Source organism: Phenylobacterium sp. NIBR 498073 (assembly GCF_027286305.1).
In the GTDB taxonomy this organism is placed as follows: domain Bacteria; phylum Pseudomonadota; class Alphaproteobacteria; order Caulobacterales; family Caulobacteraceae; genus Phenylobacterium.
On the sequence record NZ_CP114599.1, the window covers coordinates 495,068 to 549,910 of the forward strand.

General features: G+C 69.5%; 55 protein-coding genes (2 of these 55 only partly in view). 19 read left to right on the plus strand and 36 right to left on the minus strand.

Translation table 11 applies throughout. From position 1 onward, the window contains the following. The 6 genes from atpA to O4N75_RS02535 all read left to right on the plus strand — a co-directional run. On the plus strand, positions 1-457 hold the 3' end of the coding sequence (gene atpA / locus O4N75_RS02510; RefSeq protein ID WP_267234139.1) for a F0F1 ATP synthase subunit alpha. Its footprint begins 1,079 nt before the window's first position; 457 of the gene's 1,536 nt are visible here — the last part of the coding sequence; its start codon lies beyond the left edge, outside the window; its stop codon occupies positions 455-457. A 19-nt stretch (positions 458-476) separates the two neighbouring features. Then, positions 477-1,346 (plus strand): F0F1 ATP synthase subunit gamma, encoded by an 870-nt coding sequence (locus O4N75_RS02515; RefSeq protein ID WP_267234137.1) that lies wholly within the window; start codon positions 477-479, stop codon positions 1,344-1,346. Positions 1,347-1,365: 19 nt separating this feature from the next. Then, positions 1,366-2,958 (plus strand): F0F1 ATP synthase subunit beta, encoded by a 1,593-nt coding sequence (gene atpD, locus O4N75_RS02520; RefSeq protein ID WP_267234136.1) that lies wholly within the window; start codon positions 1,366-1,368, stop codon positions 2,956-2,958. Between the two features lie 5 nt (positions 2,959-2,963). Continuing rightward, positions 2,964-3,230 (plus strand): ATP synthase F1 subunit epsilon, encoded by a 267-nt coding sequence (locus O4N75_RS02525; RefSeq protein WP_267234135.1) that lies wholly within the window; start codon positions 2,964-2,966, stop codon positions 3,228-3,230. Positions 3,231-3,430: 200 nt separating this feature from the next. Further along, positions 3,431-4,075, plus strand: a complete 645-nt coding sequence (locus O4N75_RS02530) for a hypothetical protein (protein WP_269627818.1) — start codon at positions 3,431-3,433, stop codon at positions 4,073-4,075. Between the two features lie 162 nt (positions 4,076-4,237). Continuing rightward, positions 4,238-6,169: an alpha/beta fold hydrolase gene (locus tag O4N75_RS02535; protein ID WP_269627819.1), complete on the plus strand. Its 1,932-nt coding sequence runs from the start codon at positions 4,238-4,240 to the stop codon at positions 6,167-6,169. Positions 6,170-6,172: 3 nt separating this feature from the next. Here the strand turns inward: O4N75_RS02535 and O4N75_RS02540 are convergent, their stop codons facing one another. The 15 genes from O4N75_RS02540 to dmeF all read right to left on the minus strand — a co-directional run bounded on the left by O4N75_RS02540 (position 6,173) and on the right by dmeF (position 19,156). After that, on the minus strand, positions 6,173-6,946 hold the full coding sequence (locus O4N75_RS02540; RefSeq protein WP_269627820.1) for an alpha/beta hydrolase: 774 nt from the start codon (positions 6,944-6,946) through the stop codon (positions 6,173-6,175). Positions 6,947-6,953: 7 nt separating this feature from the next. Continuing rightward, a complete protein-coding gene (locus tag O4N75_RS02545) occupies positions 6,954-7,445 on the minus strand; it encodes an RNA pyrophosphohydrolase (protein ID WP_269627821.1) in 492 nt (163 codons plus the stop codon). 10 nt (positions 7,446-7,455) lie between these two features. Continuing rightward, positions 7,456-8,604 (minus strand): divergent polysaccharide deacetylase family protein, encoded by a 1,149-nt coding sequence (locus O4N75_RS02550; protein WP_269627822.1) that lies wholly within the window; start codon positions 8,602-8,604, stop codon positions 7,456-7,458. Positions 8,605-8,731: 127 nt separating this feature from the next. Next, the gene (locus O4N75_RS02555) at positions 8,732-10,129 is read right to left on the minus strand and encodes a S41 family peptidase (RefSeq protein ID WP_269627823.1); all 1,398 of its coding nucleotides are present in this window, start codon (positions 10,127-10,129) and stop codon (positions 8,732-8,734) included. A gap of 193 nt (positions 10,130-10,322) precedes the next feature. Next, positions 10,323-11,072, minus strand: a complete 750-nt coding sequence (locus tag O4N75_RS02560) for a hypothetical protein (protein WP_269627825.1) — start codon at positions 11,070-11,072, stop codon at positions 10,323-10,325. Positions 11,073-11,107: 35 nt separating this feature from the next. Next, on the minus strand, positions 11,108-11,572 hold the full coding sequence (rlmH, locus tag O4N75_RS02565; RefSeq protein ID WP_269627826.1) for a 23S rRNA (pseudouridine(1915)-N(3))-methyltransferase RlmH: 465 nt from the start codon (positions 11,570-11,572) through the stop codon (positions 11,108-11,110). A gap of 43 nt (positions 11,573-11,615) precedes the next feature. Beyond that, entirely contained in the window at positions 11,616-12,071 is a 456-nt protein-coding gene (gene rsfS / locus O4N75_RS02570; RefSeq protein WP_269627827.1) for a ribosome silencing factor, read from the minus strand. 89 nt (positions 12,072-12,160) lie between these two features. Continuing rightward, positions 12,161-12,811: a nicotinate-nucleotide adenylyltransferase gene (locus tag O4N75_RS02575; protein ID WP_269627828.1), complete on the minus strand. Its 651-nt coding sequence runs from the start codon at positions 12,809-12,811 to the stop codon at positions 12,161-12,163. A gap of 15 nt (positions 12,812-12,826) precedes the next feature. After that, entirely contained in the window at positions 12,827-14,392 is a 1,566-nt protein-coding gene (locus O4N75_RS02580; RefSeq protein ID WP_269627829.1) for an aldehyde dehydrogenase family protein, read from the minus strand. 71 nt (positions 14,393-14,463) lie between these two features. Beyond that, a complete protein-coding gene (gene proB / locus O4N75_RS02585) occupies positions 14,464-15,588 on the minus strand; it encodes a glutamate 5-kinase (protein ID WP_269627830.1) in 1,125 nt (374 codons plus the stop codon). Then, a complete protein-coding gene (obgE, locus tag O4N75_RS02590; RefSeq protein ID WP_267232757.1) occupies positions 15,585-16,634 on the minus strand; it encodes a GTPase ObgE in 1,050 nt (349 codons plus the stop codon). Before obgE ends, proB begins: the two co-directional genes overlap by 4 nt. A gap of 78 nt (positions 16,635-16,712) precedes the next feature. Continuing rightward, positions 16,713-17,249, minus strand: coding sequence for a GNAT family N-acetyltransferase (locus tag O4N75_RS02595; protein ID WP_269627831.1), 537 nt, complete (start codon positions 17,247-17,249; stop codon positions 16,713-16,715). Between the two features lie 131 nt (positions 17,250-17,380). After that, positions 17,381-17,647 (minus strand): 50S ribosomal protein L27, encoded by a 267-nt coding sequence (gene rpmA, locus O4N75_RS02600; RefSeq protein WP_183771267.1) that lies wholly within the window; start codon positions 17,645-17,647, stop codon positions 17,381-17,383. Between the two features lie 28 nt (positions 17,648-17,675). Beyond that, on the minus strand, positions 17,676-18,179 hold the full coding sequence (gene rplU, locus O4N75_RS02605) for a 50S ribosomal protein L21 (protein ID WP_269627832.1): 504 nt from the start codon (positions 18,177-18,179) through the stop codon (positions 17,676-17,678). A 92-nt stretch (positions 18,180-18,271) separates the two neighbouring features. Next, positions 18,272-19,156 carry a CDF family Co(II)/Ni(II) efflux transporter DmeF gene (gene dmeF / locus O4N75_RS02610; RefSeq protein WP_269627833.1) on the minus strand — a complete coding sequence of 295 codons (885 nt, stop codon included), beginning with the start codon at positions 19,154-19,156 and terminating at the stop codon, positions 18,272-18,274. A gap of 232 nt (positions 19,157-19,388) precedes the next feature. On the opposite strand from dmeF, the gene O4N75_RS02615 reads away from it, so the two are divergent. Next, complete coding sequence (locus O4N75_RS02615; RefSeq protein ID WP_269627834.1) at positions 19,389-20,462, plus strand: GTP-binding protein; 1,074 nt, start codon at positions 19,389-19,391, stop codon at positions 20,460-20,462. A 203-nt stretch (positions 20,463-20,665) separates the two neighbouring features. Here the strand turns inward: O4N75_RS02615 and O4N75_RS02620 are convergent, their stop codons facing one another. Then, complete coding sequence (locus O4N75_RS02620; RefSeq protein ID WP_269627835.1) at positions 20,666-21,097, minus strand: biopolymer transporter ExbD; 432 nt, start codon at positions 21,095-21,097, stop codon at positions 20,666-20,668. 205 nt (positions 21,098-21,302) lie between these two features. Between O4N75_RS02620 and O4N75_RS02625 the strand changes: the two genes are divergently transcribed. Beyond that, positions 21,303-22,268, plus strand: coding sequence for a WD40 repeat domain-containing protein (locus O4N75_RS02625; RefSeq protein ID WP_269627836.1), 966 nt, complete (start codon positions 21,303-21,305; stop codon positions 22,266-22,268). Between the two features lie 164 nt (positions 22,269-22,432). On the opposite strand, the gene O4N75_RS02630 is transcribed toward O4N75_RS02625, so the two are convergent. Further along, a complete protein-coding gene (locus O4N75_RS02630; RefSeq protein ID WP_269627837.1) occupies positions 22,433-23,095 on the minus strand; it encodes a nitroreductase in 663 nt (220 codons plus the stop codon). A gap of 104 nt (positions 23,096-23,199) precedes the next feature. Here O4N75_RS02630 and mtgA point away from each other — a divergent pair, with 104 nt between their 5' ends. Together mtgA and ald are read left to right on the plus strand one after the other, a co-directional pair. Next, the gene (gene mtgA, locus O4N75_RS02635) at positions 23,200-23,883 is read left to right on the plus strand and encodes a monofunctional biosynthetic peptidoglycan transglycosylase (RefSeq protein ID WP_269629424.1); all 684 of its coding nucleotides are present in this window, start codon (positions 23,200-23,202) and stop codon (positions 23,881-23,883) included. Between the two features lie 59 nt (positions 23,884-23,942). Further along, positions 23,943-25,061: an alanine dehydrogenase gene (ald, locus tag O4N75_RS02640; protein WP_269627838.1), complete on the plus strand. Its 1,119-nt coding sequence runs from the start codon at positions 23,943-23,945 to the stop codon at positions 25,059-25,061. Here the strand turns inward: ald and O4N75_RS02645 are convergent. Next, positions 25,058-25,933 carry a bifunctional regulator KidO gene (locus O4N75_RS02645; RefSeq protein WP_267232767.1) on the minus strand — a complete coding sequence of 292 codons (876 nt, stop codon included), beginning with the start codon at positions 25,931-25,933 and terminating at the stop codon, positions 25,058-25,060. The genes ald and O4N75_RS02645 overlap by 4 nt on opposite strands. A gap of 101 nt (positions 25,934-26,034) precedes the next feature. Between O4N75_RS02645 and O4N75_RS02650 the strand changes: the two genes are divergently transcribed. Further along, a complete protein-coding gene (locus tag O4N75_RS02650) occupies positions 26,035-27,018 on the plus strand; it encodes an XdhC family protein (protein WP_269627839.1) in 984 nt (327 codons plus the stop codon). Between the two features lie 153 nt (positions 27,019-27,171). Here the strand turns inward: O4N75_RS02650 and glp are convergent, their stop codons facing one another. The 6 genes from glp to moaA all read right to left on the minus strand — a co-directional run bounded on the left by glp (position 27,172) and on the right by moaA (position 31,216). Next, positions 27,172-28,362: a gephyrin-like molybdotransferase Glp gene (gene glp / locus O4N75_RS02655; RefSeq protein ID WP_269627840.1), complete on the minus strand. Its 1,191-nt coding sequence runs from the start codon at positions 28,360-28,362 to the stop codon at positions 27,172-27,174. Beyond that, entirely contained in the window at positions 28,359-28,829 is a 471-nt protein-coding gene (moaC, locus tag O4N75_RS02660) for a cyclic pyranopterin monophosphate synthase MoaC (protein ID WP_269627841.1), read from the minus strand. The genes glp and moaC overlap by 4 nt, the downstream gene beginning before the upstream one ends. Further along, on the minus strand, positions 28,830-29,378 hold the full coding sequence (gene moaB, locus O4N75_RS02665) for a molybdenum cofactor biosynthesis protein B (RefSeq protein ID WP_269627842.1): 549 nt from the start codon (positions 29,376-29,378) through the stop codon (positions 28,830-28,832). It lies immediately after the preceding gene. Further along, complete coding sequence (locus O4N75_RS02670) at positions 29,375-29,827, minus strand: molybdenum cofactor biosynthesis protein MoaE (protein ID WP_269627843.1); 453 nt, start codon at positions 29,825-29,827, stop codon at positions 29,375-29,377. Before O4N75_RS02670 ends, moaB begins: the two co-directional genes overlap by 4 nt. Further along, positions 29,824-30,063, minus strand: a complete 240-nt coding sequence (locus O4N75_RS02675; protein WP_269627844.1) for a MoaD/ThiS family protein — start codon at positions 30,061-30,063, stop codon at positions 29,824-29,826. Before O4N75_RS02675 ends, O4N75_RS02670 begins: the two co-directional genes overlap by 4 nt. Positions 30,064-30,181: 118 nt before the next feature. After that, complete coding sequence (moaA, locus tag O4N75_RS02680) at positions 30,182-31,216, minus strand: GTP 3',8-cyclase MoaA (protein ID WP_269627846.1); 1,035 nt, start codon at positions 31,214-31,216, stop codon at positions 30,182-30,184. A 29-nt stretch (positions 31,217-31,245) separates the two neighbouring features. Here moaA and O4N75_RS02685 point away from each other — a divergent pair, with 29 nt between their 5' ends. Further along, entirely contained in the window at positions 31,246-31,854 is a 609-nt protein-coding gene (locus O4N75_RS02685) for an NTP transferase domain-containing protein (RefSeq protein WP_269627847.1), read from the plus strand. A 270-nt stretch (positions 31,855-32,124) separates the two neighbouring features. Further along, complete coding sequence (locus O4N75_RS02690) at positions 32,125-35,355, plus strand: autotransporter domain-containing protein (RefSeq protein WP_269627848.1); 3,231 nt, start codon at positions 32,125-32,127, stop codon at positions 35,353-35,355. A gap of 45 nt (positions 35,356-35,400) precedes the next feature. On the opposite strand, the gene O4N75_RS02695 is transcribed toward O4N75_RS02690, so the two are convergent. Both O4N75_RS02695 and O4N75_RS02700 read right to left on the minus strand, forming a co-directional pair. After that, positions 35,401-37,587: a xanthine dehydrogenase family protein molybdopterin-binding subunit gene (locus O4N75_RS02695; protein ID WP_269627849.1), complete on the minus strand. Its 2,187-nt coding sequence runs from the start codon at positions 37,585-37,587 to the stop codon at positions 35,401-35,403. A 14-nt stretch (positions 37,588-37,601) separates the two neighbouring features. Next, the gene (locus O4N75_RS02700) at positions 37,602-38,090 is read right to left on the minus strand and encodes a (2Fe-2S)-binding protein (protein ID WP_269627850.1); all 489 of its coding nucleotides are present in this window, start codon (positions 38,088-38,090) and stop codon (positions 37,602-37,604) included. A gap of 121 nt (positions 38,091-38,211) precedes the next feature. On the opposite strand from O4N75_RS02700, the gene O4N75_RS02705 reads away from it, so the two are divergent. From O4N75_RS02705 to O4N75_RS02720, 4 genes are all read left to right on the plus strand, one after another. After that, positions 38,212-38,523, plus strand: coding sequence for an MliC family protein (locus O4N75_RS02705; RefSeq protein ID WP_269627851.1), 312 nt, complete (start codon positions 38,212-38,214; stop codon positions 38,521-38,523). Continuing rightward, positions 38,524-39,417, plus strand: coding sequence for a bifunctional precorrin-2 dehydrogenase/sirohydrochlorin ferrochelatase (locus O4N75_RS02710; protein WP_269627852.1), 894 nt, complete (start codon positions 38,524-38,526; stop codon positions 39,415-39,417). Further along, complete coding sequence (gene modB / locus O4N75_RS02715; RefSeq protein ID WP_269627853.1) at positions 39,414-40,112, plus strand: molybdate ABC transporter permease subunit; 699 nt, start codon at positions 39,414-39,416, stop codon at positions 40,110-40,112. The genes O4N75_RS02710 and modB overlap by 4 nt, the downstream gene beginning before the upstream one ends. A 68-nt stretch (positions 40,113-40,180) precedes the next feature. Further along, positions 40,181-41,179: a phosphotransferase gene (locus tag O4N75_RS02720; protein WP_269627854.1), complete on the plus strand. Its 999-nt coding sequence runs from the start codon at positions 40,181-40,183 to the stop codon at positions 41,177-41,179. Here O4N75_RS02720 and O4N75_RS02725 read toward each other — a convergent pair. The 6 genes from O4N75_RS02725 to O4N75_RS02750 all read right to left on the minus strand — a co-directional run bounded on the left by O4N75_RS02725 (position 41,173) and on the right by O4N75_RS02750 (position 50,888). Continuing rightward, positions 41,173-42,840 (minus strand): MFS transporter, encoded by a 1,668-nt coding sequence (locus tag O4N75_RS02725; protein ID WP_269627855.1) that lies wholly within the window; start codon positions 42,838-42,840, stop codon positions 41,173-41,175. The two genes, O4N75_RS02720 and O4N75_RS02725, sit on opposite strands and share 7 nt — an antisense overlap. A gap of 83 nt (positions 42,841-42,923) precedes the next feature. Beyond that, positions 42,924-45,623, minus strand: a complete 2,700-nt coding sequence (locus O4N75_RS02730) for a PAS domain S-box protein (RefSeq protein WP_269627856.1) — start codon at positions 45,621-45,623, stop codon at positions 42,924-42,926. Between the two features lie 112 nt (positions 45,624-45,735). Next, positions 45,736-46,926 (minus strand): acyl-CoA dehydrogenase, encoded by a 1,191-nt coding sequence (locus O4N75_RS02735; protein WP_269627857.1) that lies wholly within the window; start codon positions 46,924-46,926, stop codon positions 45,736-45,738. Between the two features lie 45 nt (positions 46,927-46,971). Continuing rightward, a complete protein-coding gene (locus tag O4N75_RS02740; RefSeq protein WP_269627858.1) occupies positions 46,972-47,769 on the minus strand; it encodes an enoyl-CoA hydratase-related protein in 798 nt (265 codons plus the stop codon). Between the two features lie 57 nt (positions 47,770-47,826). Next, positions 47,827-48,510 (minus strand): Fe2+-dependent dioxygenase, encoded by a 684-nt coding sequence (locus O4N75_RS02745; RefSeq protein WP_269627859.1) that lies wholly within the window; start codon positions 48,508-48,510, stop codon positions 47,827-47,829. Between the two features lie 89 nt (positions 48,511-48,599). Then, entirely contained in the window at positions 48,600-50,888 is a 2,289-nt protein-coding gene (locus O4N75_RS02750; RefSeq protein WP_269627860.1) for a TonB-dependent siderophore receptor, read from the minus strand. A gap of 218 nt (positions 50,889-51,106) precedes the next feature. Between O4N75_RS02750 and O4N75_RS02755 the strand changes: the two genes are divergently transcribed. Beyond that, positions 51,107-51,277, plus strand: coding sequence for a hypothetical protein (locus O4N75_RS02755; RefSeq protein ID WP_267232790.1), 171 nt, complete (start codon positions 51,107-51,109; stop codon positions 51,275-51,277). Positions 51,278-51,338: 61 nt separating this feature from the next. On the opposite strand, the gene cysQ is transcribed toward O4N75_RS02755, so the two are convergent. Continuing rightward, the gene (gene cysQ, locus O4N75_RS02760) at positions 51,339-52,103 is read right to left on the minus strand and encodes a 3'(2'),5'-bisphosphate nucleotidase CysQ (protein WP_269627861.1); all 765 of its coding nucleotides are present in this window, start codon (positions 52,101-52,103) and stop codon (positions 51,339-51,341) included. Beyond that, complete coding sequence (locus O4N75_RS02765) at positions 52,100-52,297, minus strand: DUF3553 domain-containing protein (protein ID WP_267232792.1); 198 nt, start codon at positions 52,295-52,297, stop codon at positions 52,100-52,102. The genes cysQ and O4N75_RS02765 overlap by 4 nt, the downstream gene beginning before the upstream one ends. A 67-nt stretch (positions 52,298-52,364) precedes the next feature. Here O4N75_RS02765 and O4N75_RS02770 point away from each other — a divergent pair, with 67 nt between their 5' ends. Then, on the plus strand, positions 52,365-53,054 hold the full coding sequence (locus tag O4N75_RS02770) for a histidine phosphotransferase family protein (RefSeq protein ID WP_348649518.1): 690 nt from the start codon (positions 52,365-52,367) through the stop codon (positions 53,052-53,054). Positions 53,055-53,099: 45 nt separating this feature from the next. Here O4N75_RS02770 and O4N75_RS02775 read toward each other — a convergent pair whose 3' ends face one another. Together O4N75_RS02775 and O4N75_RS02780 are read right to left on the minus strand one after the other, a co-directional pair. Next, on the minus strand, positions 53,100-53,516 hold the full coding sequence (locus tag O4N75_RS02775) for a DUF805 domain-containing protein (RefSeq protein WP_269627862.1): 417 nt from the start codon (positions 53,514-53,516) through the stop codon (positions 53,100-53,102). A 92-nt stretch (positions 53,517-53,608) separates the two neighbouring features. Then, positions 53,609-54,843, minus strand: the 3' portion of a protein-coding gene (locus O4N75_RS02780; RefSeq protein ID WP_269627863.1) for an amidohydrolase family protein. It continues 118 nt past the right edge of the window; the window shows 1,235 of its 1,353 coding nt (coding positions 119-1,353); the start codon falls outside the window, past its right edge; its stop codon occupies positions 53,609-53,611.

A 54,843-nucleotide genomic window follows, 5' to 3' on the forward strand; every position in this document is an offset into this window, starting at 1 on the left:
CCAGGGCATCCGCCCGGCCGTGAACGTCGGCATCTCCGTCAGCCGCGTGGGCTCCTCGGCCCAGATCAAGGCGATGAAGCAAGCCTCGGGTCCGATTAAGGGCGAACTGGCCCAGTATCGGGAAATGGCCGCCTTCGCGAAGTTCGGTTCGGACCTCGACGTCACCACCCAGCGCCAGCTGGCGCGCGGTGAACGCCTGACCGAGCTGCTGAAGCAGCCGCAGTACTCGCCGCTTAAGGTCGAAGAGCAGGTGGCGGTGATCTACGCCGGCACCCGCGGCTACCTGGACGGCATCGCGACCGCCGACGTCGGCCGCTACGAGGCCGAACTGCTGGCCCGCCTGCACTCCAAGCACCAGGACATCCTGGACACCATCCGCACCAGCAAGGAGCTGAAGGCGGACACTGAGGCCAAGCTGAAGGAAGCTCTCGAAGCCTTCACCAAGAGCTTCGCGTAAGTCAGCGGAGCTTTAGGAGATGGCCAGCCTCAAGGAGATGCGCAATCGGATCGGAAGCGTGAAAGCCACGCAGAAGATCACGAAGGCGATGCAGATGGTGGCGGCGGCGAAACTTCGCCGCTCGCAGGACGCTGCGCAAAACGCCCGGCCCTACGCCCAGCGCATGGCTTCGGTCATCGCCAATTTGGCGGCCGGGGTGTCGGGCGACGGCGCCCCGAAACTGCTGGTCGGCACGGGCCGGAGCGACCGCCACCTGGTGGTCGTGACGTCCTCGGACCGCGGCATGGCCGGCGGCTTCAACACCTCGATCATCCGCGCCGCGCGCGAGAAGATCAACGAGCTGACCGGCCAGGGCAAGGATGTGAAGATCCTCGTCGTCGGCAAGAAGGCTCGCGACCAGCTGAAGCGTCTGTACGGCGACAAGATCGTGGCCTTCTTCGAGGCCGGCAATCCGTCGATGGCGACCGCCCAGCCGGTGGCCGACAAGATCACCGAACTGTTCGAGGCCGGTGAAATCGACGTCGTCACCCTGGCGTTCAGCCGCTTCAAGTCGGTGGTCTCGCAGGTTCCGACCCTGAGCCAGCTGATCCCGGCCCAGGTCCAGGACGGCGGCGCGACGATCGATCTGAAGGGTGCGGCCTACGAGTACGAGCCGGGCGAAGAGGAAATCCTCGAAACCCTGCTGCCGCGGAACCTGACCGTTCAGGTGCTGTCGGCGATGCTCGAAAATCAGGCCGGGTTCTACGCCGCCCAGATGACGGCGATGGATAACGCCACCCGCAACGCCGGCGACATGATCGCCAGCCTGACCCTGCAATACAACCGTTCACGCCAGGCGCAGATCACCAAGGAGCTGATTGAAATCATCTCCGGCGCCGAAGCGCTCTAACCCGAAAGAGTCCGAACCCATGGCTACGACCCCCAAGGCTCCCGCCAAGAAGCCCGCCGCCCCGAAGGCGGCCGCCGCGCCGAAGGCCGCCGCCGCCAAGGCCGCGCCGAAGGCTGCTGCTCCGAAGGCTCCCGCCGCCGCCAAGAAGACGACCGCTGCTCCGGCCGCCGTCGCCGGCGTCGCCACCGGCCGCATCTCCCAGATCATCGGCGCCGTCGTCGACGTCGAGTTCGAAGGCCACCTGCCGGCGATCATGAACGCGCTGGAAACCACCAACACCGACCAGCGCACCGGCGCTCCGTTCCGCCTGGTGCTGGAAGTCGCCCAGCACCTGGGTGAGAACACCGTCCGCACCATCGCCATGGATACCACCGAGGGCCTGACCCGCGGCCAGCCCGTGAGCGACACCGGCCGCAGCATCACCGTGCCGGTCGGCCCGGCGACCCTGGGCCGCATCATGAACGTCATCGGCGACCCGATCGACGAAGCCGGTCCGATCGTCACCGAGCATTACTCGCCGATCCACCGCGAAGCCCCGAGCTTCGCCGAGCAGTCGACGGCGGCCGAAGTGCTCGTCACCGGCATCAAGGTCATCGACCTGCTCTGCCCCTACACCAAGGGCGGCAAGATCGGCCTGTTCGGCGGCGCCGGCGTCGGCAAGACCGTGACCATGCAGGAGCTGATCAACAACATCGCCAAGGCGTACGGCGGTTACTCCGTGCTGGCCGGCGTTGGTGAGCGCACCCGCGAAGGCAACGACCTCTATCACGAGATGATCGAGTCGAACGTGAACCAGCCCGGCGGCGGCGGCGAGAGCCGTTGCACCCTGGTCTACGGCCAGATGAACGAGCCCCCGGGCGCCCGCGCCCGCGTCGCGCTGACCGGCCTGGCGCAGGCCGAGTACTTCCGCGACCAAGAGGGCAAGGACGTGCTCCTCTTCATCGACAACATCTTCCGCTTCACCCAAGCCGGCTCGGAAGTGTCGGCTCTGCTGGGCCGTATCCCGTCGGCCGTGGGCTATCAGCCCACCCTGGCCACCGAGATGGGCAACCTGCAGGAGCGCATCACCTCGACCTCCAAGGGTTCGATCACCTCGGTCCAGGCGATCTACGTTCCCGCCGACGACCTGACCGACCCGGCCCCGGCCGCCTCGTTCGCCCACTTGGACGCCACCACCGTTCTGTCGCGTGACATCGCCGCCCAGGCCATCTTCCCGGCCGTGGACCCGCTGGACTCGACCTCGCGGATCATGGACCCGCTGGTGATCGGTGACGAACACTACGCCGTCGCCCGCCGCGTCCAGGAAACCCTTCAGGCCTATAAGGCCCTGAAGGACATCATCGCCATCCTGGGCATGGACGAGCTGTCGGAAGAGGACAAGCTGACCGTGGCCCGCGCCCGGAAGATCCAGAAGTTCCTCAGCCAGCCGTTCCACGTGGCCGAGCAGTTCACCAACATGCCGGGCATCTTCGTGAGCCTGGAAGACACCATCCGCTCGTTCAAGGCGGTCGTGGACGGTGAATACGACCACCTGCCGGAAGCGGCCTTCTACAACGTCGGCACCATCGAAGACGCGGTGGCCAAGGCCGAAAAGCTGGCCGCGGAAGCCTAAGGATCATGGCTGGGAAGCTTCACTTCTCGCTGGTCTCGCCCGAGCGTGAACTGTTCTCGGGGGCCGTCGACCAGGTCGACGCCCCGGGCACGGAAGGCGACTTCGGCGTGCTGGCCGACCACGCGCCCTTCATGACCACGCTGAAGGTCGGGCAGGTGAAGGTCTATAGCGGCGGCGCCGTGAAGGTCTTCGAGATCGAAGGCGGTTTCGCCGACGTGACCCCTGAAGGCCTGACCATCCTCGCCGAACAGGCGACGGAAGTGGCCGCCTAACCGCCGGCCGCAAGCAGACGATCAGAGGCCCCGACGCCCCAGGCGCCGGGGCCTTTTCGTATCTGCCGGGCCGCTCACGCGATTTTGCCGTCGCCGGAAGCTGCAATCGCCATCGAACCGCCAGTTTGCTGCGCTAAAGGGTTGCGAGGGACGGCCTGTTTCGAGTGTTATGCGGCACGCTTAAGTTAGGGGATCCCGCCATGCGCACCGCCTTCGTCAGTCTGATTGCTCTCGCTGGGCTCGCCACGGCGGCTCACGCCCAACCGGCGCCCGAAGCGGCCGCGCCGGCCGCCGCCCCCCCCGCCGCCGCCGAGCCGGCTCCCGCCGCCGCCGCGCCCGCGCCGGCCGCCGAGGAAAAGACCTACGTGCTGCCGACCACCGGCGCCGAGGGCCAGATCATCGACGTCATCAACCGCGTCTGCAAACCGCTCGTGAAGGGCGGGGACTTCAAGGCCCTGGCCGGCGGCATGACCGGCTACAAGCTGAACAAGCGCGAGGGGACCTATGTCGGCACCTTGGTCGAGAAGCCCTACACCCTAACCATCTGGCCGCAGGGCTCCAACAAGGACGTCTGCCGCCTGACCCTCAGCTATCCGATCGACGGCGAGAAGCCGATCATCGTCGGCCTCAACATCTTCTCGTTCCTGCACAAGCCCGAGCTGGTCCAGCAGCGCAACGACTTCGTGCCGGCCACTGATTTCAAGCGCATCACCAACTCGTGGGAATACTACACCGACAAGGAATCGATCGGCCTGGTGTTCCTGCAACTGAAGAAGCCGGACGGCACGCCGGCCGGCAAGAACGCCGATCTGGCCGAAGTGCTGTACTCGGAACGCAAGTTCTAGGATCCCGCCCGCGCCGGCCAGGCGCGGCTGCTGCAAGGGCGCGGGAGCTTCTCCCGCGCCCTTTGTCGTTTTGGCCGCAAGAGCGGCGGCGATCGGACGTTGACGGCCGGCGGCGGGCGCCGCCAGGGTCCGCCAAACCTCGACTGTTTGGAGCACCCTCCGATGACGACGCGCGCCCTGCTGCTTGGCACCGTCCTCGCCTTCGCCTGCGCCGCCGCGGCCCCGGCCGCAGAGCCGGGCAAGCGCCAATCCGGCCAGATCGTCTACGACAACGTGCCTGAGACCCCGGCGGCGCTGAAGGCGGCGATCGCGCCCTACTACAACGCCCGCTCGGCGGTGTTCGAGGACTGGCTGGGCGACGGCTCGATCCTGATCGCCACCCGCTTCGGCGACGTGAATCAGATCCACCGCGTGGCCGCGCCCGGCGCGGCGCGCACCCAGCTGACGTTCTTCGCCGAGCCGGTGAACAGCGCCAAGGGGCAGCCCGGCCAAGCCCGCTTCGTTTATCCCCGCGACGTCGGCGGGGCCGAGTACTACCAGGGCTACATCCGCGGCCTGACCGGCGCCGAGGTGCAGCTGACCGCGCCGAAGACCCGCAATTCCAACTTCACCTTCTCGGGCGACGGCAAGCTGGTGGCCTGGAGCCAGGTGACATCGGGCGATCCCAACTACGACATCATGCTGGCCGATCCGGGCCAGCCCGAGGGCCGCCGCGTCGTGCACGAAGGCAAGGGCGCGATGGCGGTGCTCGACTTCTCGCCGGACGGCCAGCGCCTGCTGCTCAGCCGCTACAACTCGGCGTCATCGACCGATCTGTTCGTGCTCGACATCGCCAGCGGGGCGTTGACGCCGGTCGGGCCGACCGGCCGTCCGATCGCCTATGTCGGCGGCGCCTTCGCCGCCGACGGCGCGCATGTCGTGGTCCTGTCCGACGACAAGTCCGATATGGCCCGGCCCGTGACGATCGACATCGCCAGCGGCGCGGTCCGTGACCTGGAGCCCGGCGCCAAGTGGCCGGCCGAGGGCTTCGATCTGTCGCCGGACGGGGCGCTGATCGCCTATCTGGTCAACGAAGAGGGCTATTCGAAGATCGTCGTGAAGGAGGTCGCCAGCGGCAAGACCCTGCCGACGCCGGCCCTGCCGCTTGGGGTGCTGACCGGCCTCGGCTTCTCGCCCGACGGCAAGCAGCTGGGCTTCAGCCTGTCGACCTCGACCTCGTCGGGCGACGTCTGGAGCTTCGCCCTAGCCGACGGCAAGCTGGTCCGCTGGACGCAGAGCGAGCTCGGCGGCCTCGACCCGGCCAAGCTGGTCGAGCCGACGCTATTCCGCTACCCGACTTTCGACAAGCGCTCGATCCCGGCCTTCATCTATAAGCCGGCGGCCAAGGCCGGCGAGAGGCTGCCCGTGGTGATCCAGATCCACGGCGGGCCCGAGGGCCAGGAGCAGCCGAGCTTCAACCCGCGCCGCCAGTCGTGGGTGAACGAGGTCGGCGCGGCGGTGATCATCCCGAACGTCCGCGGCTCCAGCGGCTACGGCAAGACCTATATCGGCCTCGACAACGCCGAGAAGCGCGAGGATTCGGTCAAGGACATCGGGGCGCTGCTCGACTGGATCGCCAAGCAGCCGGACCTGGACGCCAGCCGCGTGGCGGTCGTCGGCCAGTCCTACGGCGGCTACATGTCGCTGGCGGTGGCCGCCCACTACAACGAGCGAATCGCCGGGGCGATCGACCTGTACGGCATTTCCAACTGGAAGACGTTCCTCGCCAACACAGAGGGCTACCGCCGCGATCTGCGCCGGGCCGAATACGGCGACGAGCGTGACCCGAAGATGGCCGCGGTGTTCGACAAGATCTCGCCGCTCAACATGAGCGCCAAGATGAAGAAGCCGATGATGATCTATCAGGGCGCCAACGATCCGCGGGTGCCGCAGTCGGAGTCCGATCAGATGGTCGCCACGCTGCGCGCCCAAGGCACCGAGGTCTGGTACGTGCTGGCCCTCGACGAAGGCCACGGGGTCGCCAAGAAGGCCAACGCCGAGGCGGTCCGCGCCAGCGAGATCGTGTTCCTGAAGAAGGTGCTGGGGACGAAGTAGCCGCTAGCCGGCTGGAGTCGAGGCTGACGCCTCATCCAGCCAGCCCTGGGCGATTTCGGCGATTTCACGCCAGCCCGGCTCGGCCACCAGCCAGTGGCTCATGCCGGGGGCCTCGATGAACGTCGCGCCCAGCCGCGCGGCGGTCTGACGGACCGTGGCGGGCGGATGGACGACGTCGCGCTCGCCGCCGATCACCAGGGTCGGGACGTCAAGGGGGCCGACGCTGGTGGTCATGAACGGGTCGAGCCACCAGTTCAGGGTCTCCCAGAGCGCGCGGCCGCTCTCGGGCCGCAGGCGGGCGGCGACGGCCTCGCGCTCGGCGTGGTCCATGCGGTCGAGGCTGTAGCGGCGCGCCAGGCCGCGGTCGGGGCCCACCGCCTGCGCCCAGAACGGGCCGAGCGCGTGCAAGCCGAAGGCGGTGATAGCCTCCTCCATCGACGAGGCCGCTACGCCCCAGGGGGCGGTCGGGGCCAGCAGCACCATCGCCCGCACCGGGGTGCGGCTGGCGGCCAGGGCGCAGACCAGCCCGCCCATCGAGTGGCCGACCAGGATCGGCGCCTCGTCGAGGCCGGCGCAGAGCCGGGCTATGTCACGGGCATAGTCGGTGACCGAAACGCCGAGCACGGCGTGGGGCGCGTCGGCCTCGGCGTGGCCGCGCAGATCGGGCGTCAGGACGAAGTGGCCGGCCGCCTCGAAGGGCGCGCGCAGGCGCTCGAACGCCCAGCCGCCGCAGAAGGCGCCATGCACCATGACGATCGGCGGCGGGGCGATGCTCATCGGCAGGTCAGGCCGCGCGGCCGGGCAGGCCCGTGAAGACGTGGAAGGCGCGTGCCACGGTTTCGTAGATCGCCTTCTTGAACGGCACCACCAGGCCGGGCGCCTCGTCGAGGCTGCCCCATCGCCAAGCGTCGAACTCCGGGTGTCCGTCGCCGGAAAGATCGATCTCGCTCTCCTGGCCGTCGAAGCGCAGGGCGAACCAGACTTGGCGTTGGCCCTTCCAGCCCTTGGCGATCTTCGAGCCGTTGTGGCCGGGCGGGAAGTCGTAGGCCAGCCAGCCGTCGGTGCGGCCGAGCAGGGTGGTGGTGACGACTCCGGTTTCCTCGGCCAGCTCACGGCAGGCAGCCAGATAGAGGTCCTCGCCGGCGTCGACGCCGCCCTGCGGGAACTGCCAGTTGTAGGGCTCGGAGGTCTGGAAGCGGCGGCCCAGCCACACCCGGCCATCGGGGTGGAACAACACCACTCCCACGTTCGGGCGGTAGGCGGACAGGTCAGTCATCTCAATCCATTTAGCGACGCGAGGCCAAAGCGGAAGCCGGGGCCAGTTGATAGCCCCTAGATTCAACCGATTCAGCCCACTTTGCGACCTGCGACAGGGTCACAGGGTAGGCGAAGCCCGAGCCCAGCGCCTGGCCGTGCTGCAGGGCTCCGGCCTCGATCGCCAGCAGTTGCTGGTCGATGGCCTGGCCGGAGAGCTGCTCGTCGATGATGCGCGCGGCCGAGGCGCGCATCGGGCCGGTGCGGCGGGCGGCCTGGCCATCGTCGATGAACGCCAGGCCGCGGCCGCGCAGGGCGGTCTGGAAGGCGTTCATGCCGGTGTCCGAGGTCATGAACCGCGAACCGAGATAGTTGGTGACGCCGAAATAGCCGGTCGCGCGCGACAGCACCCATTCCAGCTTCTTGACCGTCTCCGAGCCGGGCGAATCGGCCAGCAGGGTGTAGGGGCCCGGGTCGTTGTCGGGATAGTCGCTGGGCTCCATCGGGGTCTCCAGCAGCACCTCGTGGCCGGCGGCGCGGGCCAGGTCGATCCAGCCCTGCAGGCCCTCGGCATAGGGCACGAACGACAGGGTGATCTCCGGGGGGAGGGTGTCGATCGCTTGGCGGGTGGCCGCGGCGTTCAGCCCCAGGCCGCCTATCACAAGGGCGACCTTGGGCCGGCCATTCGGGGTGAAGGGGCGGGCATAGGCTTCGGCCGGGGTTTTGCCGTTGGCGGCGATGATCGGCAGCGGGCCGCTCGGCCCCTGCGAATGGAAGCCGGCCAGCGGCGCCTGGGGCAGCGGGTCGGCGGCGTGGAAGGCGCCGCCTTCGAGCGTGATGGTGGCCTCGCCCAGCGCCGCGTCGGCGCCGATAGGGGTCTCGGAAAGGCGGAAGATGTCCTCGGTGACGGTCGGCTGGCCGCCGCCGCGGACCATCGCCTCGCGCCAGCCGTCGGGCGCGGCCTCGCCGCCGATCTTGGCTAGGGACAGTCGCACCACGGGCGAACTGGCCTTGGGGTCGCCGATCAGGGCGACCAGCGTCAGCAGCACGAGGATGAACACGGCTCCGGCGGCGCTGGCCCCGACATAGGGATTCGCCAAGGCGCGGAGCGCGGTTTCGGAGATCGGCGGGGCCGGCGCGGGGGCGGCGATCGCGGGGGCGAGGTGCTTCTTCGAAAACATCACATGATCACGGAACGTTCCGGCATTGGAGCGTCCGCGAATATGGTTAACAAACGACTTATACAGTGAACGTCGGCGCGATTTCCGTTAACTTTCAATTAACTGATCGCGCCGACGTTTTGGCCGTCTATTTCTTGTCCGGAGAGGCCTTCTCAAGCGCCGGCGCACCCTTCGGCGAGACCACCGCAGCCATCTTCGGTTCGGGCTTCGGGAGCTTCGGAGTGGCGGCCACCGAACCGTACTTCAGCACGTCCATGGCGCGGGCCAGCTGGAAGTCGCCCTTGTCCTCGTCGAAGCCGCTGGGCGGGGCTTCGGCCGGGATGTGGGCGCCGCGTCGGGCCTTGCCTTCCTCGGCGTTAAGCGCATTGCGGAACGAGGCTTCCGAGAACTGGAAGGCGCGGTTGGCGATGCGCTGGGCCTGGTCACGGGTCTCGGCGACCTCCAGGTCCGGCTCGATGCCGGTCTTCTGGATCGAGCGTCCGGCCGGGGTGTAGTAGCGCGCGGTGGTCAGCTTCAGCGCGCCGTCCATGCCGCCGCGCAGCGGGATCACGGTCTGCACCGAGCCCTTGCCGAAGGTGGTCAGGCCGACCACTTCGGCCCGCTTGCGGTCCTGCAGCGCGCCAGCCACGATCTCGGCCGCCGAGGCCGAGCCGGAGTTGACCAGCACGACCATCGGCAGACCGCCGGTCACGTCGCCGGCGCGGGCGTTGTAGCGCTCGATGTCGCGCGGATCGCGGCCGCGCTGGGAGACGATCTCGCCGCCTTCCAGGAACATGTCCGAGATGCCGACCGCCTGGTCGAGCAGCCCGCCCGGATTGTTGCGCAGGTCGAGCACCAGGCCCTTCATCTTCGGGTTCTTGGCCTTCAGGTCGGCCAGGGCCGCCTCGGCCTCGTCGGTGGTCTTCTCGTTGAAGCCGGAGACGCGCAGATAGCCGTAGTCGCCTTCCATCTTGGCGGTGGCGGACTTCGGCTTGATCACCTCGCGGACGATCTTCACGTCGAACGGATCGGACTTCTCGCGGGCGATGGTCAGGGTGACCGCCTCGCCCGGCTTGCCGCGCATCTGCTTGACGGCTTCGTTGACCGACAGGCCGAGCACGCTCTCGCCGTTGACCGCGGTGATGAAGTCGCCCGGCTTCACGCCGGCCTTGAAGGCGGGCGTGCCGTCCATCGGCGAGATGACCTTGACCACGCCTTCTTCGCTGGTGACCTCAAGCCCGAGGCCGCCGTACTCGCCGCGCGTCTGGTCGCGCATGTCGTCGAAGGAGTCGGGGTTCAGATAGCCCGAATGCGGATCGAGCGAGGTCAGCATGCCGTCGATGGCCGCCTCGATCAGTTTCTGATCGTCGACCTCGGTGACGTATTGACGCTCGACCGTGTCGAGCACGTCGCCGAACAGCTCGAGCATCTTGTAGGTCTTCACGTTCGGCGCCTGGGCCGAGGCGAGGGCCTGCTGGCTCACATAAGCCATGGAGCCGGCGCCGAGCACGAAGGCCGAAGCCCCGATCAGAAAATACTTACGCATGTCAGGCCTTGAAGCCTCCCTTTGCGACGGGACGGCGCCGCACCGGAAATTCCTAAACCGATGTTCCGCGAAGAATCCGGCGGAAATGGTTCGTATCGTCAGCCTACCCCGTCCAGCCATCTGGCGGGGTCGACCGGGACGCCGCGTTCGCGGACCTCCAGATAGAGTTCAGATGGGGAGCTTCGTCCATCCGTCATCCACCCGACAGGCGCGCCCGCCGCGACTGATTGACCGACCCCGACGCTCGTTCGGTCAAGGCCAGCCAACACCAGATGGTAGCCCCGGCCAGTCGCAAGATCAAAATAGTCCCCCACCCCTTAACGGGGCCTACAAACTGGACGAGCCCGGCGTCGGGCGCAGCGACCTGGGCGCCGTGCCCGGCCGCCAGGGTGACGCCCGAGGCCTCGCCGCCCCCGGCCAGGGCCGCGCCATAGCGCTGGATCAGCTTGCCCTCCACCGGGGCCAGCAGGCGGATCGGCGGGGTGATCGGGCCGCTCTCGACCGGGGCCGCGCCGGGCGGCGTGGCCTCCAGTTGCTCGCGGCGCTCGGCCAGTTCGGAGTCGGAGGTGAACAGCGCCTCGCTGGCCACCGCCGCCAGCCGGCGCTGGCGTGCGATCTCGCCGGCCTCGGCGGCGTAGACCTTGGCGCGCTTCTGCAGCTCGGGGGTGATGGCCTTGACCAGGATCGCCGCGCGCACCGCGTCGGTGGCGTCCCCCGGGCTGACCAGCAGGGCCGGCGGCGGGTCGCGGCGGAACTGGGCCAGCGCCGTCAGCAGCCGGGCCATGCGGTTGAGGTTACGGCCCTGTTCGGCGCTGAGCACCGTCTCGCGGACGTTGAGACGCTCCAGCCGCGCCTGGCTCTCGGTGGCCGCATAGGCGATCGCGCCGGCGGCCAGGGTCGCGGCGACGGCGCAGGTGCTGGTCAGGAGGACGCCGCGGCGCATCATCGCACCAGGGATAAACTGAGCGCCCCGCACCCTCAATCGCGATGATAGGGGCTGCCGGCCAGGATGGTGACGGCGCGATAGACCTGCTCGGCCAGCATGGCGCGGGCCATGGCGTGGGGCCAGGTCTGCGGCCCGAAGGCCAGCTTGCCGTGGGCGGCGGCCAGCAACGAGGGATCCAGGCCGTCGGCCCCGCCGATCACGAAGACCAGCCGCCGGGCGCCGTCGTCGCGCAGGCGTGCGATCTCGCCGGCGAAAGCGCGCGAGGCCCTGGCCGTTCCGTGCTCGTCGCAGGCGATGACGTGAGCGCCTTCGAGGTGGGGCCGCAGCACTTCGGCTTCAGGCCCCTTGCCCGGCTTGCGGGACTCGACCTCGATGACCTCGACCGGGCCAAGGCCGAGCGAACGGCCGGCGGCGGTCGCGCGGTCGACATAGAGCTTCACCAGCTCGACTTCCGGCGAGCGCGGCAAGCGTCCGACGGCGAGGATCGTGATTTTCATGCGGTCTTTTCCTCCCCCATCGTGATGGGAGAGGGAGGAAAAATCAGCTCGACGGCGTGCGATGCGCGGAGTCGACCGACCAGATCTTCTCGATGTTGTAGAACTGGCGCACTTCCGGGCGGAACAGGTGGACGATCACGTCGCCGGTGTCGATCAGCACCCAGTCGCAGTGCGGCAGGCCTTCGACCCGGGCCTTGCCCAGGCCTTCTTCCTTCAGCGCGCGCAGCAGGTGGTCGGCCATCGCGCCGACATGACGGTGCGAACGCCCCGACGCCACGATCAACGCGTCGGCGACGGCGCTCTTGCCTTTCAGGTCGATGAAGACGACGTCCTGCGCCTTGTCATCGTCCAGGCGCTGCAGGATCAGTTCACCGAGGGCGGTGATCTTCGCCTCGGGGTTGGAAGAAGCGCCGGAAACCGGGGCTTCGTGCGCTCTAGGCGCAGGGTCAGGGCTCAGCGGGGTCGCTCCTTTGTTGCCTCGCTGGGAGACCCTTAGCACGGATTGGGGGCGTTGGTCAGCCCAGCGTCACGAGTCTTCAAGCCGGCAGCCGTGTGAACGTTCCGCCCGGGCCGTAATGTGACCTGCGGCTATTTGGCCTGGCGTGCGCGCAGGGCCGTCGAGGACTGGAAATTCAGCGGACCGGTGAGGAACACCCAGCGCGGCGGCTTGGCGCCGGGCAGCAGCTTGGCCTCCAGCAGCGAGACCCGGGCGCCGGCGAAGCGCCGGGCCGCGGGCGAGGAGCGGCTTTTCAGCGAAATCCACGGCCGCGAGACCACGGCCACCGGCACCTGCGCCATGATCTGGGTCCAGCCACGCCAGCGGTGGAAGCTCGCCAGGCTGTCGGCGCCCATGATCCAGACGAAGTCGACGCCGGGAAAGCGGGCTTTCAGGGCCTGGATGGTGTCGATGGTGTATTGCGAGCCGAGCCGGGTCTCGGCGTCGCTGACGATCATGCTGCGGCCGCGGGCGATGGCGCGGGCGGCGGCCACGCGCGTCTCCAGCGGCGCGGTCTCGTGCGCGGCCTTCAGCGGGTTCTGCGGCGAGACCAGCCAGATCACCCGGTCGAGCTGCAGACGCCGGCGCGCGGTCTCGGCGACGTGGGCATGGCCTTCGTGGGCCGGATTGAACGAGCCGCCATAGAGGCCGACGCGCATCCCCGGCTTCAGGTCGAAGCCGAGCCGCAGGGCTCCAGGACGCCCCGCAACAGGCCGGCGCCTAGCGGGTCCGGCGAACCACATGGACGTCCCCGGATCTCAAAGCGTCTTCGCCGTGGCCGGATTGCGGTCGAGGTTGGGATCGCTCTGGCGGACCCGGGCGCGGACGGTGAACACCCCGTCGCCCGACAGCACCCCGCCGCGGGCGAACAGGCGGCCATGCTCCCAGTTGGAAAGGCCGAGCTCGGGCCGGTCCAGGGCGAACTGGCCGTCGACCCAGCGGGTGAAGCCGTCGCCGACGAAGGGGGCGTTGACGGCGCTATAGAAGCGCTCGTGCGCGGCGGCGTCCTGCGAAATCAGGCTGGCGGCGAACTGCGGGCTGTAGCGGTTGAAGAGGGCGGCGGCGCCCTCGACGCTGTCGACTAGCACCAGGGTCAGTTCCGGGGTCTCTTCCCACTCCCACTCGCGGGCCAGGTCGCGTTCGGCCAGCAGCTCCACCTTGGGCTCCTCGACGGCGCCCTCGGCGCGGCCGACGGTGACGCGGGCGGCTCGCCAGGCGGCGGGCAGGGCGCCTTCCGAACCCTCGACCACATGCAGCTTCACATTGCGGCGGCGCTCGCCGGCGAGGTCCAGGGCCTCGAGGAAGGCGGGAACGAGCGTCCCGGCGGCCTCGCGGACGATGGCGCAGACGTTGAGCGTGTTGCAGACCTTGCGGTCGAGCGAGTGGTAGACGGCGGCCTTGAACCGGGCCGGGTCGGCGTCGGCGGCGGCCACCATCCAGGCGCCGCCCGTGCCGTGCAGGCTGACCGGCGCGCCGGCCTGGCGGGCGATGGCGCCCAGCTGGGCCACGGCCGGGCCGGAGCCGCGGGCGACGGCCAGGGCCAGGCGCGGATCGGAGAACATCGCCCAACCGGCGGCGTGCTCGGGGCTGTCGACCAGGGCGGCCGCGCCGGGCGGCAGGCCGGCGGCCTGCAGCGCCGGGTCCAGCGCGTGCTCGACGATGGCGCGGGCGGTGCCCAGCGCGTCGGAGCCGATGCGGAAGACCACGGTATTGCCGGTGCGCAGCACGCCGGTGGCGTCGGCGAAGACGTTGGGACGGCCCTCGAAAATGAAGCCGACCACGCCCAGCGGGGCGGCGACCTGTTCGACGCTCCAGCCGGGATGCTCGACCCGCTCGACCAGCCGGCCGCGGCCGACCTTGGCGTCCCGCCAGACGTGGAGGCCGGCGATCATGTCGGCGCGCATCGCCGCGTTGACCGCCAGGCGGGTGGTGGAGCGGCCCCTTGCTTGGGCGCGGGCGACGTCCTCGGCGTTGGCCTTGGCGATCGCGCCCCAGGCGCCGTCGTCGGCCAGGTTGTCCGCAAAGGCTGCGAAGAAGGCGGTGATGGCGTCGTCGCCGACCTGGGCGAGCTGGCCGAATGCGTCGTGGGCGCGGCCCACGGCGCCGGCGGCGATCGCTTGGACGGACGCCGGCACATGCAGCAGGTCGCCGGTTTCCTGGACCACCACCAGCCGGTCGCCCGGCTTGAAGGCGGCCGCCAGCTTGTCGGAGACATAGGCCACGCGGTCGCCGCCGAACGGAATCGGCATGCCGGCGACCAGCGTCTCCAGCTTGCCCGTCCGGGCTCCCGTCTCGGCCTTGGTGCTCGCCGCCGCGTCGTCCATTACGCGCCCTAATGCTCAGTTTGAGGTTTAGTAGGCCCCTTTAGGGCCTGTCGCAAATCCGCAATCGTCGGTCAGGCTGGGGTCCGCGCCGCCAGCGCCAGGTCGTCGGCGTGGATCATCGGGCCGTAGCTGAAGCCCAGCACGCCCTCGATGGCGTCGGACTTCAGGCCGCGGATGCGCCCGGCGTCCTCGGAGTCGTAGCGGGCCAGGCCGCGGCCGATCTCGCGTCCGGTTTCGTCGACCACGACCACGGCGTCGCCTTTGCCGAAGCGGCCCTCGATCGCGAGCATGCCGGCGGCCAGCAGGCTCTTGCCGGTGGCCAGCGCCTTGGCCGCCCCATCGTCGACGATCACCGCGCCGGAGGTGGCCAGCGAGCCGGCGATCCAGGCCTTGTAGGCGGCCGCGACCGAGACCGACGGCTCGATCACCGTCGCCTTCTCGCCGGCCTCGATCGCCGCGAGCGGCGCAGGGCGCCGGCCCAGCGTGATGATGGTGGCGCAGCCGGCCGACTGGGCGATGCGGGCGGCCATGATCTTGGTGGCCATGCCGCCGGTGCCGACCCCGGCGCTGGCGTTGGCTCCGCCGGCCATGGCCTCGATCTCGGGCGTCAGCTGGCTGATGCGCGGCAGGTGCTCGGCGGCTGGATTGCTGCGGGGATCGGCGGTGTAGAAGCCGTCGATGTCCGACAGCAGGACCAGGGCTTCGGCGCGGATCATCTGGGCGACGCGCGCGGCCAGCCGGTCGTTGTCGCCGTAGCGGATTTCCTCGGTGACCACGGTGTCGTTCTCGTTGACGACCGGGATCACGCCCAGGCCCAGCAGGGTCGAGAGCGTGGCGTGGGCGTTCAGCCAGCGGCTGCGGATCTCGGTGTCGTCGCGGGTGATCAGCACCTGGGCGGCGACCAGGCCGTGTGGAACCAGCGCCTCTTCCCAGGCCCGCATCAGTTCCGATTGGCCGGCGGCGGCGCAGGCCTGCTTTTCGGGCAGGGTCAGCTTGCGCCCGCCCATGGAAAGACGGCGGCGGCCCAGCGCCACGGCGCCCGACGAGACCACCAGCACCTGCTGGCCGCGGGCCCGCAACCGCGCCAGGTCGGCGGCGAAGGCCGACAGCCAGGCCGAATCGGGGCCGGTCTCGCCCGCCACCAGCGCCGATCCGACCTTGACGACGACCCGCTTGGCCTCCCCGAGGCGGCTCACGGCGTCCAGCCTCCGCCGCCGGACTGTTCGGCCTCTTCCTCGGCGATCTGCGCCTTGCGGGCGCGGACCATGCCGTAGGCCTCGCGCAGCAGTTCGGTCACGCCCTTGCCAGATACCCCGGAGACCAGCCGCACCTTGCCGCCGATCGCCTCTTCCAGGGCCTCCCGCTGCATGGCGATGACGCTGTCGTCGAGGGCGTCGATCTTGCTGAGCGCGACGATCTCGGTCTTGTCGCCGAGGTCCTCGCCATAGGCCTCGAGCTCGCCGCGGACGGTGCGCCAGGCTTCGGCGACGTCGGTCTGGGTGGCGTCGACGAGGTGGATCAGCACCGCCGTGCGCTCCACGTGGCCGAGGAACCGAGTGCCGAGGCCCGCGCCCTCCGAGGCGCCTTCGATCAGACCGGGAATGTCGGCCAGCACGAAGCGCTCGCTGGGCGAGAGATCGACCATGCCGAGGTTGGGGGCGAGCGTCGTGAACGGATAGTCGGCGATCTTCGGCTTGGCGGCGCTGGCCGCGGCCAGGAAGGTCGACTTGCCGGCGTTGGGCAGGCCGACCAGGCCGACGTCGGCGATCAGCTTCAGCCGCAGCCAGATCCAGCGCTCCTCGCCCTCCTGGCCCGGATTGGCGTGGCGCGGGGCCTGGTTGATCGGGCCCTTGAAGCGGTCGTTGCCCCAGCCGCCGTTGCCGCCCTTGAGCAGCAGGATGCGCTTGCCGGGCGTATCCATGTCGGCGATCAGGGTCTCCTTGTCCTCGTCGAGGACTTCGGTGCCCACCGGGACCTTGAGGACCACGTCGTCGCCGGCCGCGCCGTGGCGGTTGCGGCCCATGCCATGCACGCCGGTGCCGGCCTTGAAGTGCTGCGTGTAGCGGTAGTCGATCAGGGTGTTGAGACCCTCGACCGCCTCGATCCAGACGTCGCCGCCGCTGCCGCCGTCGCCGCCGTCGGGACCGCCGTACTCGATGTACTTCTCGCGCCGGAACGACACAGCGCCGCCGCCGCCGTTGCCGGAGCGGACATAGATCTTGCACTGGTCGAGAAACTTCATCGGGGCCTTTTGTAGCATGGGAAGCGCCCCGTCGAGCCTTGCGGCCGCGGAGCGCTTCGATTCATCGCGTGTGTGGCCTCAAGCCAGCCACACCATCATCCGGGTCGGGGTGGCCCGGCCGCCGCGGGCGATCGACGGGCGCAACTCGACATCGCCGGTGTAGAGGAAGCCGGCGTTGCACAGCACCTGGCCCGAGGCCGGGTTGTCGGCGAAGTGGCCGGCATGCATGTAGCGCCGACCCCAGGTGCGGTGCGCCCAGACCAGCGCGCCGCTGGCGGCCTCGGTGGCGTAGCCCTGGCCCCAGTAGGGGCGGCCGATCCAGTAGCCGATCTCGCGCTCGCCGCCCTCGCGGGTGTCGAAGCCCAGCACGCCGATGGCGCCGTGCTCGGGGTGGTCGACGACGAACACCGCCTCGCGGGCGGGATCGGCCTCGCTGGCCTTCTCCAGGAAGCCTTCGGCGTGCTCAACCCCGTAGGGATAGGGCATGCCCGTGGTCATGCGGGCCACGTCGAAGTCGTTGGCGAAGCTCGCCAGGCGGGCTGCGTCGGCCTTGCGGGCCTTACGCAGCCGCAGCCGCTGCGTCGTGATGACGGGCTCCAGTTCGATCGCGCACATTGGTCTACCTCCCGGCCCTCTGTCGGGGCCCCAGAACGCAAAGAGGGGGAGTCCGGCGGTCCGGACTCCCCCTCGGAAGCACTCTGCCCGGTCCGCCTTACGGCGAACCCGGTTTCAAGAGGTTCGCCTGATTATTCAGCTGCTTGGGCCACAACCACGTTCACGTAGGTGCGGTCGTCGCGCTTGGTCACGAATTTCACGGCGCCGGCGGCGGTCGCGAAGAGGGTGTGGTCCTTGCCGATGCCGACGTTGTCGCCCGGGAAGAACTTCGTGCCGCGCTGGCGCACGATGATGTTGCCGCCGACGACAGCTTCACCACCGAACTTCTTGACGCCAAGGCGGCGGCCAGCCGAGTCGCGACCGTTGCGCGAAGAGCCGCCAGATTTCTTGTGAGCCATAGCTCTCTCCTAACTCTCTAGTGCGCGCTTATTCGGCGGCGTCGTCAGACTTCTTGGCGGCGGCCTTCTTCGGCGCAGCCTTCTTGGCCGGAGCTTCGGCCTTGGCCGGGGCGGCCGCAGCTTCCAGTTCGGCGACCACGTTCTTCAGGTTACGGGCGCGAGCGTCCAGCAGGGCCTTCGAGGTCAGGTCGACCTTGCCGTCCCACTTGGCCGACTTGCCGGCGCCGTCGATCGCGGTGACGCGCAGGACGGTTTCCGACTGGCGGTGACCGCGGGTGCGGCGATAGCCCTGGCGGCGGATCTTCTTGAAGATCTTCACCTTCTCGCCCTTGCGGGTTTCGATCAGGGTGGCCGAGACCTTCGCGCCATCGACCAGCGGGGCGCCGATGGTCACGGCCTCGCCGTCACCGACCATGAGGACGTCGCCGAACGCGACTTCCGCACCGGGTTCACCGTCGAGCTTTTCGACGACCAGCAGGTCACCGGCTTGAACCCGGTACTGCTTTCCGCCGGTTTTGATCACCGCGTACATCGTTGGCGCCTTGGACTATAGCAAAATGGATTGCGCCCGCGAGATAGCCCGCGGGCGAGAGGCGCGGACTTATACAGAGGGACCGTTGAGAGTCAACGCGCCTGGCGTGTTTCTACGGTGACGTGGCTCAGGCCCGGCAAGCCGGCGAGCCTCGCGCGGTAGATCTCGGACGGCTGGGCGTCCCGCGACTCGACCACGACGATGGCGGCGTGGTGGCCGGGGCCCAGGCGCCAGAGGTGCAGATCGAGCAGCCGTTCGCCGCCGGCTTCCATCCGCCGGCGGATCTCGGCGGTCAGTTCGGGCGAGGGATTGACGTCGAGCAGCACCGCGCCGGTGCGGACCATCAGCCGCCAGGCGAAGTGCGCCAGCAACACCGCGCCGGCCAGGCCGGCCAGGGCGTCGGCCCAGGCCCAGCCGAACAGGCGGCCGAGCCCAAGCCCGGCGATGGCCAGCGCCGACACCGCCGCGTCCCCCGCCAGGTGCAGATGCGCGGCCGACAGGTTGAGGTCGCCGTCGCGGTCATGGGCGTGAGCGTGTGCCGGCCGCAGCAGCCACATGCAGACCAAATTGACCGCCAGGGCCGCGCCGGCCAGGGCCAGGGCCCCGTCATAGGCCACCGGCGAAGGCGACAGCACGCGATGGCTGCTCTCCACGGCGACCAGCACGGCGCTGACCGCCAGCACGGCGGCGTTGGCGAACCCGGCCAGATAGCCGAGTTTGCCGGTGCCGAACGAGAAGCGTGGATCCTGGGCGTAGCGTCGGGCCATCCGATATGCGCCCGCGGCCACCACCAGGGCCGCGACGTGGGCGGCCATGTGCACGCCGTTGGCGATCAGGGCCATGGAATTGAAGATCAGGCCGCCGCCGATCTGGCCGGCCAGGGTCAGCACGCAGATCGCCGCTACCAGCCAGGTCCGTCGCTCGTTTCGGGCGTGGTCGGCGCCCAGATAGACGCGATCGCCCCGAAAGGCGTCCATCTGTCCTTGGCGTTCGGGGGCGGAGGCGGTCACTGTGGCCCTTATATAGAGCGGCGGTCAGGGAGCGTGATAGCCGAAGTGGAAACCGGTTCGGCGGCGATCACGCCCCAGCAGGTAGTTTCGCCATTTCCGCCGGGAGAGGACGTGGGCGCGGTGTTATTCGATAACACCTATATAATGGTCAAGCGGTCGAAGGCCGCAGCCTGTTCCCTTCGCCTCGATCAATGACTAGATGACGTCCATGACCGACAAGACCCCCGTCACCGTCCTGACCGGCTATCTCGGCGCCGGCAAGACCACGCTCTTGAACCGCATCCTCACCGAGGACCACGGCAAGAAGTACGCCGTCATCGTCAACGAGTTCGGCGAGGTGGGGATCGACAACGACCTCATCGTCGGCGCGGACGAAGAAGTGTTCGAGATGAACAACGGCTGCGTCTGCTGCACCGTGCGCGGCGACCTGATCCGCGTGCTGTCCGGCCTCATGAAGCGCAAGGGCAAGTTCGACGCCATCGTGGTCGAGACCACCGGCCTGGCCGATCCGGGCCCGGTCGCCCAGACCTTCTTCGTCGACGACGACGTGAAGGCCAAGACCCAGCTCGACAGCGTCACCACCGTAGTCGACGCCAAGCACCTGCCGCTGCGGCTGGCCGATTCCAAGGAAGCGGTCGAGCAGATCGCCTTCGCCGACCAGATCGTGCTGAACAAGACCGATCTCGTCACCGAGGACGAGTTGCGCAGCGTCGAGGCGGCGATCCGCCGGCTGAACCCGCTGGCGCCGATCCACCGCACCCAACGTTCGCAAGTGCCGCTCGAGGCGATTCTCGGCCGCGGCAGCTTCGACCTGGCGCGCATCACCGAGGTGCAGCCGGAATTCCTCAATCCCGCCCATGGCGAACCGGGCCACGTTCACGACGAGCACTGCGACCATGATCACGACCATCATCATCACCACGGCGATCATGACCACGGTCACCACGACCATGATCATGCGGACCATGCGGCGGCAGCGGGCATTCGCGGCATCTCGCTCACGCTCGACAAGCCGATCCACGGGCAACGGGTGACCAACTGGCTGAACCAGGTGCTGCAGGACCAAGGTCCTGATATCCTGCGCGCCAAGGGCATCCTCGACGTCCAGGGCGAGGACCGCCGCCTGGTGTTCCAGGCCGTGCACATGATCCTTGAGGGCGACTTCCAGGGGCAGTGGAAGGACGGCGACAAGCGCTACAGCCGGCTGGTGTTCATCGGCCGCAACCTCGACGAGGCCAAGCTGCGCGAAGGCTTCGAGGCCTGCGCGGCGTAGATCTGCAGTTGCTCCTCCTCTGGGGGAGCTGTCAGCCGAATGGCTGACTGAGGGGGGCGTTGGCGCTCGTCGTTGAGAGCGGTCCCCCTCCGTCCCGCCTTCGGCGGTCCACCTTCCCCAGCGGGGGAGGAATTGAGCGCATAAGAAAAAGGCCCGCCCGGGTTTCCCTGGGCGGGCCTTTCTATTCGCGTCCGAAGATCTGCTTAGAGTTCTTCGTTGATCAGGGCGACTTGGAAGTAGCCGTTGCCCTGCAGGGTGTTCATCACCGCCATGAAGTCGCCGTAGCGAACGGTCCGGTCGGCGCGGATGTAGACGCGCTCTTCGGTCGGTTCCGGCTTGTTCAGGATGCGGGCCAGATCCGCCGGCAGCGTGTCCAGCGACGTCGGGACGTCGCCGATGAACACCTTGCCGCCTTGCTGAACGTTGATCAGCGTCGGCTCTTCGACCTTCGTACCCGGAGGCGGCGGAACCGCCGGCGGCAGGTCGAGCTTAATCGACACCGTCGCCGCGGGGATCGACACCATGAAGATGATGAGGAGCACCAGCATCACGTCCACGAAGGGCGTGACGTTGATGTCGCTGTTTTGGCCGAGGTCGAACTTGCCGCCGCCTCCGCCTCCCAGCTTCGCACCCATATGAATTTCCTTCCCTAGGGCCCCTACACTGGGGCCGCCGCACAGTCAGCGACACCCTTCGCTAAACAAAATGCGCTTGTAAAGCCCGAACCTGCGAACTTGGGTTCATCAGACGGCCTGCTCTGCTCGGCGCCTGTTTGCCGGGCGTGAATCCGAGCGATTCCGCCTCTCGCCAAGACCAATGTTAGGCAGGTAAGACCGCGCCATGACTTTCCAGTTCGACGCCTATGTCACCGCCGCCCTGTTCGGAAAGGACGGAAAGGCCTTGTTCGCTCTCGGCGACGGCACTGTCCGATTCGAGTCGGGCGAGCAGATCGAAGCCCACGACGGGGCGATTCTCTGCGCCTGCCTGCACCCGAGCGGCGAGGGCTTGATCACCGGCGGCGACGACGGACGCGTCGTCTGGTCGCGGGTTTCCGGCGCGACCGAGCTCGCCAAGATCTCCGGCCGCTGGATCGATTCGGTCGACGCCTCGCCGGAATCCAAGCTGATCGCCTTTTCGGCCGGCAAGGACCTGCATATCCGCGACAGCGCCGATCCGGCCTTCAGCCGGACGTTCACGCATGAGAAGTCGGTCGCGGCCGTGGTCTTCGACCCCAAGGGCCGGCGCGTCGCCGCGGCGACCTATGGCGGCGCCTGGCTTTGGTACGCCAAGATCGCCGAGCAGAAGCCCTATGTCCTGAAATGGGCCGGCAGCCATGTGGGCCTGGCCTTCAGCCCCGACGGCAAGTTCCTGATGTCGGCCATGCAGGAGAACGCCCTGCACGGCTGGCGGGTCGCCGATGAGAAGAACCTGCGGATGGGCGGCTATCCGGTGAAGGTCAAAAGCATGTCCTTCGTCGCCAAGGGGCAGCTGCTGATCACCTCCGGCGCGAACGGCCTGGTGGCCTGGCCCTTCGCCGGGGCGACCGGCCCGATGGGCAAGCAGGCGGCCGAGGTCGGCTTCGACGAGAGCGCCATGGTGGTGCGCGTCGACGGCATGCCGGGCGGCCAGTGGGTCTGCGCTGGGCTCGACGACGGCCGGGTCTGGGCCTGCGACTTGGCCGGCCAGAAGATCGTCCAGCTCAAGGCCGAGAAGGGCGCGGCGATCGCGGCCCTGGCCATGAGCAAGGACGGGACCCGGGTCGCCTGGGGCGACGAGGACGGCGCCGCGGGCGTGGCGAGCGTTTAGTCAGCGAACGCATCGAGCACGGGTGTCATCCCGGTTTCGGCACAGCCGAAGACCGGGACCCATTGTCGCCGGCCTGCGACCAGGGGGCGCCGCAGAGTCTCATGCGGCGCTTCGGTTTTCATGGGGCCCGGTCTTGCTTCGCAAACCGGGATGACACCCTTGGCTTACTCAAACCCCTTAAGTTCCCCCCAGACCTCGAACGGGTCGCGGGTGGAGCGGAAGGTGTTGATCGGCGCGGCCTCGTCGCGCCAGCCCAGGGCCATGCCCGAGAACACCATGTGGTCGGCCGGCAGGCCCACCGCCTGGGCCACGCTCTGCGGATAGCGGGCCCAGTACTCCTGGGCGCAGGTGTCCAGCCCGCGTTCGGTGGCCAGCAGCATCACGGTCTGCATGTACATGCCGACGTCCGACCACTGCGGCGGGCCCACCTTGCGGTCTAGGCAGAAGAACAGCCCGACCGGCGCGCCGAACAGCTCGCCGTTGCGCGCGAACTGCCGCAGGCGGGCGGGCTTGTCTTCGCGCGGGATGCCGACCGAGGCGTACAGCTCCTCGCCGTTCTTGAAGCGCCGGGTGCGGAGCGGCTCCCACAGGTCCGGCGGATAGACGTCGTACTCCATCGGCTCGCCCATCGGGTTGGCGGCCACCTGTGCCTTCAACTGGGCCAGGGGCTCGCCGGCCAGGGCGTAGACCCGCCACGGCTGCAGGTTGCCGCCGGAGGGCGCGCGGGCGGCCGCCTCCAGGATCTCGCGGACGACGGCGGCGGAGGGGACGTCCGGCTTGAAGGCGCGGATCGACTGGCGGGCGGCGACGGCGTCGGAAACGTTCAACAGATTGCGTCCTTGCGGCGGCTTGACCGGAAACGTGGCTCGAAGCATCGCTACTATCCGGCCGTGGGGTAAGGGCAAGGGTCTTGGCGAAGGCGTCGAAAGGGTTGTTCGGGCGGCTGATCGGCGGCCTGTTCGTGCTGGTGCTGATCTTCGGCCTGGTCGGCCCGGTCATGGTCACGGCCATCTACCGGTTCGTGCCGCCGCCGATCACCTGGCTGATGGTCCAGCGGGTGACCGAGGGCCAGGGGTTCGACCGCCGCTGGAAACCGCTGAACGAAATCTCGCCGCGCCTGGTGCGCGCGGTGATCGCCGCCGAGGACGCCAAGTTCTGCGACCACAACGGCTTCGATTTCGACGCCATCGAGAAGGCCTACGAGGCCAACGCCAAGGGCAAGAAGCTGCGCGGCGGCTCCACGATCAGCCAGCAGACCGCCAAGAACGTCTTCCTGTGGCCGGGCCGCTCCTATGTCCGCAAGGGGCTGGAGGCCTACTTCACGGTGCTGATCGAGGTGATCTGGGGCAAGCCGCGGATCATGGAGGTCTATCTCAACTCCATCGAGTGGGGCCCGGGCGTCTACGGCGCCGAGGCCGCCGCCCAAAAGAACTTCGGGGTCAGCGCCGACAAGCTCACCCCGGCCCAGGCCGCGCGACTGGCGGCGATCCTGCCCAGCCCGCTGAAGTGGCGGGCGGCCAAGCCGGGCCCCTATGTGAAGCGCCGCTCGGGCAAGATCGGCAAGGCGGCCGGGACCATCAACCGCGAGGGCATGGCCGCCTGCGTGCTGGGTTGACCGCGCGCCGATAAGCCATCCAACTCCGCTGGGGGACAAACCCGGACGGAGGCGGCTGCATGAAGGTCGGCGTTCCCAGCGAGATCAAGCCGAACGAGCATCGGGTGGGCCTGACGCCCACCGCCGTCCGCGAATATGTCGAGCGCGGCCACGAGGTCGCGGTGCAGGCCGGGGCCGGAACCGGGGCCGGCTATGCCGACGAGGCCTATCGCCGGGCCGGCGCGGCCATCGTCGCCGACGCCGAGGCGATCTTCGCCGCCAGCAAGCTGATCGTGAAGGTCAAGGAACCGCAGCCGAGCGAGTGGGTGCGGCTAACCGCCGACCACATTCTCTTCACCTATCTGCATCTGGCCCCCGATCCCGAACAGGCGGACGGGCTGCTGGCCTCGGGCTGCGCCGGCATCGCCTACGAGACGGTGACCGACGCCGCCGGCGGGCTGCCGCTGCTGGCCCCGATGTCGGAGGTGGCCGGGCGGATCGCGGTGTTCTCGGCCGGCGAGACCCTGCTCAAGCACAACGGCGGCATGGGGCTCTTGATCTCCGGCGTGCCGGGCGTGCCGCCGGCGCGGGTCTGCGTGCTCGGCGGCGGGGTGGTGGGCATCAACGCCGCGCGCATGGCCGCCGGTCTCGGGGCCGAGGTGGTGGTGCTGGAACGCTCCATCCCGCGCATGCGCCAGATCGACGACCTCTATCAGGGCCGCATCCTGACCCGCTACTCGACCCTGGACGCGGTGGAGGAGGAGGTGCTGAAGGCCGATGTGGTGATCGGCGCGGTGCTGACGCCGGGCGCCTCGGCCCCCAAGCTGGTCCGCCGCGAGCACCTGAAGAGGATGAAGACCGGTTCGGTGCTGGTCGACGTCTCGATCGACCAGGGCGGCTGTTTCGAAACCTCGCACCCGACCACTCACGCCGAGCCGACCTATGTGGTCGACGGCGTCGTGCACTACTGCGTGGCCAACATGCCGGGGGCCGCGCCGCGCACGTCGTCGGAGGCGCTGGTCCACGCCACCTTGCCGTTCGGCCTGGCGCTGGCCGACCGCGGGCTGGAGGCGCTGCGGGACAATCCGCACCTGGCCAAGGGGCTGAACGTATTGAAGGGCGCGGTCACCCACCCGGCGGTGGCCCAGGCGCTCGGCAAGGATTTCGTCGACCCGTTCGGGGTCTGGGCCAAGCGTTAGGCGGCGGCCCAGGCGCGGGGGTCGAGGGCGATCGGATCGTCGATCGCCATCTCGTCCCAATCGAGATCCGGCGGCGGGCTCGACGCGGCGGCGATCACCGCCGACAGCTCGGCCGGGGAGGTGACGCCGACCAGCACGGTGGCGGCCTCGACGCGCGAGAGCGCAAAGCCCAGCGCAGCCTGCAGCGGGTCCGAGCGGCCCTCGGCGATCAGCCGGCGCGCGCGAGAGATGCGGCTGGCGGCGGCCTTCAGATGAGTCGGGGCGCGGTCGGGCGGCAGGAACAGCAGGCCGTTCAGGAAGATCGAGCGCAGGTGCACCTCGATCCCCAGCCCGGCCAGGGCGGCCAGGGTGCCGTCGATCAGCAGCCGCTGGTCGAGCAGCGAGGCCGGAGCCTGGACGATGTCGGGGCGGAAGCGGCGGGCGACGCCCAGCGGATCGTCGGACGCGAACACCGACACCCCGATCTTGCGGGTCAGGCCGGCGTCCTTCATCGCCCGAAGGCGGTTCCACAGGGCCATGCCGTGCGGGCCGAACAGGTCGGCGGCGCAAGGCACCAGGATGGCGTCGGCCTGCTCCACGCCCAGACGGCGCAGGGTGGCGCGGGCCTCGGCCTCGACATAGTCGGGGCCCCGGTCGGGACGCACGGTCGAGATCGAGACGCGGAACGGCGTCGGGCGCGGCAGCACTTCGCCCAGCGCCGCCACGGCGACGCCGGAATGACTGTCCACGTCCAGCACCGGCAGCTGCGCGCGCGCGGCGATGTCCAGGATGTCCCGGGCTTCGGCCTTGGGCGCGCGGCCGCGCACCAGCGTGGTCTGGTCCAGACCGAACTGTGCGGAGCCGAGGCCGAGCTTGGAGAGCGGTGAGATCATGAAGCCGGTGACGCTGGATACGGAAGCGAGGAAGCGCCATCTTCACGGCAATGCCTAAAGAACCGGTGTCTAGGACCTTTCCAGGGAGTTAAAGTCGAGCCATGCGAGAGCCGCTCCCCGAATGGCCGATGTTCGGCATGGCCGACGACGTCCGCCCCGCGCTATCCCAAGCCCAGCAAAGGAATCTGCCGGTGGCCCTGGCGACCCTGACCTCGGTCGAGGGCGGCGGCCCGCGCCCGCCCGGGACCCAGATGGCGTTCGCGCAAGGCATCGTCTCCGGTTACTTTTCCGGCGGCTGCGTGGAGAGCGACGTGGCTGACCACGCCTTCGCCTGCCTGGAGGACGGCGCGCCCCGCAGGCTGGTCTACGGGGCCGGCAGTCCCTGGCCCGACATCCAGCTGCTCTGCGGCGCGCGGATCGAGATCTTCGTCGAGCGGGTGGCCCCCGACGATCCGGCCTTGCTCGAACTGCTCGCCGCCTATCAGGCTCGTCGGCCGGTGGTCTGGGTCAGCGACGGGACGCGCCGCCAATGCGCCGCCGCGCCCACGGGGTGGGACGACGCCGTCGTCCAGGCCTATGAACCGACCCCGCGGCTGGTGGTGTTCGGGGCCGACCCGACCGCGCTGGCCATCGCCCAACTCGGCGCCCAGGCGGGCATGGAGACCACTCTGGTGCGGCCCAAGGGGCCGCAGAGCCCGCCGCCGATCGCCGGGATCGCCTATCGCCGCGACGCGCCGGCGCAGGCGCTGGCGGCGATCGGGGCCGACGCCTGGACCGCCATCGCCATCGCCACCCACAATCTCGACCTGGACCGCGAGGCCCTGGCCGCCGCCCTACCTTCGGACGCCGGCTATGTCGGCCTGCTGGGCGCGCGCAAGCGGCTGCCCGAACGGCTGGCTCCGCTGCGCGCGGCCGGATTTTCCGAAGCTCGCCTACAGCAGTTGCATGCTCCCATCGGCCTCGACATCGGCGGCAAGGCTCCGTGGGAGGTGGCGCTGTCGGTGATCGGCGAGATCACCGCCCTGCGTCATGCGCGCCTGGCCGAGGAGCCGCGCAAGGCGACGCCGAAGCGGGAGACGGCATAGCTTTCCGGGGGTGTCATCCCGGAAGCCGCGCAGCGGCTGTCCGGGATCCATGAACACCTGATGTAGCCGGCTTTGGCGCGGCCGCGACCCAATCCGCATTCGCGGCGCGAATGGGTCCTGGTCTTGCTACGCAAACCGGGATGACACCCGTTGTCAGGCCCGCGCCAGCGGCAGCACCTCGACCAGCTCGCCGGCTGCCAGCGCCGGGGCGTTCGCCGGGCGGCGCAGCAGGGCGTCGGCGGCGGCGAAGACGCTGACCAGCGAGCTATCCTGGTCGCGATAGGGCTCGGCGAACAGGGCGCCGTCCGCATAGCTGAGCTTGGCGCGCATCCAGTGCTCGCGCGAGCCGTTTGCGGCCATCGGGACCGCCGTTCTGGCGCTGACGATCGGCAGGTTCTCGGCCCCGCCTTGCAGCTTCATGACGATCGGCTTGAGGAACAGCTCGGCGCAGACGAAGGCCGAGGCCGGATTGCCGGGCAGGCCGAGCATCCTGCGCCCGTCGCCGAGCACCCCGAAGAAGGTCGGCTTGCCGGGACGGACATTGACGCTGGCGACCTTGAGCGACAGGCCGAGCGCCTGCGCCGCCGCGCGCACCAGGTCGTGGTCGCCGACCGAGGCGCCGCCGACGGTGACGATCAGCTCGGCGTCGGCGTCGCGCAGGGCGCCGATCACCGCGTCCAGGTCGTCGCGCACCGGCTTGCACTTGAAGGCCGCGCCGCCCCAGCCCTCGACCATGGCGGCAAGGGCCGGCGCGCCGGAATCGTAGATCTGGTAGGGGCCCGGCGCGGCCGGCGCCTCGACGATCTCCTCGCCGGTGGACACGATGGCCACCCGCGGCCGGGCGTGGACGAGGACTTCGGCGCGCCCGGCGGAGGCCGCCAGGGACAACCGCCAGGGATCGATGCGGGTTCCGGCGCCAAGCAGCGGCTGGCCGGCTTTGAAGTCGCCGCCGGCGGGGCGCAGATTGGCGCCCGGCGCGGAGGCCGGGACCGTGACGGTCTCGCCTTCGCGGGTCGCGTCCTCCTGGATGACGATGGTGTCGGCCCCGGCCGGCATCGCCGCGCCGGTGAAGATCCGCACCGCCTGGCCGGGCTTGAGTTCGCCTTCATAGCCGTGGCCAGCGGCGCTCTCGCCGGCGATGGCCAGGGTTCCGGGGGCGTCGGCGCTGCGCAGCGCCCAGCCGTCCATGGCCGAGGCGTCGAACGGCGGCTGATCGCGGACCGCGGCGACGTCCTGCGCCAGCACCCGGCCGATGGCGGCCTTCAGAGCCACGGCCTCGCCCGGCAGGGCGACGATCTCGGCCAGCATCGCCGCGCGGGCGTCCTCGACCGGCATCAGCTTCATGCGCGGGCCCAGTCGCCGGACTTGCCGCCGCTCTTGGTCAGCAGCCGCACGGTCTCGATGGTCATGCCTTTGTCGGCCGCCTTCAGCATGTCGTAGATGGTCAGGCAGGCGACCGAGACGGCGGTCAGCGCCTCCATCTCCACGCCGGTCTGGCCCGACGTCTTTACCCGCGCGGTCACCGCCAGGCCGCCGTCGGCCGGGCTGACGCGGACCTCGACCTTGCTCAGCGCCAGCGGATGGCACAGCGGGATCAGGTCGGAGGTCTTCTTGGCGGCCATGATCCCGGCGATCTCGGCGGTGGCGCGCACGTCGCCCTTCTTGGCGTCGCCCGACAGCGCCAGGGCCAGGGTCGCGGCGTCCATGCGCACGAAGCCCTCGGCGGTCGCCTCGCGGGACGTGACCGCCTTGTCCGAGACGTCGACCATGTGGGCGCGGCCGGTCTCGTCGATGTGGGTGAGCTTGCTCACCTACTGTTCCAGCAGCCGCGGCATGAGCTCGACCATGTTGCAGGGGCCATGGCGGCTGTCGAGCTGGGCTGAAATGACCTTGTCCCAGCCGTCCTTCACCGCGCCGTTCGAGCCCGGCAGGCAGAACACGAACACCCCGTCGATGATGCCGGCGGTCGCCCGGCTCTGCAGGGTCGACAGGCCGACCGACTGGTAGCTGACCAGATGGAAGATCACCGAGAAGCCGTCGATCTTCTTGTCGAACAGCGGCTCGACCGCCTCCGGCGTCACGTCGCGGCCGGTGATGCCGGTGCCGCCGGTGGTGATGATCGCATCGACGCTGCCCGAGGCGACCCAGGCTTTGATTTGCTCGCGGATCTGGGCGACGTCGTCCTTGACGATGCCCTTGTCGGCCAGCTCGTGGCCGGCGGTCTTGATCCGTTCGGCCAGCACGTGGCCGGAGGTGTCGCTTTCCTCGTCGCGGGTGTCGGAGACGGTCAGCACCGCGATGCGGACCGGCTTGATCGCCTGGCTCTCGTCGATGCGGCCGCCGGGGGTGAAGGCGTTCATGGCTTGGTGCTCTCCCATCGGGCGATGTCGGCGTGGTCCTGGTCGCGCGGTTCGATCCAGCGCGAGCCGTCGGGGCCGGTCTCCTTCTTCCAGAAGGGGGCGCGGCTCTTCAAGTAGTCCATCAGGAAATCGCAGGCCTCGAAGGCCGCGCGCCGGTGCGTGGCGGCGGTGGCGACGAAGACGATGGCCTCGCCGGGCGCGATGGCGCCGACCCGGTGAACGATCTGGAAGTCGTCGAGCGCGAACCGGGTCTTGGCCTCGTCCGCGATCTTGCCGATCGCCGCTTCCGTGAAGCCGGGATAGGCCTCCAGCTCCAGGGTGGTGGTCGCCCCGCGCTCGGCGCGGGCCAGGCCCGTGAAGGTGGCGATGGCGCCGGTCTCGCTGCGATCCTGGCTGAAGGCGGTCAGCAGCGCGCCGGGCTCGAACGGCTGGTCGGTCAGGCTGATCATCCGCCGCTCATCGGCGGCAGGTAGGCGACCTCGGAGCGGGCGGTCAGCACCGCATCGCCGCGCACGATCTCCTGGTCAAGGGCGACCTGCACGCCGGGCCGGGCCAGGGCTTCGGCGAGGTCCGCGTCCTCGTTCGACAACAGGGCGGTGAGCGCGGCGATCGAGTCAGCCTCCAGCTCGCGCGATCGCCAGCCGGCGACGTCGCTCAGGCGACCGAACAACAGCACGCGCGCCATGACCCTAGACCCTTTCTGGTTCAGGTGAAGTCACCTGAACCAGACAAAAAGGGTCTATCTTCATAAGTTTAGAGCGTGACGGCCGCTTCAACCGGCTTCCACTTAAAGCTGTCACGCTCTAGCCCCCGGTCGTCGACATGTGGCGGGCCACCGCCGGAGCGGCGGCCCGCGCGATCTGGAAGTCGTGGCCCTGCGGCTTGGCGTCGATCGCCAGGCGGATGGCGTGGACCAGGCCCGCGTCGTCGGCCCCCGCGCGGATCACCGCGCGCAGGTCGCTGGCGTCTTCGCGGCCCAGGCAGGTGTGCAGCGTGCCGGTGCAGGTCAGCCGCACGCGGTTGCAGCTCTCGCAGAAATTATGGCTGAGCGGGGTGATGAACCCCAGCCGCCCGCCGGTCTCCTCGACCCGCACATAGCGCGCCGGACCGCCGGTGCGGTGGGCGATTTCGTTCAGGGTCCAGAAGCTCTCTAGGCCCTGGCGCACGTCCTTGAGCGACAAGAACTGGTCGGTGCGGTCGACCTCGATCTCGCCCAGCGGCATGGCCTCGATCAGGGTCATGTCGCAGCCGCGGGCGTGGGCCCAGGCGATCAGGTCGGGCAGTTCGCCGGCGTTGTCGTCCTTCAGCGCCACGGCGTTGATCTTCACCGACAGGCCGGCGGCCCGCGCCGCGTCGATGCCGGCGATGACCTTGGGCAATTGGCCGCCGCGGGTCAGGACGCGGAACTTGGCCGGATCCAGGGTGTCCATCGAGACGTTGACCCGCCGCACGCCCACCCGCGCCAGGTCGGCGGCGAATTCCTCCAGCCGCGTGCCGTTGGTGGTCAGGGTCAGCTCGTCCAGCGCGCCCGACTTCAGGTGCCGCGAGAGGTTTTCGAACAGCCCCATCACGCCCTTGCGGACCAGCGGCTCGCCGCCGGTGATCCGCAGCTTGCGCGTGCCCAGCGCCACGAAGGCCGAGGCGATGCGGTCCAGCTCCTCGAGCGTCAGCACCTCGGCCTTCGGCAGGAAGGTCATGTGCTCGGACATGCAGTAGACGCAGCGCAGGTCGCATCGGTCGGTGACCGAGACCCGCAGATAGCTCACCGTACGGCCGAAGCCGTCGATCAACGGCTGGACGCGGGCCTCTTGCGGTGGTGCGGCGTCATAGGGCGTCATGTTGCTCATAAGATAGAGGGGAACGTGGTTTGGCGACAGAGGCGCCTGAATTCGAGGCTGTAGTTCTGGCCGCCGGCGCAGGCCGGCGGTTCGGCGGCGGCAAGCTGCTCGCGCCGTGGGCAGGCGGCGCCTTGTTGGACGGCGCCCTGGCGGCCGCCTTCGCAGCGCCCGTGCGCCGGGTGATCGTGGTCACCGGAACGGCGGCGGCCGAAGTCGAGGCGGCCGCCCGCAACTTTGCCGCGCGCCTGGGCGCCGAGGCCCGCCTGCTGGTGGTGCACGCCGCCGATCACGACGAGGGCATGGGCGCTTCGCTGCGTCGCGCCGCCGCCGAGCTGCGCGCCGATTGTGCAGGTGCGTTCGTCTTTCTCGGCGACATGCCCAGGGTGCCCCACGCGGTGTTGGGCCGGCTCGCCGCGGCGGTGCGCGGCGGCGCACCGGCCGCCGCCCCGATATTCGAAGGTCAGCGCGGCCACCCGGCGCTGATCGGCGCAGCCCTGCTGCCGGAGCTCGCGACCCTCCACGGCGACGCCGGCGCGCGCGCGATCCTCAAGGGCCTGGGCGACCGGCTCGCCCTGGTCGAGGCGCCCGACGACGGCGTGCTGTTCGACGTCGACGAGCCCGGCGACCTGCCGCGCTAGGGCGCCTATTTTACGGTCAAGCTTAGTTAAACAAGTTCCGTCAGAAAGCCTCAACCGCGATCCATCCGGGCCAGCAGAAGCGCGCCCACGCGGAAAGTTGCATGAAGAAATCAGCGGTTGGGCCGAGCGCCGCCGCCAAAGGGGTCTGGGGCTTTAGTTTTGTTGAATTCGAGTGTTGAGCGTGCGGCGGTCGCCGCGCGGACGGTTTCGTGCAGCCTGCATTCTGGCCGGAGTGTGAAGAGACGGTGGTCACGCCTGGCGTTGGTAGCGATGGCCGGGACCGCGCTGAGTTCGCCGGTGTGGGCGACGCCGGCCCCGTTGGACCACCTGATCCTTAGCGGCGACTACATCAAGGTCGGGATCAACGACTACGGCACGCTGGGGAAGCGCGGCAACGAGAGCCCTGGCATCCTGTACGACGGCACCGGGAAGGGCGTCTTCAACCCAGCATATGACTACCTTACCCCGGGTTGGGCCTTTGAGGGTTTCACGCTTGCCGGCTCCGGCGGTTCGGCGTTCTCGAAGACGAACAACAACCATGGCCCGGCTATCGGGGTCACCGGCGAACTGACATCCTTCAACGGGATCGCCTATACGGACGGGACGACGTTTGACCAACGCGCCGTGTGGGTTGGGACCGCCGCCGGGCTCTTCACGGTCACGCATGACTACCACTTCAACGCCGACGGTCAGCAGCTCAACATCGTCACCACGATCGAGGCGCTGACAAGCCTTACCGGCCTGACATTCGCCCGCTTTACCGACCCGGACGCGCAGGCCACCGCCGGCGACGCCAGCGAGACCAACAATTTCGTCGGCGCCACGGGAGTTGACGCCAAGGACATCGTCTATGCGGAAGCGCTGGCGTCCAAGTACGTGATCGGCCTCTTCACCAAGGAGGCGCTGACGCACAACGCGGCGGTCACCAGCTGGACCACGGACACGGCCTCCTATCTGTCCGGCATCAACATCGGTGACGGCGACAACACCATCGGCCTCGGCTTCAATCTCGGCGACCTTCTGAACGTCGGCGACAAGATCACCTTCAAGTACCAGTACATATTCGGCACCGATATCGCCGCAGCGATCGGCGCCAATGGCGGCGGCGGGGGCGGCTCGGTCGTCGCGCCGGACATCGGCACGGGTGGTTCGTTCACGCCGGACGACGTGCTGGGCGGACGTGTCAATCCGGTGTTCGACGGCGGGTCGCTGAACCTCAATGCGCCGGGCACGGTCGGCAGCGACTTCACGGTTCGCCAGGCCGGCGGGACGGTGAATACCGGCGGTCATGACTTTACGCTTTCGGGCGCGCTGTCGGGCGAGGGCGCCCTGACCAAGCAGGGCGAAGGGACGCTGACGCTCACCGGCGTCAACAGTCAGAACGGCCTCAACGTCCAGGGCGGCGTGGTCGCGTTCAATTCCGGCGGCGCGCTGGGCGCTCCGAGCGGGCTGGTGACGCTGGGCGGCGGCGGATCGCTGCAGGCCCTCGGCGACGCCAGCATCCTCAATCCTCTACACCTGCTGCTTGGCGCGCAGGGCGGCTTCAATACCGGCGGCCACAACATCATCCTGTCAGGTCCGATCACCGGCCCCGGTGGGCTGGAAATGCGCGGTGGCGGAACGCTGACCCTCACCGGCGCCAACACCTTCGGCTCGCTCGACGTCCAGGGCGGCACGGTGGTGTTCGCTTCGCAGCATGCGCTGGGCGCGCCTGGCGGGCAGATCATCCTTGGGAACGGCGCGGGTCTGGTCGCCGGTTCGGGCATGGTCATCAGCCAGAACCTGAACGTCCAGGGCGAGAACGCGCGCTTCGACACCGGCGGCAACGACGTCGCCCTGAACGGCGTGCTCACCGGTCGAAACTGCTTCATCAAGGCCGGCGCTGGACGCCTCAGCCTCAACGCCGCCGGCTCCAACGAGATCGGCGCCTGCGTCCAGCAAGGCCAACTGGCCTTCAACAACGTCTTCTCGGGACAGGTCTGGGTCGACGGGGCCGGGACGATGAGCGGTTCGGGCCGCGTCAACGGCGACGTCGAGGTCGATGGCGTCCTGTCGCCCGGCAATTCGCCCGGCGTACTCGTGGTCGCCGGCAGCGTCGCGCAGGCGGACGGATCGACCTTGGCGCTCGACATCGACGGCCCGACGGCCGGCAACGGCGCGGGCCATCACGACCAACTGGTCCTGACCGGCGCGAACAGCGTCTACACCGCCGGCGGCACGATCGCCCCGATCACCCGCGGCATCACCGGCTCGGCCAACAACACCTACACCCCGCAGATCGGCGACAGCTTCCAGGTGGTTAGCGCCGAGGGCGGCGTCACCGGCTCGTTCACGACGCTGCTCCAGCCGACCTCTGGCCTGGCGGAGAACACCCGTTTCGACGTGCTCTACCTGCCCAAGGCGGTGGTGCTGGCGGTGACGCCGACCAGCTACGGCGCCTTGGTCGCCAAGGCCGGGAAGCTCAACGCCCAGGCCGTGGCCGCCGCCGCCGACCGCGATCGCCCGGCCGCCGGCCAACGCGGCAGCACCTTCGCCAACGGCCTGGTCGGCCTGAAGCGCGACGGGATCGTCAACACGCTCCAACAGGCCGCCGGTGAAATCCACGCCGACGGCATGGAGGCGGTGCTGGCCAGCAGCCGCGCCACTCGCAGCGAAGTGACCGGCCGCATGGACGACGCCTTCGTCACCGGCCGCAAGGTCTGGGGCGTGGCCGGCGCCGACCGCTGGGACGTCGACGCAGATGCGACCGCGTTTGGCTACCGCACCGACCGCTCCTCGATGATCTTCGGGATCGACCACCTGCTCAGCGACGACCTGATGGTCGGCGCCGCCGTCAGCTATGGCGAGAGCGATGTGGACGGCAAGCTGATGGGCAAGGCCCGGACCAGCAGCTACCAGGCGCACGGCTACGCGGCCTGGCGCTCGGGCGCCTACTACGTCAACGGCGTCGTTTCGGCTGGTCTCGACGACTACAAGCTGAGCCGCACGGTCGACTTCAGCACCGGCGCGCGCGGCTATGAGAGCAAGGTCGACGGGACCTCGCTGTCGGCCGACGTCGAGGCGGGCCGCAAGCTCGTCCTCGGCCGCGCGCACCTGACCCTGGCCGCCGGCCTCGCCGCCGACCAGGCCGAGCGCGATGCGGTGAACGAGAGCGGCGACCTGGGTCTGCGATTTGCGGGCGAAACCCGCTCGGCGTTGCAAGGCCGGGTGGGCGCCAAGATCAGCACCGACACCCAGGCCGGGGCGATCAAGCTGCGCCCGCTCGCCTCGCTGTTCGTCACCGAGGAGTTCAGCGACGAGACCACCAGCCTGGGCGCGCGTCTCGGAGACACCAGCTTCAACGTGTCGTCGGCCTCTCAGGGCGGCACGGCGGTGAAGTTTGCGACGCAGCTGGATGCGGCGGTCTCGGACCGCACGCGGGTCAGCCTCGGCTACCGCTATGGCTGGACCGACACGTCGGACAGCCACGCGATCCGCGCGGCCGCCGCCATCACCTGGTAGCGGCTAAGCCCCCCTTTCGGACCTCGGTCCGAAGGGGGAGCCCTCTTAGGCCTTGACGAACGGCTGGCTCAGGATCGGTTGGCCGCTGATGGCCAGCAGGGCGTTGGCCACCGCCGGGCCGATCACCGGGGTTCCCGGCTCGCCGACGCCGCTTGGCGCATTGCCGGACGGGACGATGTAGGTCTCCACCGTCGGGGCCTCGGAATTGCGAAGCACGCGGTAGGTGTCGAAGTTGCCCTGTTCGACCACGCCGTCCTTCAGGGTGACCTGGCCGAACAGCGCCGCCGACAGCCCGTAGCAGGTGCCGCCCTCCATCTGGGCGGCGATCTGGTCGGGGGCGATGGCGGTCCCGCAGTCGATGGCGGTGACCACGCGGCCGACCTTCGGGACCCCGCCGTCCAGCTTCACCTCGGCGATCTGGGCCACGACCGAGCCGAAGCTCTCGTGCACCGCCACGCCGCGGGTCCAGCCGGCCGGCGCCGGGGTCGTCCAGCCGGCCTTTTCCGCGGCCAGGTTCAGCACCGCCAGGTGCCGGTTCGCGCCGGCCTTGGCGTAGAGCGCGCGGCGATACTCGACCGGGTCCTTGCCGGCCTTGCGGGCCAGCTGGTCGATGGTGTGCTCCATCACATAGGCGGTGTGGGTCGCGCCGACCGAGCGCCACCACAGCACCGGCACGCCCGAGTCTGGCTGGATAAGCTGCGCATCGACGATCGGCGTCGCCTTCAGATAGGGCGAGCCTAGCGCACCTTCGACCGCCGTCTCGTCGAGCTTGGGCTGGCCCATGGGCGAGCCCTTCATCAGGGTCTGGGTGACCACCCGCTGGCGCCAGCTGGCCGGATAGCCGTCCTTGTCCAGGGTGACGCGCACGGTGTGGTGGGTGATCGGCCGGAAATAGCCGGCCGCCATGTCGTCCTCGCGGGTCCAGACCAGCTTCACCGGCCGGTCCTTGCCGACCTTCTTGGCGATCTCGACGCACTCGGCGACGTAGTCCGACTGGAAGTTCGCGCGCCGCCCGAACGAGCCGCCAGCGAACAGGGTCTCGATCTCCACCGCGCCGGGCAGCATGGTCATGATCTTGGCGGTGTTGAGCTGATCGACGGTCGGGATCTGCGAGCCGAAGGTCAGCTTGGCCTTGCCGCCGCCGACCTGGGCCACGCAGTTCATCGGCTCCATCGTCGCATGGGCCAGGTACGGGAAGTCGTAGGCCGCCTCGAACGCCTCGCCCTTCACCGTCGCGATGTCGCCCTTGCTCTCGAAGGCCTGCCACTTCTCCTTGTCGGCCGGCTGGGCCTTGCCGGAGGCCAGATCCTTGTAGCGGGCCAGAATGGCGTCGGAGGACCGCTTCTCGGCCGCGTCCTCGTTCCAGGTGACCTTGAGCGCGTCGCGGCCCTGCTTGGCGGCCCAGGTGGTCTCGGCGACCACGGCCACGCCGCTGGGGATCTCGTAGACCTCGACCACGCCCGGGACCTTCTTGGCCTCGGCGGCGTCGAACGAGGCGACCTTGGCCCCGAACTTCGGCGCATGGGCGACCATGGCGATCAGCATGTTCGGCAGTTGGACGTCCTGGGTGAACCGGGCCGTGCCGTCGGACTTGGCCTGGGCGTCCTTGCGGCGCACGCGGTCGGTGCCGATCAGGGTGAAGGTCTTCGGGTCCTTCAGCACCGGCGTGGCCGGGGGCGTGGCCTTGGCCGCATCGGCGACCAGTTCACCGAAGGCCGCGCTCTTGCCTGAGCCGGCATGCGACAGGACGCCGTCCTTCACTGTGATCTCGCCGGCCGGCACGCTCCACTTGTTGGCGGCGGCCTCGACGAACATCGCCCGCGCCGAGGCGCCGGCCTTGCGCAGCTGGTCCCAGGAGTTGGAGATCGCCGACGAGCCGCCGGTGCCCTGCACGCCCATGCCGGTGTTGGCGTAGACCTTGGCGATGGCCGGGGCCTGCTCGACCTTGACCTTGGACCAATCGGCGTCGAGCTCCTCGGCGACGATGGCCGCGAGGCCCGCATGGTTGCCCTGGCCGAATTCGATGTGCTTGGAGACCACGGTCACCGCGCCGTCGGGGGCGATCTTGATGAAGGGGCCGAAGGCGCCGAAGTCCTCCTTGGCGCCGATCGACAGCAGGTCGCCGGGCGAGCAGGCCCCGACCACCAGCGCGCCGCCGACCACGGCGGCGCCGATCACCAGGTCGCGGCGCGTGGCGCCGGCGATGTCGGTCTTGTTCAGGGGAGCGTTCATCTGCGCGTCTCCCTTCAGGCCTTGGCCGGCGCCGCGGCGGCGGCCGGAGCGGGGGCGGGCATGGTCGCGGCGTCCTTGATGGCCGCGCGGACCCGTTGATAGGTCCCGCAGCGACAGATGTTGCCGTCCATCGCCGCGTCGATGTCGGCGTCGGTCGGCTTCGGATTGGCGCCCAGCAGCGCGGCGGCCGACATGATCTGGCCCGACTGGCAGTAGCCGCACTGCGGGACGTCGTGCTTGACCCAGGCCTGCTGCAGCGGGTGGCTGCCGCCCAGGCCCTCGATGGTGGTGATCTTGCCGGCGGCGACGGCCTCGATGGGGGTGACGCAGGAGCGGACCGCTTGGCCGTCGACCATCACCGTGCAGGCCCCGCACTGGGCCATGCCGCAGCCGTACTTCGTGCCGGTCAGCTGCAGCTCGTCGCGCAGCACCCACAGCAGCGGCGTGTCGGGCGCGGCCTTGACGGCCAGGGGCTTGCCGTTGACGTCCAGAGTCATGGCCATGGGTATCCCTCCCACAATGTGAGCGTTCGCTCATTCTAACGGCGTTCAGCGTCGCCGGTAAAGTGGCTGCGTTTCGGAGCGACCACGGCTAGGCTGCGGGCCGGACAGTCAGGGGACCTGGATGCGAAGGGTGATGTTCGCCATCGGCGCGGCGCTGATACTGGCCGGTTGCGCCAGCATGGCGCCGATGGACGCGACCGACACGCCCCAGACCTATGCCTGCGCCGGGGGCCGCGCGTTCACCGCCGCCTATGACCTGGCTGGCGACAAGGCGCTGGTCCGGGCCGGGGAGCGCACCTACAGCCTGCCGCATGTTCCGTCCGCGTCGGGCGCGAAATACGCTCGCGGCGGGGTCGAGCTGTTCAGCAAGGGCGACGAGGCGACGCTGACCGGCGTTCCGGGCGCGCCCTATCGCGATTGCAAGACCGGCTAAGTGGACGCCTTTCCCGCCTTCTTTCCGCTCAGCGGCCGCACGGTAGTGGTCGCCGGCTCAGGCGAGCCGGCGCAGGCCAAGCTGCGCCTGCTGGCCGGGTCGCCGGCCCGCATCGTCCACCTGCAGGGGGCGGACGCGGCCAATCCGGCCGCCTATGCCGGCGCCGCGCTCGCCTTCGTGGCCAGCGCCGACGAAGACTTCGCCCAGGTCGCCGCCGCCGCCGCCCGCGCCGCCCACGTGCCGGTCAATGTCGTCGACCGCCCGCAGCTCTGCGACTTTACGACTCCGGCGGTGATCGACCGCGGCGAGGTGGTGGCCGCCATTGGCACCGGCGGCGCCTCGCCGATGCTGGCGACCATGCTGCGCGCCGACATCGAGCAGCGCGTGCCCGAGGGCGCCGGGCGGGTCGCGGCCCTGTTCCGCCAGATGCAGGACGAGGTCCGCGCCGCCCTGCCGCAACTGCATGAACGCCGCGCCTTCCTGCGCGAGGCGCTGGCCGGGCCCGCCGCCACGGCGGCCATGGCCGGCGACATGGAGGGGGCGGCCCGGCTGCTGCGCGAGGCCCTGGCCGGCGGGTTCGCCGCCCAGGGGCGCGTGCGGATCGTGGTCGCAAGCGGCCCGGTCGATCTCTTGACCCTGCGCGCAGTCCGGGCCCTGGCCGCCGCCGACCTGCTGGTCGCCGAGCCCGCCGCCGACCCGGCGATCGTCTCGCTGGCCCGCCGCGACGCCGAGCGTCTGACGCCGGCCGAGGCTAGTCCGGAGCGCCTCGCCGCCCTGACCGCCGCCGGGCAGGTTGTGGTCTGGGTCATGACCGCGCCTCCGGGCGGCGAGCACCTCGCGGCGCTGGCCGGCGCCAGGGTGGCGGTCGAGATCCTGCCGACGGCCGCGCCGTGAGCAGCCTGACTCCCGACGACCTCGCCGCGGTGATGCTGTCGCTGAGGGTGGCTGGCGCGGCGACCGTTGTGGCGCTGCCGATCGCGGTGCTGGTGGCGCTGGCCCAGGCGCGCGGCCGCTTCGCCCTGCGGGTGGTGCTGGACGCCGCCGTCACCCTGCCGCTGGTGCTGCCGCCGGTGGCGACCGGCTATGTGCTGCTGTTGCTGTTCGGACGGCGCGGCGCGTTCGGCCAGGCGCTCGAGAAGATCGGCGTGGTCTTCGCCTTCGACTGGACCGGCGCGGCCCTGGCCGCCGGGGTCATGGCCTTTCCGCTGATGGTGCGGCCGATCCGGCTGGCTATCGAGGCCGTCGACCGCGAGGTGGACGAGGTCGCCCGCACCCTGGGGGCCGGGCGGCTGGTCCGCTTCTTCCGCATCACCCTGCCGCTGGCCCTGCCCGGGGTCGCGGCCGGGGCGATCCTCGGGTTCGCCAAGGCGCTGGGCGAGTTCGGCGCGACCATCACCTTCGTCGCCGCCATCCCGGGCGAGACCCTGACCCTGCCGGCGGCGATCTATGGCGCGACCCAGTCGCCGGGCGACGAGGCGCGGGCTGCAGCCCTGTGCCTGGTCGCGGCGGTGATCGCGGTCGCTGCAGTGCTGGTCTCCGACGCGGTCAGCCGCTGGGCGGCGCGGGCCGCCCGTGGCGATCGGGGATAATTACCCGGATAATATTGACGTCAATTAATATCCGGGTAAAAGGCGGCCTCCCTATCGGAGGACGCGCCATGACGCTCGACTTTCCCCCCGCCGTGCGCGCCGCGCTCGCCCGCGGCCTGACTGCAGCCTTCGGCGTCACCGAGCCGGACTCCATCGTCGCCCTCGGCGGCGGGCTCTCGGGCGCGGGCGTGTTCCGCATTCGGGTGGGCGGCATCACCTATCTGCTGCGCCTGGATCAGGCGCGCGACGGCTTCCGCGATCCGGCCCGCAGCTACGCCTGCATGCGCATCGCCGCCGCCGGCCTGCTGGCCCCGCGGGTCCGCTACGCCGACGCCGAGGACGGGGTGGCGATCATGGACTTCATCGACGAGCGGCCGCTCTCGCTGGAGTACCGCGGCACGCCCGAGCACCTGGTGGTCGAGGCCGCCCAGACCGTGCGCGCCCTGCACGCTGGGCCGCCGTTCCCGCCGCTGGTCGACTATCTCGACGGCATCGACGCCCTGGTCGCCCAGTTCCAGGCCCGCGGCCTGGTGACGCCGGCCGCCATGGCCGAGTTGCTCGAGCGATACCGGGGCCTGCGCGAACGCTACCGGACCGATCCGGCCGACCTGGTGGCCAGCCACAACGACCTCAATCCGCGCAACATCCTCTATGACGGCGCGCGCCTGTGGCTGATCGACTGGGAGTCGGCGTTCCTGGCCGACCGCTATGTCGACCTCGCCTGCGTCGCCAACCTCTTCGCGCGCACGCCGGCCCACGAGGACCTGCTGCTGGCCACCTACTTCGGGGCGGTGGACGAGACCCGCCGTGCGCGGCTTCAGGTCATGCGGCAGGTGAACCATCTGTTCTACGGCCTGGTGATGGCGAACGCGGTCGGCGACCAGCAGCCGGCGAGCGACTTGACGGGACGCTCGCTCGACGAGTTGCACGCGGCGCTGACCCTGGGCGAACCGGTGCTGGACAGCGAGGCGGGACGCTTCAGCTACGTGAAGGCGCGGCTGTCCGCGGCGCTCGAGGGCCTGCGCGCGCCGCAGTTCGCTGAGGCGCTGGCGGCGGTCGGTTACTGATCCAGCGGCCGACCGCGGGTCTCGGGCAGCAGCAGCAGGCAGACCACGACCGAGATCAGGGTGAAGACGAACGGGTACCAGAGCCCGGCATAGACGTGGCCGGTCGCCGCCACGATGGCGAAGGCGGTGAACGGGGTGAAGCCGCCGACCCAGCCGGTGCCGATGTGGTAGGGCAGGGACATCGCCGTATAGCGGATGCGGGTCGGGAACAGCTCGACCAGGCAGGCGGCGATCGGGCCGTAGAGCGCGGTGGCGGCGATCACGAAGACCAGCAGCACCGCGAACGCGCCGGGCAGGTTCATCCGGTCCGGATCGGCCTGCGACGGATAGCCGGCATAGGCCAGGGCGGCCTTGATCTCTCCCTCGACCTTGGCCTTGGCGGCCTTGGCGGTGTTGCCGACCAGACCGGCGGCGCTGGCCGAGTGCACGGTGGTGGAGCCGATCCGGACCATCGCCGGCGCGCCCGCGGCCCCGACCTCGTTGTCATAGGAGACGCCGGCCCCGGCCAGCACGCTCTTGGCGATGTCGCACGAGGACAGGAACGCGGCCTTGCCGACCGGATCGAACTGCAGCGAGCAGTCGTTGGGATCGGCGACCACCACCACCGGCGTGCGGGCCTGGGCCTCCGACAGCGCCGGGTTCAGCGTCTGGGTCAGCATGTGGAAGCCGGGGAAGTAGGCGCCCAGCATCAAGGCCATGCCGAACAGCATCACCGGCTTGCGGCCGATCTTGTCGGACAGCCATCCGAAGACGACATAGCCGACCGCGCTGACCGCGGTCGCCGACAGCATCAGGAGGTTGATGGTCTCGGGCGGGACCTTCAGGAACCGCTCCATGAAGGTCTGCACGTAGAAGAACGCCGTGTACCAGACCGCCCCTTGCGCGAACATCACCGCCACCAGGGCCAGCAGTACGATCTTGAGGTTGCGCCACTGGCCGAAGGCCTCGGCGAACGGGGCCTTGGAGGCGGTCCCCTCGGCCTTCATCTTGGCGAAGGCGGGGCTTTCCGACAGCTTCAGCCGCATCCAGATCGAGATCGCCAGCAGCCCGGCCGAGACCAGGAACGGAATCCGCCAGCCCCACTCGTCGAAGGCTTCGGGACCGAAGAACTTCCCCAGGACGACGCGGGTGACCAGGATCACCGTCAGCGCCCCGAACAGGCCGAGCGCGGCCGAGGTCTGCACCCAGCCGGTCGCCTGGCCGCGGCCGTCGGCCGGCGCATGCTCGGCGACGTAGATCGCCGCCCCGCCGTATTCGCCGCCCAGCGCGAAGCCCTGGACGATCCGCATCAGCACCAGCAGCGCCGGGGCCAGCAGGCCGACCTGGGCGTAGGTGGGCAAGAGGCCGATGGCGAAGGTCGCCGCGCCCATCAGCACCACGGTGATCAGGAACGCCCCCTTGCGCCCGGCCTTGTCGCCGATCCGCCCGAACACCAGCGCCCCCAGCGGGCGGAACAGAAAGCCGGCCCCGAACAGGGCCAGGGCGGCGATGTAGCCGGCGGTGTCGGGCAGGCCCGAGAAGAAGGTCTTGGAGATGACCTGGGTCAGGCTGCCGAAGACGAAGAAGTCGTACCACTCGAAGGCGGTGCCGGCCGACGAGGCGGCCACCACGGTGCGCAACGACGCAGGTTTCTTGCCTGCTTCCACGGCGACGTCCGCCATCCCTGGTCTCCCCCGAAACTGACCAGAGGTCTAACTCGGAGAACGCCGATGTGGGAAGCGGCGATCGCCGCCTCGACGAAGCGTCAGGCCACCGCGGTGGAGGTTTCGCCAGACGCCTCGGCGCCTCCGCGTTCAGCCAGCCGGGCGATCTCGCCGAGCAGGGCGGCCGGGGAAATCGGCTTGCCGACCACGCCGTCCATGCCGGCTTCCAGATAGGCGGCGCGCTGGTGGGCCAGGACGTTGGCGGTGAGGGCGACGATCGGGGTGGCGGCCACGGGCCCGCCGATCGCGCGAATGCGGCGCGCGGCCTCCAGCCCGTCAATGCCGGGCATCTGCACGTCCATCAGGATCAGGTCGAAGGCCCCGCGGCCGGCGGCCTCGACGCCGAGATAGCCGTCGGCGGCGGTCTCGACCGCCGCGCCCAATTTCTCGAGCAGCTTGGTGGCGATCATGCGATTGGTCGGGTTGTCCTCGACCACCAGCACCCGTAGGCCGTTGAGCCAGGCGTCGCTGCTCTCCTCGGCGGCGACTGCGGCCTCGGACGGCGCGGCCGAAACCTCCAGCCAGAACACCGAGCCGACCCCCTCGGTCGAGGCGAAGCCGACCCCGCCGCCCATCATCTGAGCCAGCTTCTGGGTGATCGACAGGCCCAGGCCCGAGCCGCCGAACTTGCGGGTGGTCGAGGCGTCGCCCTGGTCGAAACGCTGGAAGATCCGCGGCTGCACGGCCTCGGGGATGCCGACGCCGGTGTCGGCGATCTCCAGCCGCAGCATCTGGGTCATCGGCCCCGGCCGCAGCCGGGCGCGGATGGTGATCTGGCCCTTCAGGGTGAACTTCACCGCGTTGCCGACCAGGTTGAACAACGCCTGGCGCAGCCGCACCGGATCGGACACCACCCAGCCGACGGCTGGATCGACGTCGACCACCAGCTTCAGGTTCTTGGCGTCGGCCTGGGGCCGCAGCAGCCGCGCCACGCCCTCGATCAGGGCGCGCGGGTCGAGCGCCTCGGGCGACATCTCCAGCCGTCCGGCCTCGATCTTCGAGAAGTCGATGACGTCGTTGAGCAGCTCGGCGAGCATCTGGCCGCAGGACAGCGCCTCCTCCAGCATCCGCCGGCCCTCGTCAGACAGGGTCTCGGATTTCAGCAGGTGAAGCACGCCCATGACGCCGTTCATCGGCGTGCGGATCTCGTGGCTCATATTGGCCAGGAAGGCGGCCTTGGCCTCCCCGGCCGCCTGGGCGGCGCGCTGGGCGGCGATCAGGTCCAGCTCCTGGCGCTTGCGCTGGTCGAAGTCCTGGACCAGGCCCACGCCCTTCAGCCTGCGACCCTGGCGGTCGGTCGACAGTTGGTGGAAGACGCGGATCCAGCGCGCCTCGCCGGACGGGCCGATGGCGCGGGCCTCGAATGCTTCGCCCGGCGCCCGGTGGCCGTCGCGGATGTCGCGGAACGCCTTGCGGACATGGCCCAGGTCGTCCGGGTGGAAGCGTGGGAACTGCAGGGTCTGGGCTTCCTCGTAGCCCTTGATGCCCTTGCCCAGCATCCGCTCGAACTCGGGGCTGGCCCAGAATGTCTTCTGGACGTGGTCGATCTCGTAGACGCCGGCGTCGGCGGCGTTCAGCGCCAGCTTCAGGCGCCGGGCGTTGACCTCGGCCTCGCGGCGCGCCTGGGCCAGCGGGGTGATGTCGTCGACATAGCAGACCACGCCTTGCACCCGGCCCTTGGCGTCGCGCCAGGGTCGCGTCTGCCAGCGAACCCAGCGGCGCGCGCCGTCGATGTCGTTGATCCGGTCTTCGTTACGGCTGGTCACGTCGCCGTCCAGGGCGCGCTGCATGGCGCTCGCCAGCCGCTTGGGCGCGCGCGGGAAGGACTGGGCCAGAGTCAGCCCGATCTGCTCGGCGCCTTGGCGGGTGAACATTTCGCGCCAGGCGCCGCTCATCACCAGATAGCGCAGGCGCCGGTCGAACATCGCCACCGCGAACGGCGAGCTCTCGATCAGCTGCAGCATCTGCTGCTGGCCGCGGACGGCGCCGTCGCGGGCCTGCACCAGCTCGGTGATGTCCTGCATCACCCCGCGCAGGGCGTGTTCGCCGCCGGGGCGGGGCTCGGTGCGGAAGGTGTTGCGCCAGTGCGACCAGCCGCCGGCCTTGTCCTTCAGGCGGTGCTCGAGCGATCCGGCCTTGCCGTATAGAATGCCCTCCATGACCGCCGTGCGGATGGCGCCGGCCTCGTCGGGGTGCAGCACGGCCCCGACCTTGTCGATGTCGTCGATCTCGTCGTCGCGATAGCCGGTGAGATTGAGGATGTCCTGTGACCACTCGATCCGGTCGTGCTCCGGCTCGTAGGACCAGGTGCCGATGCCGGCCGCCTGCGACAACAGCTGGCCGGTGCGTTCGGCGGCGACCAGGCGCGCGTCCCGCTCGCGCTCGCGGGTGGCGTTGCGCACGACCCCGATCATCTCGCCATTGGGCAGCAGCTGGGCGCGGCCCTCGAACCAGCGCCAGCCGCCGTCCTTGGCGCGAATGCGCGAGGCGTGGTCGCTGAAGCCGTGCTCCTTCAGGCGCTGCAGGTGCGACTCGACGCTGGCGTTCTCGCCCGGATGGATGAAGTCGCGCGCGTACTGGCCGACGACTTCGGACTCAGCCCAGCCGGTCTCCCGCTCGAAGGTGGGATTGACCAGCTTGAACCTCTTGTTCGCGCCGATGACGAACATCACCTCGCGGCTGTTTTCAAACAGCCACTCGATGATCGCCGCCGACTCCTGCGGTGTCCGCCTTGCGGCCATCGCGCCCCGCCCCTTTGTTCGGTGGGGAACGTAACCCGGGTCGGTAAACGTAACGTTTGGACCCGCATTTTTTAAACGCGACGGTTGTGGGGTGAAACTCGGGCGCGAAAAACTAGAAGGCGTTCTCGCCGGTGATGGCGCGGCCCAGGATCAGGGCGTGGACGTCGTGGGCGCCTTCGTAGGTGTTGACGGTCTCCAGGTTCGCCGCGTGGCGCATCACATGATAGTCGCCGGAAATGCCGTTGCCGCCGTGGATGTCGCGGGCCTCGCGGGCGATGGCCAGGGCCTTGCCGCAGTTGTTGCGCTTCATCAGGCTGATCGCTTCCGGCACCCAGGCGCCCTGGTCGAGCAGGCGGCCCAGCGCCAGCGCGCCCTCGAAGCCCAGGGCGATTTCGGTCTGCATGTCGGCCAGCTTCTTCTGGACCAGCTGGCGCGCGGCCAGCGGCTTGCCGAACACCTTGCGGGTCAGGGTGTAGTCTCTGGAGGCGTGCAGGCAAAACTCGGCCGCGCCCATCGCGCCCCAGCTGATGCCGTAGCGGGCCTTGTTCAGGCACGAGAACGGACCGCGCAGGCCGCTGACGTTCGGCAGCATCTGGTCTTCCGGCACGAACACGTCGCTGAGCGCGATCTCGCCGGTGATCGAGGCGCGCAGGGACAGCTTGTTGAGGATCTTCGGGGTCTCGAGGCCCTTGGAGCCGCGGTCGACCAGGAAGCCGCGGATCACGCCGTCCAGCTTGGCCCAGACCAGGCAGACGTCGCTGATCGGAGCGTTGGTGATCCACATCTTGGCGCCGTTCAGCACGTAGCCGCCGTCGACTTGTCTGGCCACCGTGCGCATCGAGGCCGGGTCGGAGCCGCCGTCGGCCTCGGTCAGGCCGAAGCAGCCGACGATCGCGCCGCGGGCCATGCCGGGCAGGTACTTCATCTTCTGCTCTTCCGAGCCGAAGGCGTAGATCGGGTACATGACCAGCGAGGACTGCACGCTCATCGCCGAGCGGTAGCCAGAGTCGATCGCCTCGATCTCGCGGGCGATCAGCCCGTAGGCCACGTGGCTGACGCCGGCGCCGCCGTACTGCTCGGGCAGGGTCGCGCCGAGGAAGCCCAGCGCGCCCATCTCGCTCATGATCTCGCGGTCGAAGCGTTCCTCGGCGAAGGCCGAGACCACGCGCGGCAGCAGCTTCTCGCGGGCGTAGGCGCGGGCGCTCTCCCACACCATCCGCTCTTCCTCGGTGAGGCGCGAGGCCAGGTCCAGCGGGTCTTCCCAGTTGAAGGTCTTCTGCTGGTCGCTGGTGTCGAGGGCCATGGCGCGGTCTCCCAATGGAACTGTTGCGCGCCTTATGGCCTCATTTTACGTGCCCGTGTAGACGCCTTTGCGCTTCTCGCGGAACGAGGCAGCCGACTCCTTGACGTCGTTCACGGCGCGGCGGGCGTGGGCCAGGCCGACGGACTCGTACTTCACGGCGCTGACGAAGTCGGACTCCATGTTGGTCTGCAGCACGCGCTTGGCCATCCGGATGGCCAGGGGCGGCCACTGGGCCATCTGTTCCCCGTAGGCGATCGCCTCGTCCAGCAGCGTATCGTGCGCCGTGAGGCGGTTGAGAAGGCCGAGCTTCAGCGCTTCGTCGGCCAGCACCATGCGGCTGGTGAAGATCAGGTCGGCGGCGCTGGCGTAGCCGACGATCCTCGGCAGCAGGAACGACAGGCCGGAGTCCGGCGAGATCGCCCGCTCGGCGAAGGTGGTCTTGAACCGCGCGTGCTCCGAGCCGATGCGCACGTCGCAGGCCAGGGCCCAGGCCATGCCGGCTCCGGCGCAGACGCCGTTGATCGCGCCGATCAGCGGCTTGTCGAAGTCGCGCAGCAGGCGCGCCCAACGCCCCATCCAGGCCTCTTCGTCCAGCCGCTCGCTCTGCGACGGCGGCCCGTCGCGCTCAGGAGTCGGCCCGGTCAGGTCGGCGCCTGAACAGAAGCCGCGCCCGGCCCCGGTCAGCACCAGGGCGCGGACGGCGTCGTCGCCCTGCGCCGCGACCAACCCCGCCTCAAGGTCGCGCCGCAGCTCGGCCGAGATGGCGTTGAGTTTGTCGGGACGGCTTAGGGTGAGGATCCCGATCTGGCCGCGGGTCTCGTAGGTGATCGTCTCGTAGGCCATTGGGACTTCCTCCATGCGGAGCGCACCTTTCCGGCGGCTCACGGCAAAGGCAAGTCCTCAGACCTCGGCCCACATGCGCAGCAGGTTGTGATAGGTCCCGGTCAACGAGACCAGCTCCGGCGCGCCGGCCCCGACCTTCAGCGACAGCTGCTGGATGGCGATGTCCATCTGGAACAGCAGCGCGCGGCGGGCGTCGTCGCGGATCATGCTCTGGATCCAGAAGAAGCTGGAGGTCCGCGCGCCGCGGGTGACCGGGGTCACCTGGTGCAGGCTCGAGGCGGGATAGAGGATCATGTCGCCGGCCGGCAGCTTCACCTCATGGACGCCGTAGGTGTCCTCGACCAGCAGCTCGCCGCCGTCATAGTCCTCCGGCTCGGTCAGGAAGAGCGTCGCCGACAGGTCGCTGCGGATGCGCACGCTCCCATCGCGGCTCTGGCGGATCGAGTTGTCGATGTGGGTGGCGAAGGTCTGGCCGCCGCCATAGCGGTTGAACAGCGGCGGAAACACCGTCTGGGGCAGAGCGGCGGTGACGAACAGCGGGCTGCGCGACAGGGCGTCGAGGATCTTCTCGCCGGCGTAGCGGGCGGCCTCCGAGCCTTCGGGCAGTTGCTCGTTGCGCTTGGCCAGGGCCGACTGCGTGCCGGACGTGGCGTTGCCGTCCACCCAGTCGGCGGCGTCGATCGCGCGGCGCAGCTCGGCCACCTGCGCCTTGGTCAGCACCTCGGGGATATGAAGCATCATCGCGCGGGACCTTAAGTCGGGATGGCCGGAAGATAAAAGGCCCCGCCGGATGGGCGGGGCCTTTTGGCGTCCGATCTCTGGTGGAGAGACTAGAAGCGGTAGTTGAGCGTCAGGATCGCCTGGCGGCCCGGACCGTAGTCGGCATGGTGCACGCCGTTGGTCTGGGAGATGTACTCCTCGTCGCCGACGTTCTTGATGTTCAGCTGCAGGTCCAGGTTCTCGTGGACGCGATAGGCCGCATAGAGGTCGAACTTCCAGTAGGCCGGGGCGTAGACGCGGTTGCCGCCGCCGCCCGCGCCGCCCTGGTTGCCGCCGAAGCTGTCGGAGACGTAGTAGGCGCCGCCGCCGAAGCTGAAGGACTCGTTCAGGTCATAGGTGGTGAACAGGCTGAAGGTGTGTTCGGGCGTATTGGCCAGCTGCTCGCCCTGGTTGACGCCGTTGTAGGCGCCGCGGACCAGCTCGCTGTCCATGTAGGTGTAGCCGCCGAACACCATCCAGGCCGGGGTGACGCGGCCGGTGACGCCGAGCTCGACGCCCTGGACCATGGTCTCGCCGACCTGGGCGTAGACGCCGTTGGCGATTAGGATCTGGGCGTTCTCGCGGGTCATGTGGAAGACGGCGGCCGAGGCCGACAGGCGCTCCTTGAAGAACGCCCACTTCACGCCGGCTTCGGTCGAGGTGATGTCTTCCGGATCGAGCAGGACGTTGGCGAGGTTGCCGGCGCCGGTGCCCGTGCCGGTGTTCTGGTCGCCGCCCGAAATCGTCGGCGGGGTCGAGGAGGTGCCGTACGAGACGTAGAGGCTGCCGTTCGCCACCGGCTTGTAGACCAGGCCCACCTGATAGTTGGTGAACTGCCAGTCGCCCTTGCGCGGGGTGATGGTAGTGCCGGTGATCACGCCGGCGGCGCTGGTCGCGGCCACGTCGCGGCCCTTCACCGAGTAGTCGTCGAAGCGGACGCCGACGTTCAGCAGCCACTTGTCGCCGAACGACATGGTGTCGAAGGCGTAGACGCCGATGGTGTCGGTGTAGTTCACCGACGGGGTCGGGCGGGCGATGATCCCCTGCCACGGGTCGCTCGGGTTCGGCGCGTAGACGCGGGTGCAGTCGCCGACGCCGGCGGTGGTGACATTGTTGGTGAAGCCGGTCGGACAGGCCGACCCGGCGGTGGTGTAGATCACGTAGGACGCGTTCTTGTTGGTCTCGCGCGACAGCTCCAGGCCGACGTCGTAGCTGTGCGCGATGCCGCCGGTTTGGAACTTGCCGTAGAAGTCGATGACGTTGGCGACGGTGGACGTCTCGTTCCAGCGGGACTTGGTGCCGCGCTTCATCCACCACTCGCCGGCCACGAACTGGGCGGCGCCGCCGTCGCCGGGGTTGGTCACGACATAGTCGTTCAGGGTCTTGCCGACGCGGAACGCGTTGCGGAAGGTGATCGCCTCGTTGATGTCGTGCTCGGCGATCAAGGTGACAATGTCGGCCTGCGTCTTCTGGAAGTCGCGCGCCTTCAGGCCGTAGAAGGCATCGCGCGGCACATCCAGCACGCCGCTGGCGTTCGTCCGCGGGGCGCCGGCGCCCAGCTTGGTGAACAGCGGCACGCCGTAGTCGGGCATGTCGTTGCGGGTCAGGTGATAGTAGCTGGCCGTCAGGCGGGTGTCGGTCCCCAGACCCACAGCGCCGCTGATCGCCGCGCCCCAGGCGTCGAAGTCGACGCTGTCGCGGCCGGGGACGTCGCCCTGGGCGCCCATCAGATTGAAGCGGACCGCGCTGGTCTCGCCCACCGGCAGGTTGGCGTCGACGACGCCGCGCAGATAGCCGTCGCCGCCGACGGCGGCGCTGGCCGAGATGTTCTCTTCGAGCCGCGGACGCTTGGTGGTCAGGTTGATCGAGCCGCCGCCCGAGCCGCGGCCGTTGTAGGCGCTGTCCGGCCCCTTGATGACCTCGACCTGCTCCAGGTTGAAGACCTCGCGGACCTGGCCGCCGCTATCGCGGATGCCGTCGACGAAGATGTTGTTGCCCGAGGCCTGGCCACGGATGAACGGACGGTCGGCCAGCGGCTGGCCGCCTTCGCCGGCGCCGAAGGTGATCCCCGGCGAGGTGCGCAGCAGGTCGGTCAGCGAGGTGGCGGCGGTCTGGGTGATGACCGCCTGCGGGATCACCGTGACGCTGCGCGGGGTGTCGAGCACCTGGGCGGTGTACTTGGGCGACACCGGGCGCGGGGTCTGGTGGGCCTCGACCTGCACGCCCGAGACCTCGGTGGCGTTGTCCGCGGCTTCGTCGGCGAAGGCCAACTGCGGGGTCAGGGCCAGGCCGGCGACAGCGGCAGGAGTGAGCGCCTTGCGCGCATAGGCGCGAACGCCGTTAGTCCGTCGATTGGTCACCGAATGCCCCTCGGCCGTGTATGCGAATGAAACTGCGAAGCGCTATTAATTAGGGCGCCGCTCTCTGGCAATGCGAATTATTCGCAAAGCGTGCGGAGTGTGTCGCCGGCGCCGCATTCGGCGCTTGGTCGGCGGTTCGGCGAACTTTGTCGCGCGAGGCTCGCAACCGCCCGCCGGTTCGGCTGTTCCACCCTCGTGGGTCTCGACAGGAACATCCAGTGACCGAACTCAGCGTCTACCAGATCGTTCGGCCGTACGCCTGGATCGCCGCGGCGGCGTTTGCAGTCGGCTTCGCGGGCTATGTGGCGATCGGCCAGCACCACGACGATCCCTATGGCCGGCTTCCGGTTTCGGCCGTGGTCAGCGCCGCGCCGGCCCAGCCGGCCTGATCGCGGCCAAGGGCCGCGACGCCGTCCGGGCGGCCCTGGCCCTGTCGTCCGCAGCTCGGGGCTAGCCCTTGGCCACGAACCAGCCGTTGCGGAAGCCGGCCTCAGCCTTGCCGTAGGCGACGTCCTGCCCTTCGGGGGTCTTCACCTGGCCGCCAGCCGCCGCAAGCACCGCGTGGCCCGCGGCGATGTCCCACTCCATGGTCGGCCCGTGGCGCGGGTAGATGTCGGCCGCCCCCTCGGCGATGCGGCAGAACTTGATCGACGAATCCATCGGCTCGCGCAGGTCGAAGCCGTACTCCTCGGCCAGCTTCTGGGCGGTCTCGTCCTTCATGGTGTGGCTGATCAGCGCCACCGCCGCGCCCTGCGGCCAGGGCCGGGTACGCACCGCGTGCGGCGCTGCGCCGGCGGTGCGTTTCATCGCCGCACCCGCCTGGGTGAACCAGGTCTCGCCGGTCGCCGGGGCGTTGACCGCGCCTGCCACCGGGCGGCCGTTTTCGATCAGGCCGATGTTGACCGTAAAGTTCGGATCGCCGCGCACGAACGCCTTGGTGCCGTCCACCGGATCGACCAGGAAAAAGCGCGGGCCGATCGCGTCGGGGGTGCCGAACTCGCTGGCGTCCTCTTCCGAAATCACAGGAATGTCTGGAAAGGCGGCCGACAGCCGCTCCAGGATCAGCGCCTCGCCGCGCCGGTCGGCCTCGGTCACCGGGCTTTCGTCCGCCTTTGAGAAGACGGTCAGTTCCGACTTCCAAAGCGGCAGGATGAGGCTCGCGGCTTCCTCGCAGATGTCGGCCAGCACTTCGCCGATGTCGCGTCCGCCGCTCATCGGGCGCCTCGCGGGTCGTCGCTCACGAACGTCAGGGCGATCACTTCGCTGTCGATCACCTGTTTACCCGCATGCTCGAAATTCACCGTCACCTTGCGTCCCGCGACCGATTGCACCTGGCCCAGGCCCCAGTCCTCGCGGGTCGGGTGCATGACCAGCACGCCGGGCTCGAGGAAGGGATCGGGACCGCCCATGGGCGGTTCCTTAGAGTGCGGCGGCGCGTTTGCCAAAGCGCCAAATCAGGACAAGTTCGCGAGCGCAATGATGGACGGCGTAGACACCCCCCAACCGACCCCCGAAACCGCGCCGGAAGCCAAGGCTCCGCCGCGCACCGCCGAAGTGGCCGCCTACCTGGCCGCGCGGATGTGTCACGACTTCATCAGCCCGGCGAGCGCCATCGTTTCGGGTCTGGATCTGCTGGACGATCCCAGCGCCCAGGACATGAAGGAAGACGCGATGAACCTGATCTCGGGTTCCGCGCGCAAGCTGGCCGACCTGCTGTCCTTCACCCGCGTGGCCTTCGGCGCCTCGGCCTCGGCCGAGACCTTCGACCCGCGCGAGCTGGAGAAGCTGGCCCAGGGCGTCTTCAACCACATGCGCGCCACGCTCGACTGGCAGGTCGAGGCGCCGGCCGTGAACAAGCCGGCCGCCCGCGCGCTGATGAACCTGGCCCAGATGGCCGGCGCGGCGCTGCCGATGGGCGGGACCGCCAAGGTCCGGGCCGTGGCCCAGGACGCCACCATCGCCATCGCCGTCGAAGCGGTAGGAGCCCGCGCTCGTCTGCGTCCCGAAGTGCTGGCTGGCCTGCGCGGCGAAGGGCTGGGCGACGGCCTCCACGGCCATTGGGTCCAGGCCTACTACGTCCACCTGTTCATGGGTGACGCCGGCGGGCGGGTGTTCGCCGACGTCGCCGAGGAAAAGGTCACCTTCGCGGCGACGGTTCCGGCCTGACGCCAGCAGGGCGTCCGGCGAGGCTCGCGCCTCGCCGGCTGCTGGTCAGGCGGCGGCCGAGACCCGTCCCTTCGGATCGGGGCCGTACTTGTTGGGGCCCGGCGTGCCGTCCAGCAAATAGAAGACGATCAGCACCAGCGCGCCCAGGAACGGGATCAGTCCGATCAGGATCCACCAGCCGCTGCGGTTGGTGTCGTGCAGCCGGCGGATCGACACCGCCAGGCTCGGGATCAGCAGCCCGAGCATGATGAGGCCGTAAACGGCCCAGAGGCCCATCGCCGGCCCGCTCATCGCCGCCATGCCGACGCTGGGATCGACGAGCGCCGTCATCGAGCCGCCGACCATCCCGATGAGGATCGAGAACACGATCTCGATCCCGATCAGCAGCAGCCAGAAAAGCCAGAACTCCATCCGGCGCGCGCGGCCGGTAAAATCCGCGTACTTGCGGAGCGGTTGGAACATCAAGTCCATCGTGCCCTCCGAAGCTAAGCTAGAGAGACCCTAGCCTAACTTCGGAAGGTGACAACTCCCGCGCGTGCGGGCGCAGCTCTCGCCTAGTTCGGCGGGAACGGCGCGCGCTGGCCGCCCGCCCAGGCCACCGCACCGCGATGCATGACGAAGGTCGGGCGCTCCAGTTGGGTGACGTCGGCCAGCGGGCTCTTGGCCACGGCGATGATGTCCGCGTCCTTGCCGGCTTCCAGGGTGCCGATGCTGGCCGAGCGGCCCAGCAGGTCGGCGGCGTTGACGGTGGCGGCCTTGATCGCCTCGGCCGGGCTCATCCCGACGCTGACCATCAGGGCGAACTCCTTGCCGTTGTCGCCGTGCGCCGAGACGCCGGTGTCGGTGCCGAAGGCGATCTTCACGCCGTTGGCGATGGCCCGCTTGTGGTTGTCCATCGCCGCCTTGGCCGCGATCTCGGCCTTTTCCAGCGAGGCCTTCGAGCGGGCGCCGGCGCGGGCCTGGTCGAGGGCGGTCTTCGGGGCCAGCATGGTCGGCACGAAATAGGCGCCGGTCTTCTTGAACAGCGCGTCGGTCTGGGCGTTGCCGAAGGTGCCATGCTCGATCGAGTCGACCCCGGCGTTGAGCGCCCCGACCATGCCGTCCGTGCCGTGGGCGTGGGCGGCGACCTTGCGGCCGAACATATGGGCCGTGTCGACGATCGCCTTCATCTCGTCGTCGAACATCTGGGCGCCCAGGCCGCCGGCGACGTTCGACAGCACCCCGCCGGTGGCGGTGAACTTGATCACGTCCGCGCCCTGGCTGATCTGGGCGCGCACTGCACGGCGGCAGTCATCGACGCCGTTGCAGACGTTGTCGCCCTCGCGATGGGCGGCCTCGGTCAGGTCGCGGTTGAGGTTGTTGGAGCCGTCGCCGTGGCCGCCGGTGACGGCGATCGGGCGGCCGGCGGCCAGGATCGTCGGACCGGTCAGCAGGCCCTCGTTGATCCCGTCGCGCAGGGCGGTGACGCTGCGGATGTCGCTGCCGACGTCGCGGATGGTGGTGAAGCCGGCCTCCAGGGTGCGGCGGGCGTTGTCGACGCCGATCACCATCTCGTCCTCGAGATCGCGGTTGGCCGCCTGCATCCGCGCCCTGACCTTGTCGTCGTCGCTGAAGATGTGGACGTGGCTGTCGATCAGGCCCGGCAGCACGAACTGGTCGCGCAGGTCGACGACCTTGGCGCCGGCCTCCGGTTCGACGAAGCCGTCGCGGACGGCTTCGATCTTGCCGCCGCGGATGATGATCGTGGAGGCGCCGCGCGGCGCCTGGCCCGGCTTGTCGAGCAGCGCGC

Excerpts from the sequence above, each read along its gene's own strand:
- rpmA (WP_183771267.1), bottom strand. The coding sequence starts at position 17,647 with ATGGCTCACAAGAAATCTGGCGGCTCTTCGCGCAACGGTCGCGACTCG.
- O4N75_RS02745 (WP_269627859.1), bottom strand. The coding sequence starts at position 48,510 with ATGATGCTTCATATCCCCGAGGTGCTGACCAAGGCGCAGGTGGCCGAG.
- O4N75_RS02735 (WP_269627857.1), bottom strand. The coding sequence starts at position 46,926 with ATGGCCCTCGACACCAGCGACCAGCAGAAGACCTTCAACTGGGAAGAC.
- O4N75_RS02535 (WP_269627819.1), top strand. The coding sequence starts at position 4,238 with ATGACGACGCGCGCCCTGCTGCTTGGCACCGTCCTCGCCTTCGCCTGC.
- O4N75_RS02720 (WP_269627854.1), top strand. The coding sequence starts at position 40,181 with ATGACGCTCGACTTTCCCCCCGCCGTGCGCGCCGCGCTCGCCCGCGGC.
- ald (WP_269627838.1), top strand. The coding sequence starts at position 23,943 with ATGAAGGTCGGCGTTCCCAGCGAGATCAAGCCGAACGAGCATCGGGTG.
- moaA (WP_269627846.1), bottom strand. The coding sequence starts at position 31,216 with ATGACGCCCTATGACGCCGCACCACCGCAAGAGGCCCGCGTCCAGCCG.
- O4N75_RS02770 (WP_348649518.1), top strand. The coding sequence starts at position 52,365 with ATGATGGACGGCGTAGACACCCCCCAACCGACCCCCGAAACCGCGCCG.
- O4N75_RS02650 (WP_269627839.1), top strand. The coding sequence starts at position 26,035 with ATGCGAGAGCCGCTCCCCGAATGGCCGATGTTCGGCATGGCCGACGAC.
- O4N75_RS02725 (WP_269627855.1), bottom strand. The coding sequence starts at position 42,840 with ATGGCGGACGTCGCCGTGGAAGCAGGCAAGAAACCTGCGTCGTTGCGC.
- O4N75_RS02670 (WP_269627843.1), bottom strand. The coding sequence starts at position 29,827 with ATGATCAGCCTGACCGACCAGCCGTTCGAGCCCGGCGCGCTGCTGACC.
- O4N75_RS02615 (WP_269627834.1), top strand. The coding sequence starts at position 19,389 with ATGACGTCCATGACCGACAAGACCCCCGTCACCGTCCTGACCGGCTAT.
- O4N75_RS02625 (WP_269627836.1), top strand. The coding sequence starts at position 21,303 with ATGACTTTCCAGTTCGACGCCTATGTCACCGCCGCCCTGTTCGGAAAG.
- O4N75_RS02580 (WP_269627829.1), bottom strand. The coding sequence starts at position 14,392 with ATGGACGACGCGGCGGCGAGCACCAAGGCCGAGACGGGAGCCCGGACG.
- cysQ (WP_269627861.1), bottom strand. The coding sequence starts at position 52,103 with ATGAGCGGCGGACGCGACATCGGCGAAGTGCTGGCCGACATCTGCGAG.
- O4N75_RS02575 (WP_269627828.1), bottom strand. The coding sequence starts at position 12,811 with ATGTGGTTCGCCGGACCCGCTAGGCGCCGGCCTGTTGCGGGGCGTCCT.
- dmeF (WP_269627833.1), bottom strand. The coding sequence starts at position 19,156 with ATGGACGCCTTTCGGGGCGATCGCGTCTATCTGGGCGCCGACCACGCC.
- O4N75_RS02545 (WP_269627821.1), bottom strand. The coding sequence starts at position 7,445 with ATGACTGACCTGTCCGCCTACCGCCCGAACGTGGGAGTGGTGTTGTTC.
- O4N75_RS02740 (WP_269627858.1), bottom strand. The coding sequence starts at position 47,769 with ATGGCCTACGAGACGATCACCTACGAGACCCGCGGCCAGATCGGGATC.
- O4N75_RS02700 (WP_269627850.1), bottom strand. The coding sequence starts at position 38,090 with ATGGCCATGACTCTGGACGTCAACGGCAAGCCCCTGGCCGTCAAGGCC.
- O4N75_RS02530 (WP_269627818.1), top strand. The coding sequence starts at position 3,431 with ATGCGCACCGCCTTCGTCAGTCTGATTGCTCTCGCTGGGCTCGCCACG.
- O4N75_RS02695 (WP_269627849.1), bottom strand. The coding sequence starts at position 37,587 with ATGAACGCTCCCCTGAACAAGACCGACATCGCCGGCGCCACGCGCCGC.
- O4N75_RS02515 (WP_267234137.1), top strand. The coding sequence starts at position 477 with ATGGCCAGCCTCAAGGAGATGCGCAATCGGATCGGAAGCGTGAAAGCC.
- O4N75_RS02690 (WP_269627848.1), top strand. The coding sequence starts at position 32,125 with ATGGCCGGGACCGCGCTGAGTTCGCCGGTGTGGGCGACGCCGGCCCCG.
- O4N75_RS02595 (WP_269627831.1), bottom strand. The coding sequence starts at position 17,249 with ATGTGCGCGATCGAACTGGAGCCCGTCATCACGACGCAGCGGCTGCGG.
- O4N75_RS02705 (WP_269627851.1), top strand. The coding sequence starts at position 38,212 with ATGCGAAGGGTGATGTTCGCCATCGGCGCGGCGCTGATACTGGCCGGT.
- O4N75_RS02560 (WP_269627825.1), bottom strand. The coding sequence starts at position 11,072 with ATGCGCCGCGGCGTCCTCCTGACCAGCACCTGCGCCGTCGCCGCGACC.
- O4N75_RS02675 (WP_269627844.1), bottom strand. The coding sequence starts at position 30,063 with ATGGCGCGCGTGCTGTTGTTCGGTCGCCTGAGCGACGTCGCCGGCTGG.
- glp (WP_269627840.1), bottom strand. The coding sequence starts at position 28,362 with ATGAAGCTGATGCCGGTCGAGGACGCCCGCGCGGCGATGCTGGCCGAG.
- O4N75_RS02540 (WP_269627820.1), bottom strand. The coding sequence starts at position 6,946 with ATGAGCATCGCCCCGCCGCCGATCGTCATGGTGCATGGCGCCTTCTGC.
- atpD (WP_267234136.1), top strand. The coding sequence starts at position 1,366 with ATGGCTACGACCCCCAAGGCTCCCGCCAAGAAGCCCGCCGCCCCGAAG.
- obgE (WP_267232757.1), bottom strand. The coding sequence starts at position 16,634 with ATGAAGTTTCTCGACCAGTGCAAGATCTATGTCCGCTCCGGCAACGGC.
- rlmH (WP_269627826.1), bottom strand. The coding sequence starts at position 11,572 with ATGAAAATCACGATCCTCGCCGTCGGACGCTTGCCGCGCTCGCCGGAA.
- O4N75_RS02645 (WP_267232767.1), bottom strand. The coding sequence starts at position 25,933 with ATGATCTCACCGCTCTCCAAGCTCGGCCTCGGCTCCGCACAGTTCGGT.
- O4N75_RS02620 (WP_269627835.1), bottom strand. The coding sequence starts at position 21,097 with ATGGGTGCGAAGCTGGGAGGCGGAGGCGGCGGCAAGTTCGACCTCGGC.
- rplU (WP_269627832.1), bottom strand. The coding sequence starts at position 18,179 with ATGTACGCGGTGATCAAAACCGGCGGAAAGCAGTACCGGGTTCAAGCC.
- O4N75_RS02550 (WP_269627822.1), bottom strand. The coding sequence starts at position 8,604 with ATGTTTTCGAAGAAGCACCTCGCCCCCGCGATCGCCGCCCCCGCGCCG.
- O4N75_RS02765 (WP_267232792.1), bottom strand. The coding sequence starts at position 52,297 with ATGGGCGGTCCCGATCCCTTCCTCGAGCCCGGCGTGCTGGTCATGCAC.
- O4N75_RS02555 (WP_269627823.1), bottom strand. The coding sequence starts at position 10,129 with ATGCGTAAGTATTTTCTGATCGGGGCTTCGGCCTTCGTGCTCGGCGCC.
- moaB (WP_269627842.1), bottom strand. The coding sequence starts at position 29,378 with ATGAACGCCTTCACCCCCGGCGGCCGCATCGACGAGAGCCAGGCGATC.
- O4N75_RS02525 (WP_267234135.1), top strand. The coding sequence starts at position 2,964 with ATGGCTGGGAAGCTTCACTTCTCGCTGGTCTCGCCCGAGCGTGAACTG.
- O4N75_RS02775 (WP_269627862.1), bottom strand. The coding sequence starts at position 53,516 with ATGTTCCAACCGCTCCGCAAGTACGCGGATTTTACCGGCCGCGCGCGC.
- O4N75_RS02730 (WP_269627856.1), bottom strand. The coding sequence starts at position 45,623 with ATGGCCGCAAGGCGGACACCGCAGGAGTCGGCGGCGATCATCGAGTGG.